This window comes from Paraburkholderia antibiotica (genome assembly GCF_012927125.1).
Lineage (GTDB): Bacteria > Pseudomonadota > Gammaproteobacteria > Burkholderiales > Burkholderiaceae > Paraburkholderia > Paraburkholderia antibiotica.
Genome location: NZ_JABBFZ010000012.1, coordinates 172,294 through 219,064 on the forward strand (window position 1 = coordinate 172,294; position 46,771 = coordinate 219,064).

General features: G+C 62.6%; 48 protein-coding genes and 1 tRNA gene (1 of these 49 cut by a window edge). 35 read left to right on the forward strand and 14 right to left on the reverse strand.

All coding sequences use genetic code 11. The annotated features are described in order from the left end of the window. On the forward strand, nt 1-70 hold the final stretch of the coding sequence (locus HHL14_RS19990; RefSeq protein WP_169499345.1) for a 2-isopropylmalate synthase. It extends 1,484 nt beyond the left edge of the window; 70 of the gene's 1,554 nt are visible here — the last part of the coding sequence; its start codon lies beyond the left edge, outside the window; it ends in the stop codon at nt 68-70. Nucleotides 71-210: 140 nt separating this feature from the next. On the opposite strand, the gene HHL14_RS19995 is transcribed toward HHL14_RS19990, so the two are convergent. After that, nucleotides 211-762 carry a hypothetical protein gene (locus HHL14_RS19995; RefSeq protein ID WP_169499346.1) on the reverse strand — a complete coding sequence of 184 codons (552 nt, stop codon included), beginning with the start codon at nt 760-762 and terminating at the stop codon, nt 211-213. Nucleotides 763-984: 222 nt separating this feature from the next. On the opposite strand from HHL14_RS19995, the gene HHL14_RS20000 reads away from it, so the two are divergent. Then, a complete protein-coding gene (locus tag HHL14_RS20000) occupies nt 985-2,319 on the forward strand; it encodes a branched-chain amino acid ABC transporter substrate-binding protein (RefSeq protein WP_169499347.1) in 1,335 nt (444 codons plus the stop codon). A 314-nt stretch (nt 2,320-2,633) separates the two neighbouring features. Further along, entirely contained in the window at nt 2,634-2,906 is a 273-nt protein-coding gene (gene rpsO, locus HHL14_RS20005) for a 30S ribosomal protein S15 (RefSeq protein WP_169499348.1), read from the forward strand. Between the two features lie 29 nt (nt 2,907-2,935). Here rpsO and HHL14_RS20010 read toward each other — a convergent pair whose 3' ends face one another. After that, nucleotides 2,936-3,118, reverse strand: a complete 183-nt coding sequence (locus HHL14_RS20010) for a hypothetical protein (RefSeq protein ID WP_169499349.1) — start codon at nt 3,116-3,118, stop codon at nt 2,936-2,938. Between the two features lie 138 nt (nt 3,119-3,256). Here HHL14_RS20010 and pnp point away from each other — a divergent pair, with 138 nt between their 5' ends. The 28 genes from pnp to HHL14_RS20150 all read left to right on the forward strand — a co-directional run bounded on the left by pnp (nt 3,257) and on the right by HHL14_RS20150 (nt 29,538). Then, nucleotides 3,257-5,386, forward strand: coding sequence for a polyribonucleotide nucleotidyltransferase (pnp, locus tag HHL14_RS20015; RefSeq protein WP_169499398.1), 2,130 nt, complete (start codon nt 3,257-3,259; stop codon nt 5,384-5,386). 147 nt (nt 5,387-5,533) lie between these two features. Continuing rightward, nucleotides 5,534-6,550: an NAD(P)H-quinone oxidoreductase gene (locus HHL14_RS20020; RefSeq protein ID WP_169499350.1), complete on the forward strand. Its 1,017-nt coding sequence runs from the start codon at nt 5,534-5,536 to the stop codon at nt 6,548-6,550. Between the two features lie 146 nt (nt 6,551-6,696). Beyond that, entirely contained in the window at nt 6,697-7,473 is a 777-nt protein-coding gene (gene tpiA / locus HHL14_RS20025) for a triose-phosphate isomerase (RefSeq protein WP_169499351.1), read from the forward strand. 82 nt (nt 7,474-7,555) lie between these two features. Next, a complete protein-coding gene (secG, locus tag HHL14_RS20030; RefSeq protein WP_169499352.1) occupies nt 7,556-7,954 on the forward strand; it encodes a preprotein translocase subunit SecG in 399 nt (132 codons plus the stop codon). A 112-nt stretch (nt 7,955-8,066) separates the two neighbouring features. Beyond that, a tRNA-Leu gene (locus HHL14_RS20035) sits at nt 8,067-8,151 on the forward strand. Nucleotides 8,152-8,309: 158 nt separating this feature from the next. Beyond that, nucleotides 8,310-8,669, forward strand: a complete 360-nt coding sequence (locus HHL14_RS20040; RefSeq protein WP_169499353.1) for an NADH-quinone oxidoreductase subunit A — start codon at nt 8,310-8,312, stop codon at nt 8,667-8,669. 61 nt (nt 8,670-8,730) lie between these two features. Continuing rightward, nucleotides 8,731-9,210, forward strand: a complete 480-nt coding sequence (locus tag HHL14_RS20045) for a NuoB/complex I 20 kDa subunit family protein (protein ID WP_006052903.1) — start codon at nt 8,731-8,733, stop codon at nt 9,208-9,210. 21 nt (nt 9,211-9,231) lie between these two features. After that, nucleotides 9,232-9,834: an NADH-quinone oxidoreductase subunit C gene (locus tag HHL14_RS20050; protein ID WP_169499354.1), complete on the forward strand. Its 603-nt coding sequence runs from the start codon at nt 9,232-9,234 to the stop codon at nt 9,832-9,834. A gap of 9 nt (nt 9,835-9,843) precedes the next feature. Then, a complete protein-coding gene (locus HHL14_RS20055; protein ID WP_169499355.1) occupies nt 9,844-11,097 on the forward strand; it encodes an NADH-quinone oxidoreductase subunit D in 1,254 nt (417 codons plus the stop codon). A gap of 133 nt (nt 11,098-11,230) precedes the next feature. Then, complete coding sequence (gene nuoE / locus HHL14_RS20060; RefSeq protein WP_169499356.1) at nt 11,231-11,716, forward strand: NADH-quinone oxidoreductase subunit NuoE; 486 nt, start codon at nt 11,231-11,233, stop codon at nt 11,714-11,716. Next, entirely contained in the window at nt 11,713-13,041 is a 1,329-nt protein-coding gene (nuoF, locus tag HHL14_RS20065; RefSeq protein ID WP_169499357.1) for an NADH-quinone oxidoreductase subunit NuoF, read from the forward strand. The genes nuoE and nuoF overlap by 4 nt, the downstream gene beginning before the upstream one ends. Before the next feature lie 154 nt (nt 13,042-13,195). Next, complete coding sequence (gene nuoG / locus HHL14_RS20070) at nt 13,196-15,529, forward strand: NADH-quinone oxidoreductase subunit NuoG (RefSeq protein ID WP_169499358.1); 2,334 nt, start codon at nt 13,196-13,198, stop codon at nt 15,527-15,529. Further along, the gene (nuoH, locus tag HHL14_RS20075) at nt 15,530-16,594 is read left to right on the forward strand and encodes an NADH-quinone oxidoreductase subunit NuoH (protein WP_169499359.1); all 1,065 of its coding nucleotides are present in this window, start codon (nt 15,530-15,532) and stop codon (nt 16,592-16,594) included. Between the two features lie 15 nt (nt 16,595-16,609). After that, nucleotides 16,610-17,098: an NADH-quinone oxidoreductase subunit NuoI gene (gene nuoI / locus HHL14_RS20080; RefSeq protein ID WP_075296493.1), complete on the forward strand. Its 489-nt coding sequence runs from the start codon at nt 16,610-16,612 to the stop codon at nt 17,096-17,098. 188 nt (nt 17,099-17,286) lie between these two features. Continuing rightward, on the forward strand, nt 17,287-17,982 hold the full coding sequence (locus HHL14_RS20085; protein ID WP_169499360.1) for an NADH-quinone oxidoreductase subunit J: 696 nt from the start codon (nt 17,287-17,289) through the stop codon (nt 17,980-17,982). 20 nt (nt 17,983-18,002) lie between these two features. Continuing rightward, nucleotides 18,003-18,308: an NADH-quinone oxidoreductase subunit NuoK gene (gene nuoK, locus HHL14_RS20090; protein WP_006052894.1), complete on the forward strand. Its 306-nt coding sequence runs from the start codon at nt 18,003-18,005 to the stop codon at nt 18,306-18,308. A gap of 17 nt (nt 18,309-18,325) precedes the next feature. Beyond that, complete coding sequence (gene nuoL, locus HHL14_RS20095) at nt 18,326-20,398, forward strand: NADH-quinone oxidoreductase subunit L (protein WP_169499361.1); 2,073 nt, start codon at nt 18,326-18,328, stop codon at nt 20,396-20,398. A 14-nt stretch (nt 20,399-20,412) separates the two neighbouring features. Further along, nucleotides 20,413-21,903, forward strand: coding sequence for an NADH-quinone oxidoreductase subunit M (locus HHL14_RS20100; RefSeq protein WP_169499362.1), 1,491 nt, complete (start codon nt 20,413-20,415; stop codon nt 21,901-21,903). 25 nt (nt 21,904-21,928) lie between these two features. Continuing rightward, nucleotides 21,929-23,401, forward strand: coding sequence for an NADH-quinone oxidoreductase subunit NuoN (gene nuoN / locus HHL14_RS20105; protein ID WP_169499363.1), 1,473 nt, complete (start codon nt 21,929-21,931; stop codon nt 23,399-23,401). Further along, on the forward strand, nt 23,401-23,697 hold the full coding sequence (locus HHL14_RS20110; protein WP_075296503.1) for a DUF2818 family protein: 297 nt from the start codon (nt 23,401-23,403) through the stop codon (nt 23,695-23,697). Before nuoN ends, HHL14_RS20110 begins: the two co-directional genes overlap by 1 nt. 43 nt (nt 23,698-23,740) lie before the next feature. Then, nucleotides 23,741-24,331, forward strand: a complete 591-nt coding sequence (locus HHL14_RS20115) for an NUDIX domain-containing protein (RefSeq protein ID WP_169499364.1) — start codon at nt 23,741-23,743, stop codon at nt 24,329-24,331. Nucleotides 24,332-24,646: 315 nt separating this feature from the next. Further along, nucleotides 24,647-24,949 (forward strand): hypothetical protein, encoded by a 303-nt coding sequence (locus HHL14_RS20120; RefSeq protein WP_169499399.1) that lies wholly within the window; start codon nt 24,647-24,649, stop codon nt 24,947-24,949. Nucleotides 24,950-24,952: 3 nt separating this feature from the next. Beyond that, complete coding sequence (locus HHL14_RS20125) at nt 24,953-25,477, forward strand: helix-turn-helix transcriptional regulator (RefSeq protein WP_169499365.1); 525 nt, start codon at nt 24,953-24,955, stop codon at nt 25,475-25,477. 282 nt (nt 25,478-25,759) lie between these two features. Then, nucleotides 25,760-26,185 (forward strand): DUF1178 family protein, encoded by a 426-nt coding sequence (locus HHL14_RS20130; protein ID WP_169499366.1) that lies wholly within the window; start codon nt 25,760-25,762, stop codon nt 26,183-26,185. A gap of 50 nt (nt 26,186-26,235) precedes the next feature. Further along, nucleotides 26,236-27,432 carry an acyl-CoA dehydrogenase family protein gene (locus HHL14_RS20135; protein WP_169499367.1) on the forward strand — a complete coding sequence of 399 codons (1,197 nt, stop codon included), beginning with the start codon at nt 26,236-26,238 and terminating at the stop codon, nt 27,430-27,432. Nucleotides 27,433-27,442: 10 nt separating this feature from the next. Continuing rightward, complete coding sequence (locus HHL14_RS20140; RefSeq protein WP_169499368.1) at nt 27,443-28,573, forward strand: acyl-CoA dehydrogenase family protein; 1,131 nt, start codon at nt 27,443-27,445, stop codon at nt 28,571-28,573. 33 nt (nt 28,574-28,606) lie between these two features. Then, complete coding sequence (locus HHL14_RS20145; protein WP_169499369.1) at nt 28,607-29,065, forward strand: MaoC family dehydratase; 459 nt, start codon at nt 28,607-28,609, stop codon at nt 29,063-29,065. Continuing rightward, nucleotides 29,062-29,538 (forward strand): MaoC family dehydratase, encoded by a 477-nt coding sequence (locus HHL14_RS20150; protein WP_169499370.1) that lies wholly within the window; start codon nt 29,062-29,064, stop codon nt 29,536-29,538. Before HHL14_RS20145 ends, HHL14_RS20150 begins: the two co-directional genes overlap by 4 nt. Before the next feature lie 170 nt (nt 29,539-29,708). On the opposite strand, the gene HHL14_RS20155 is transcribed toward HHL14_RS20150, so the two are convergent. The 6 genes from HHL14_RS20155 to HHL14_RS20180 all read right to left on the reverse strand — a co-directional run bounded on the left by HHL14_RS20155 (nt 29,709) and on the right by HHL14_RS20180 (nt 36,230). Next, nucleotides 29,709-30,410 (reverse strand): glutathione binding-like protein, encoded by a 702-nt coding sequence (locus HHL14_RS20155; RefSeq protein ID WP_169499371.1) that lies wholly within the window; start codon nt 30,408-30,410, stop codon nt 29,709-29,711. Nucleotides 30,411-30,623: 213 nt separating this feature from the next. Further along, nucleotides 30,624-31,883, reverse strand: coding sequence for an acyl-CoA dehydrogenase family protein (locus HHL14_RS20160; protein WP_169499372.1), 1,260 nt, complete (start codon nt 31,881-31,883; stop codon nt 30,624-30,626). Nucleotides 31,884-32,023: 140 nt separating this feature from the next. Beyond that, nucleotides 32,024-33,130, reverse strand: coding sequence for a phosphotransferase (locus HHL14_RS20165; protein WP_169499373.1), 1,107 nt, complete (start codon nt 33,128-33,130; stop codon nt 32,024-32,026). Between the two features lie 20 nt (nt 33,131-33,150). Then, the gene (locus HHL14_RS20170) at nt 33,151-33,867 is read right to left on the reverse strand and encodes a histidine phosphatase family protein (RefSeq protein WP_169499374.1); all 717 of its coding nucleotides are present in this window, start codon (nt 33,865-33,867) and stop codon (nt 33,151-33,153) included. A 21-nt stretch (nt 33,868-33,888) separates the two neighbouring features. Then, complete coding sequence (locus HHL14_RS20175) at nt 33,889-34,677, reverse strand: oxepin-CoA hydrolase, alternative type (protein ID WP_169499375.1); 789 nt, start codon at nt 34,675-34,677, stop codon at nt 33,889-33,891. Then, nucleotides 34,674-36,230 carry a 3-hydroxyacyl-CoA dehydrogenase gene (locus tag HHL14_RS20180; RefSeq protein WP_230413140.1) on the reverse strand — a complete coding sequence of 519 codons (1,557 nt, stop codon included), beginning with the start codon at nt 36,228-36,230 and terminating at the stop codon, nt 34,674-34,676. The genes HHL14_RS20175 and HHL14_RS20180 overlap by 4 nt, the downstream gene beginning before the upstream one ends. A 125-nt stretch (nt 36,231-36,355) precedes the next feature. On the opposite strand from HHL14_RS20180, the gene HHL14_RS20185 reads away from it, so the two are divergent. Continuing rightward, nucleotides 36,356-37,003, forward strand: coding sequence for a glutathione S-transferase family protein (locus HHL14_RS20185; protein WP_169499377.1), 648 nt, complete (start codon nt 36,356-36,358; stop codon nt 37,001-37,003). 109 nt (nt 37,004-37,112) lie between these two features. Here the strand turns inward: HHL14_RS20185 and HHL14_RS20190 are convergent, their stop codons facing one another. Both HHL14_RS20190 and HHL14_RS20195 read right to left on the reverse strand, forming a co-directional pair. Further along, nucleotides 37,113-38,285 (reverse strand): pyridoxal phosphate-dependent aminotransferase, encoded by a 1,173-nt coding sequence (locus HHL14_RS20190; protein ID WP_169499378.1) that lies wholly within the window; start codon nt 38,283-38,285, stop codon nt 37,113-37,115. A 210-nt stretch (nt 38,286-38,495) separates the two neighbouring features. After that, nucleotides 38,496-39,002 carry a putative toxin-antitoxin system toxin component, PIN family gene (locus tag HHL14_RS20195; RefSeq protein WP_169499379.1) on the reverse strand — a complete coding sequence of 169 codons (507 nt, stop codon included), beginning with the start codon at nt 39,000-39,002 and terminating at the stop codon, nt 38,496-38,498. Nucleotides 39,003-39,063: 61 nt separating this feature from the next. Between HHL14_RS20195 and yaaA the strand changes: the two genes are divergently transcribed. Further along, the gene (gene yaaA, locus HHL14_RS20200) at nt 39,064-39,846 is read left to right on the forward strand and encodes a peroxide stress protein YaaA (RefSeq protein ID WP_169499380.1); all 783 of its coding nucleotides are present in this window, start codon (nt 39,064-39,066) and stop codon (nt 39,844-39,846) included. 91 nt (nt 39,847-39,937) lie between these two features. Then, a complete protein-coding gene (locus HHL14_RS20205; RefSeq protein WP_169499381.1) occupies nt 39,938-41,101 on the forward strand; it encodes a M14 family metallopeptidase in 1,164 nt (387 codons plus the stop codon). Between the two features lie 115 nt (nt 41,102-41,216). Here the strand turns inward: HHL14_RS20205 and HHL14_RS20210 are convergent, their stop codons facing one another. From HHL14_RS20210 to HHL14_RS20225, 4 genes are all read right to left on the reverse strand, one after another. Continuing rightward, a complete protein-coding gene (locus HHL14_RS20210) occupies nt 41,217-41,813 on the reverse strand; it encodes a BspC domain-containing protein (RefSeq protein WP_169499382.1) in 597 nt (198 codons plus the stop codon). Nucleotides 41,814-41,987: 174 nt separating this feature from the next. After that, nucleotides 41,988-42,662, reverse strand: a complete 675-nt coding sequence (locus HHL14_RS20215; RefSeq protein ID WP_169499383.1) for an energy-coupling factor ABC transporter permease — start codon at nt 42,660-42,662, stop codon at nt 41,988-41,990. Nucleotides 42,663-42,772: 110 nt separating this feature from the next. Further along, complete coding sequence (locus HHL14_RS20220; protein WP_169499384.1) at nt 42,773-43,654, reverse strand: response regulator transcription factor; 882 nt, start codon at nt 43,652-43,654, stop codon at nt 42,773-42,775. Nucleotides 43,655-43,869: 215 nt separating this feature from the next. Then, nucleotides 43,870-45,084 carry a DUF2863 family protein gene (locus HHL14_RS20225; protein ID WP_169499385.1) on the reverse strand — a complete coding sequence of 405 codons (1,215 nt, stop codon included), beginning with the start codon at nt 45,082-45,084 and terminating at the stop codon, nt 43,870-43,872. A gap of 272 nt (nt 45,085-45,356) precedes the next feature. Here HHL14_RS20225 and HHL14_RS20230 point away from each other — a divergent pair, with 272 nt between their 5' ends. Continuing rightward, nucleotides 45,357-46,484 carry an AI-2E family transporter gene (locus tag HHL14_RS20230; RefSeq protein ID WP_329601705.1) on the forward strand — a complete coding sequence of 376 codons (1,128 nt, stop codon included), beginning with the start codon at nt 45,357-45,359 and terminating at the stop codon, nt 46,482-46,484. Nucleotides 46,485-46,771 lie beyond the last annotated feature (287 nt).

Genomic DNA, 46,771 nt, shown 5'->3' on the forward strand with positions numbered 1-46,771 from the left:
TATCTCGGCGCTCAACAAACTGCATTCGAACGCGGGCAAGCTGAATCCGCAGCGCTCGGAAGGCGTGTAACGCCGCGCGCGCTCCAGGCGTTTGTCTTTAAAGCAGAAGCCCCGTGCCTGGATTGGCACGGGGCTTCTTTTTTTGCGGGACGGTTTTCGCGCGCCGCGCGAGTGCCAACAACGCGACGGCGGCGCGAGACCTCGCTCAGCTCAGAACAGACTGCGGCGATCCGGATCGTGCAGCGGGTCGGGCGTTTTCTGCGTGGTTCGCAGGATGCCCTGGTCGTCGAAGTAGAAGCTGTACAGCATGTACCAGACGTTGTCTTCGAGATAGCGATAGGTCCAGACCTCGCGCTTCATCAGCGGGAAGTACGAGGTTTCGACCGGGCGGCCGAAGTTCACCAGCACGTCGCTGCGCGTCCATTTGCCGATTTCGGCGCGATAGAACTCATTGGGCTGCAGTACCTGGCGTACGTTGACGATCTTGCCGGCTGCGTCGATGTCGGCGGCGGTGGTGGTTTCGCCCATTGGCTGGGTCGGCCACATCAGGCGCTTGCCGCCGTCGGGCAGATCGTAGACTTCGCGCGGCGGACCGAGGCGCGCGACGACCGTCGAGGCGTCCGCTCCCTGTTGGTATTGCTGCCACGGCTGTGCGCAGCCGGCGAGCGCGAGCACGCTCAGGCAGACCATCGCGGCGCGGCGCAGACGGGTGCTGGCGGGCGTCACGCGAGAGGCCGCCGTGCGGTGAGGGCGGTTCGACATGGATTCCTCCGATGGCGTTCGAGTAGCGGTTTTTATCGTCGAGACACAACATTTTGACACGCGCTGCGGCAAAAGCGCCGCGCTGTGTGCATGCGTGCGCGGGAATGGAGCGAGGGACCCGCGTCACTCGTGAGCGTCTGTAGCGATAACGGCTGCGCCGGCTTGCCTATTCCCCGCGCGGCGTCCTATGATCCGCGCTTCGGAAGATTCAGGCGGGACGCGATGATGGCAATGTGGCAACGGACGGTGGCGCTGGCGTTGACGGCGATTTCGATGGCGATGAGCGCAAGTGTCGTGCAGGCGGCGGGCGCGGCAGCGGTCGCTGCGACGGGGGCCGCGGCCAACCCGGCGTCGGCAGGTCGACCCACCGGCACGCCGATCCGGCTCGCGCTGATCGAAGGGATGTCCGGTCCGTTCGCGAACGCGGGCGCGGCGGTCGAGCGCAATCTGCGCTTCGGCGTCGAGCAGGTCAATGCGCACGGCGGCGTGAAGCTCGCGGACGGCGCGCACCCGTTCGAGCTCGTCGTGCTCGACAGCAAGGGCAGCACCGAGGAGGCGCTCACCCAGCTACGCGCGGCCGCCGACCGCCATATCGGCTACATCATGCAGGGCAACAGCTCGGCGGTCGCCGCTGCGCTGATCGGCGCGATCGACAAGCAGAACAGCCGCGAGCCGGGCAATCGCGAGCTGTTCCTCAATTATTCGGCCGACGATCCGGCCCTCACCAACGCGAACTGCAGCTTCTGGCATTTCCGCTTCGACGCGCACGCCGGCATGCGGATGGCCGCGCTCGCGGACGTGATCCAGCGTGATCGCGCGGTGAAGAAGGTCTATCTGCTGAACCAGGACTACAGCTTCGGCCACGACGTCAGCAGCCTCGCGCGTTCGACGCTGGCGGCGAAGCGCCCGGACATCGCGGTGGTCGGCGACGAATTTCATCCGATCGGTCGCGTGAAGGACTTCGCGCCCTATATCGCGAAAATCCGCGCGAGCGGTGCCGACGCAGTGATCACCGGTAACTGGGGCAACGACCTGACGCTGCTGGTGAAGGCGGCGCGCGAGCAGGGGCTCGACACGAAGTTCTACACGTTCTACGGCAACAGCCTCGGCGCGCCGGCTGCGCTTGGCGACGCGGGCGTCGGTCACGTGATCGCGGTCGCCGAATGGCATCCGAACGTGGGTGGCGCGGCCTCCGACGCATGGTATGCGGCGTTTCGCGCGCGCTTTCCGGCCGCGCAGGACGACTACCCGGTGCTGCGCATGCCGCTGATGATCGAGACGCTCGCCGCCGCGATGAATCGTGCCGGCAGCGCCGATCCGACCGCGGTCGCGAAGGCGCTGGAAGGCATCCGTTTCGACAACGGTTTTCACGCATCGTGGATGCGCGCCGACGACCATCAACTGATCCAGCCCCTCTACGTGATGGAGATGGACAAGGTGGGCACGCCGGGTGTGCATTTCGATAACGAAGGCTCCGGTTACGGCTTCCGCACGGTGCTGGCATTGCCGGCCGAGCGTACGGTGCTGCCGACGGTGTGCCAGATGCGGCGGCCGTGACGCGTGCGCCGGTCGGGCCGGCACAGTAACGCGGCGCGGCGATCCTGAGATTCGACGACGTAGCCGCGGCAATCGCCGCGGCGGGCTTCGAACGGCGCCGGGCAGGCGCCGAACCGGCTTGCCGGCCAAGGGTTCGCGGCGCAAACCGCCTGTGCTACAATACGCGTCCCGTTATCGGGCAGGGTGTCAAGGCAGTTGCAAAACCAGCCGAAAACTCTGCCGGCGGCGGGACGTAGCAAATGTGAAAAACAACGGGTATTCCACGGCACGGCCCTTCTTCCGTGACCGCCTGTCCAGTTATTAAGGAAATTGACATGTCCGCAGTTGAAACCAGCAAGAAATCCGAAGTCGTCGCGCAATTCGCACGCGCAGCTAACGACACCGGCTCCCCCGAAGTTCAGGTCGCGCTGCTCACGACCCGCATCAACGAACTGACCTCCCACTTCAAGGAGCACACGAAGGATCACCACAGCCGCCGCGGTCTGCTGCGCATGGTGAGCCGCCGTCGTAAGCTGCTCGACTACCTGAAGGGCAAGGACGCGGATCGCTACCGCAGCCTGATCGAGAAGCTGGGTCTGCGTAAGTAATCGGCCAGTCGTTCAGCAAGATGCCTGTGTCAGTTATCGCTGATACAGGCATTTTGTTTTTGCGCGGCGCGCTTCATGTGACGCGTGCCCGCCTGTGATCCGCGGCGTATGCCGGTTCGCGCGGCGTAAGCAGGCAATGCAGTATCGGCAGCAAAAAAGCAGTACAGAGTGACAGAAACATGGCCGGGCTTCAGGGCGGAGGTTTGTGTCATTCCAGCGGTTCGCGCAGTCGATTCGGGCGCGTGGTTCTCTGGAATGGCATAACACGACTCTTCCCATGCGGCGCCGGCCCCGGCGTTGCCGCGCCGCTTCCGGTCCGCGCGGCATAACGATGAGGAAAAGCAATGACTATGTTCAACAAGATCGTCAAAGAGTTTAAGTGGGGTCAGCACAACGTTCGCCTCGAAACCGGTGAAATCGCTCGCCAGGCGAGCGGCGCGGTGATCGTCGACATCGAAGACACCGTGGTGCTCGCTACGGTCGTCGGCGCGAAAACCGCGAAGCCGGGCCAGGACTTCTTCCCGCTGACCGTCGATTACCTCGAAAAGACCTACGCCGCCGGCAAGATCCCGGGTGGCTTCTTCCGCCGCGAAGGCCGTCCGTCGGAAGGCGAAACGCTGATCTCGCGCCTGATCGACCGTCCGCTGCGTCCGCTCTTCCCGGAAGGCTTCTACAACGAAGTGCAGGTCGTGATTCACGTGCTGTCGCTGAATCCGGAAATCCCCGCCGACATCCCCGCGCTGATCGGCGCGTCGGCGGCGCTCGCGGTGTCGGGCCTGCCGTTCAACGGCCCGGTCGGCGCAGCGCGCGTGGCCTACATCAATAACGAATACGTGCTGAACCCGACGCGTCCGCAGATGAAGGAATCGGCGCTCGACCTCGTCGTCGCCGGTACGGAACGCGCGGTGCTGATGGTCGAATCGGAAGCGCAGCAGCTGAGCGAAGAAGTGATGCTCGGCGCGGTCGTGTTCGGTCATGAGCAGATGCAGATCGCGATCGACGCGATCCACGAACTGGTCCGCGAAGGCGGCAAGCCCGAATGGGACTGGCAGCCGGCCGCGAAGAACGAAGCGCTGATCTCGCGCGTGACGGAACTGGCGCAAGCCGATCTGCTCGCCGCTTACCAGATCCGTGACAAGCAGGCACGTTCGGCGAAGCTGAAGGAAGTCTACGCAGCGACCTCGGCGAAGCTCGAGGAAGACGCAGCGGCAGCGGGCACCGCGGCGGCCGACAAGGCGACCGTCGGCAACGTGCTGTTCGACATCGAAGCGAAGATCGTCCGTACGCAGATCCTGAACGGCGAGCCGCGTATCGACGGCCGCGACACGCGTACCGTGCGCCCGATCGAAATCCGTACCGGCGTGCTGCCGCGTACCCACGGCTCGGCGCTCTTCACGCGCGGCGAGACGCAGGCGCTGGTGGTGGCGACGCTCGGCACCAAGGGCGACGAGCAGAACATCGACGCGCTCGAAGGCGAGTACCGCGAACGTTTCATGCTCCACTACAACATGCCTCCGTTCGCGACCGGCGAAACGGGCCGCGTCGGTTCGCCGAAGCGCCGTGAAATCGGTCACGGTCGTCTCGCCAAGCGCGCGCTCGTCGCGTGTCTGCCGAGCGCCGACGAATTCGGCTACTCGATTCGCGTCGTCTCGGAAATCACCGAGTCGAACGGTTCGTCGTCGATGGCTTCGGTGTGCGGCGGCTGCCTCGCGCTGATGGACGCCGGCGTGCCGATGAAGGCGCACGTCGCCGGTATCGCAATGGGCCTGATCCTCGAAGGCAACCGCTTCGCGGTGCTGACCGACATCCTCGGCGACGAAGATCACCTCGGCGACATGGACTTCAAGGTTGCGGGTACGGAGCAAGGCGTGACCGCGCTGCAGATGGACATCAAGATCCAGGGCATCACGAAGGAAATCATGCAGGTCGCGCTCGCGCAGGCGAAGGAAGGCCGCATGCACATCCTCGGCAAGATGACCTCGGCGGTGTCGGGCGCGAACACGGTGCTGTCGGACTACGCACCGCGCATGATCACGATCAAGATCAACCCGGAAAAGATCCGCGACGTGATCGGTAAGGGCGGTTCGGTGATCCGCGCGCTGACCGAAGAAACCGGCACGACGATCGACATCTCGGACGACGGCGTCGTCACGATCGCGAGCACGAACAGCGAAGGCATGGCCGAAGCGAAGCGTCGCATCGAAGCGATCACGATGGAAGTCGAAGTGGGTCAGGTCTATGAAGGCACCGTGCTCAAGCTGCTCGATTTCGGCGCGATCGTGAACATCCTGCCGGGCAAGGACGGTCTGCTGCACATCTCCGAGATCGCCAACGAGCGCATCAAGGACATCAACGACTACCTGAAGGATGGCCAGCAAGTGAAGGTCAAGGTCATCCAGACGGACGAGAAGGGTCGTGTACGTCTGTCGGCGAAGGCATTGCTGAACGACGCGCCGCAAGGCGAACCGAACCCGCAGTAATGCGGTAACGGACAAACGGCCGGTTGCGTTATGCGCGCCGGCCGTTTTTCATGCAGGATGGATTGCATTGCGGATTCGAATGAGCGCGCGGCGCGGGTCTTGCGGGTATCGGGTCGGCAACGCAATCCACTCTTGGAGTTGACGCAGATGAAAGCGATCGAAATCACCGAATTCGGTGCACCGGAAGTCCTCAAGCTGGCCGAGCGGCCGACGCCGCAACTCAAGGCCGGCGAGGTGCTGATCAAGGTGGCGGCATCCGGCATCAATCGTCCGGATGTGTTCCAGCGCAAGGGCGGCTATGCGCCGCCGCCGGGCGCGTCGGATCTGCCGGGGCTGGAAGTGGCGGGCGAAATCGTCGGCGGTACGATCGACGAAAAGAGCAACCCGTTCGGTCTGAAGATCGGCGATCGCGTGTGTGCGCTGCTCGCGGGCGGCGGCTACGCGGAGTACGCGGCCGCGCCGCTGCTGCAATGCCTGCCGGTGCCGGCGGGGCTGTCGGATATCGAGGCGGCTTCGCTGCCGGAGACGTTCTTCACGGTGTGGAGCAACGTGTTCAATCGCGCGCAGCTCGGTCAGGGCGAGGGCGGCGCGAATGAAACGCTGCTCGTGCAGGGCGGCTCGAGCGGCATCGGCGTGACGGCGATCCAGATCGCGCATGCGCTCGGCTTTCGTGTGTTCGCGACGGCGGGGTCGGATGAAAAATGCCGCGCGTGCGAAGCGCTTGGCGCCGAACGCGCGATCAACTACAAGAGCGAAGATTTCGTCGAGGTCATCAAGTCGTTGACCAACGATCGCGGCGTCGACGTGATCCTCGACATGGTGGCGGGCAGCTATGTGCCGCGCGAACTGTCGGCGCTGGCCGACGGTGGTCGCATCGTGCTGATCGCGCTGCTCGGCGGCGCCAGGGCGGAATTGAATCTGAACGAGGTGTTGCGCCGTCGTCTGACGGTGACCGGCTCGACGCTGCGTCCACGGCCGATCGAATTCAAGGCGCAGATCGCCGCGCAGCTGAAGGAGCGTGTGTGGCCGCATCTCGAGGCGGGCCGCATCAAGCCGGTCGTGCATCGCGTGTTTCCGGCCGCGCAGGCCGCCGAAGCGCATGCACTGATGGAAAGCAGCACGCACGTCGGCAAGATCGTGCTCGCTTGGGGTCAGGATGCTTGACATCATCGGTTTGACCCGATCCACCCCAGGCAGTAAAATTGCGCGTTTTGCGCACGCCGGATGAGTCCTATGGACGTCCGTGGATGCAGGTAGGCAGGCGCTGCGAGCGCAGGCCGTCGGCAGGGCAGGCAAGACAGGACGAGACGATGTCGAAACAACAACGAGCCAAACTGGTAGTCGGTAACTGGAAGATGCATGGGCGGCTCGCCGCGAACGCCGCGCTGTTGCAAGCGGTGGCGCAGGGCGCCGACGAATTGCCGGCCGACGTGCGCGTCGGCGTGTGTGTGCCGAGCCTCTATCTCGCGCAGACACAGGCGTTGCTGGACGGCAGCCGGGTCGTGTGGGGCGTGCAGGACGTTTCCGCGTTCACGCATGGCGCCTATACCGGTGAAGTGGCCGCGCCGATGGTGAGCGATTTCGGTGCCACGTTTGCCATCGTTGGGCATTCGGAGCGTCGCGCGTATCACCGCGAAAGCGCCGAGCTGGTTGCGGTGAAAACCCAGCGTGCGCTGGACGCGGGTCTGACGCCAATCGTCTGTGTCGGCGAAACGCTCGAAGAGCGCGAGGCTGGCGCGACCGAACAGGTCGTCGGCACGCAACTCGACGAAGTGCTTGCGAAGCTGTCGGCCGACGAGGCCACTCGTCTGGTCGTGGCCTATGAGCCGGTGTGGGCGATCGGTACCGGCAAGAGCGCGACGTCGGAACAGGCGCAAGCCGTGCATGCGTTTTTGCGTGCGCGTCTCGCGGCAAAGGGCGCGGCGGACGTGCCGCTGCTGTACGGCGGTAGCGTGAAGCCGGACAACGCGGAAGAGCTGTTCCGTCAAGCCGATATCGACGGCGGCCTGATTGGCGGCGCGTCGTTGAAAGATCAGGATTTCCTGGCGATCTGCAAGGCTGCTGCCGCGACCAGCGTGGCCGGTTAAGCAGGGCGCCTCGGCGAGAAAGACTTCATTTTGCGCAACACACTGTGTGCGGCGCAGTTAAATAAAGACTCAGGTGAGTGTGATGCTGTATTTGAAAACATTGATTATCGTCGTTCAGTTGTTGTCGGCGCTTGGAGTCATCGGACTCGTCTTGCTGCAGCACGGCAAAGGTGCCGATATGGGCGCGGCTTTCGGCAGTGGCGCATCGGGCAGTCTGTTCGGTGCGACCGGTTCGGCGAACTTCCTGTCGCGTACGACGGCAGTGCTGGCCGCCCTGTTTTTCGTGACGACGCTGGCGCTCACTTACCTCGGCGCATTTCACGCGAAACCGTCGGCAGGCGTGCTGGGCGCGGCTGCGACGGCACCGGTCGCAGCGTCGCCGGCTTCCGTGCCGGCAGCAGCGGGTTCAGCTCCGGTGGCGGCATCGCCTGCAGCACCGGCGTCTCCCGCATCGGTTCCGGCAACGGGCGTACCGAAATAAATTTTCGTTCGGCGTGCTTTTGTGCGTTGAACAATCTGTTTAAACAAGTTACAATTCAAGTCTTGAAGCGATTCGCGGGTTTTACAAGTTGTTTTCCCGGATTGCATATAGTGCCGACGTGGTGAAATTGGTAGACACGCTATCTTGAGGGGGTAGTGGCGAAAGCTGTGCGAGTTCGAGTCTCGCCGTCGGCACCAAATGTTATCTAAATGCCAGCCGTTTGCTTCGCTTCGGCTGGCATTTTCACTTCTGGCGCATGGTTGTGGCGCTTGCGTTGTGTGCGTTTCGGAAGTGATTTCGCGTCAGGGGTGCTATGCTCCTGACGGCACTCAGAACCAACCGATTGAGGATTGTCTTGAACCTCGCAGCCTATTTCCCCGTATTGTTGTTCCTCATTGTGGGCACCGGTTTAGGCGTAGCACTGGTCAGTATTGGCAAGATCCTCGGTCCCAATAGGCCCGACACCGAGAAAAACGCACCGTACGAGTGCGGCTTCGAAGCATTCGAAGATGCGCGCATGAAGTTCGACGTGCGCTATTACCTCGTCGCCATTCTCTTCATCATTTTCGACCTTGAAACGGCGTTCCTGTTTCCGTGGGGTGTGGCCCTGCGCGACATCGGCTGGGCCGGTTTCATGGCAATGATGATTTTCCTGCTCGAATTCCTGCTTGGCTTTGCCTACATCTGGAAGAAGGGCGGCCTCGACTGGGAATGATGAATTAATCGCCGGTTTAGTGGGTGGCCAGGCTTGCCACCCCGTCTGGAGTGGAAAGCAAATGAGTATCGAAGGGGTCTTGAAGGAAGGGTTTGTCACCACTACGGCGGACAAACTGATCAACTGGACGCGCACCGGCTCCCTGTGGCCGATGACGTTCGGTCTTGCGTGCTGCGCTGTCGAGATGATGCATGCGGGGGCAGCCCGTTATGACCTCGACCGCTTCGGCGTCGTGTTTCGTCCGAGTCCGCGGCAGTCGGACGTGATGATTGTCGCCGGCACGCTGTGCAACAAGATGGCGCCCGCTCTGCGCAAGGTCTACGACCAGATGGCAGAGCCGCGCTGGGTGATCTCGATGGGTTCGTGCGCGAACGGCGGCGGCTACTACCACTACTCGTATTCGGTGGTGCGCGGTTGCGATCGGATCGTTCCGGTCGACGTCTACGTGCCAGGTTGTCCGCCCACGGCGGAAGCGCTGGTGTACGGCGTGATCCAGCTTCAGGCGAAGATTCGCCGCACCAATACCATCGCCCGTCAATAAGGCCAACGCCTTCCCCACAATATGGCAAGCAAACTCGAGACCCTGAAAGCGAACCTCGAGGCGGCCTTTGGCGGCCTCCTGTTGAGCACCACCGAAGCAATCGGTGAATTGACGATCGTCGTCAAGGCAGGCGATTACCTCAACGTGGCAAAGCGTCTGCGCGATGACCGCTCGCTCGGTTTCGAGCAGTGCGTCGATCTGTGCGGCGTCGACTATCAAACCTACGCCGACGGCGCATACGACGGCCCGCGTTTCGCGGCCGTGCTGCATCTGCTGTCGGTGCAGAACAACTGGCGTTTGCGTCTGCGCGTATTCGCGCCGGACGAAGATATGCCGATCCTGCCGTCCGTCGTCGAAATCTGGAATTCGGTGAACTGGTACGAGCGCGAAGCGTTCGACCTGTACGGCATCGTCTTCGAAGGTCACCCGGACCTGCGCCGCATCCTGACCGATTACGGTTTCATCGGTCACCCGTTCCGTAAGGATTTCCCGGTTTCCGGCTACGTCGAAATGCGTTACGACCCGGAAGAGAAGCGCGTCGTCTATCAGCCGGTGACGATCGAGCCGCGGGAAATCACGCCGCGCGTGATCCGCGAGGATCGCTATGGCGGTCTGAAACACTAAGAGAACGTCATGGCAGAGATCAAGAACTACACGCTCAACTTCGGCCCGCAGCACCCGGCAGCGCACGGTGTGTTGCGTCTCGTGCTCGAACTCGACGGCGAAGTGATCCAGCGCGCCGATCCGCATATCGGTCTGTTGCATCGCGCGACTGAAAAGCTTGCCGAAAGCAAGACGTTCATCCAGTCAGTGCCGTACATGGACCGTCTCGACTACGTGTCGATGATGGTCAACGAACATGGCTACGTGATGGCCATCGAAAAGCTGCTCGGCATCGACGTGCCGGTGCGCGCGCAATACATTCGCGTGCTGTTCGACGAAGTCACGCGCGTGCTGAACCACCTGATGTGGATCGGCGCGCACGCACTCGACGTCGGCGCGATGGCGGTGTTCCTGTACGCGTTCCGCGAGCGCGAAGACCTGATGGACGTGTACGAGGCGGTGTCCGGCGCACGGATGCACGCGGCTTACTATCGTCCGGGCGGTGTCTATCGCGATCTGCCTGACGCAATGCCGCAATACAAGGCATCGAAGATTCGCAATGCGAAGGCGTTGTCGAAGATGAACGAGAACCGTCAGGGTTCGCTGCTCGACTTCATCGACGACTTCTTCACGCGTTTCCCGAAGTGCGTCGACGAATACGAAACGCTGCTTACCGACAACCGGATCTGGAAACAGCGTCTGGTCGGCATCGGCGTGGTCAGCCCGGAGCGCGCGTTGCAGCTCGGCATGACCGGTGCGATGCTGCGCGGCTCGGGTATCGAATGGGATCTGCGCAAGAAGCAGCCGTACGAAGTCTACGACAAGCTCGATTTCGACATCCCGGTTGGCGTGAACGGCGACTGCTACGACCGCTATCTGGTGCGCGTCGAGGAAATGCGCCAGTCCACGCGTATCGCGAAACAGTGCATTGAGTGGCTGCGCAAGAATCCGGGCCCGGTGATGACGGACAATCATAAGGTTGCGCCGCCGTCGCGAGTCGGCATGAAGTCGAACATGGAAGATCTGATCCATCACTTCAAGCTGTTCACCGAAGGCTTCCATGTGCCCGAAGGCGAAGCGTACGCCGCGGTCGAGCATCCGAAGGGCGAGTTCGGCATCTATCTGATTTCGGACGGCGCGAACAAGCCGTATCGCCTGAAGATCCGTGCACCGGGCTATGCGCATCTGTCCTCGCTCGACGAAATGGCGCGCGGCCACATGATCGCCGACGCCGTGACGATCATCGGCACGCAGGACATCGTGTTCGGCGAAGTGGATCGCTAGGACGTATTCATCGACGCGTGTCTGCGGTCATCGCACCGCCACGCGCGTCAAGCAAAGGAACGCCGGGTCTGTCGCAGTATGACGTGAGCGACAGGTTTTCGTTCGGTAGGAATTGAAAGAGTCGTGTCTGAAAATGATCTCAGCTGAAGGCCTGAAGGAAATCGATCGTGCGGTTGCAAAGTATCCCGCCGATCAGAAACAGTCCGCCGTGATGTCGGCGTTGGCCACTGCTCAGGAAGAGCATGGCTGGCTGTCGCCCGAACTCATGCAGTTCGTCGCGGATTATCTCGGCATGCCGGCCATCGCCGTGCAGGAGGTTGCGACCTTCTACACGATGTACGAGACCTCGCCTGTCGGCAAATACAAGATCACGCTCTGCACGAACCTGCCGTGTCAGCTCGGCCCGGACGGCGGTTCCGAAAGCGCCGCCGAATACCTGAAGCAGAAGCTCGGCATCGACTTCGGCGAAACCACGCCCGACGGCAAATTCTCCCTGAAAGAGGGCGAGTGCATGGGTTCGTGCGGCGACGCGCCGGTGATGCTGGTGAACAACCATCGCATGTGCAGCTTCATGAGCCGCGAGAAGATCGACCAGCTGCTCGAGGAACTTTCGAAATGACGTCTTTACACGATCGTCACATCAAACCGCTGATTCTCGCCGGCCTGAACGGCGATAACTGGCATCTCGAAGATTACGTGGCGCGCGGCGGTTACGCCCAGCTGCGCCGTATCCTGGAAGAAAAGATTCCGCCCGAGCAGGTGATCGCCGACGTCAAGGCGTCGGGTCTGCGCGGCCGTGGCGGTGCGGGCTTCCCGACCGGTCTGAAGTGGAGCTTCATGCCGCGTCAGTTCCCGGGCCAGAAATACCTCGTCTGCAATTCGGACGAAGGCGAACCGGGCACGTTCAAGGACCGCGACATCCTGCGCTTCAATCCGCATGCGCTGATCGAAGGCATGGCGATCGGCGCGTACGCGATGGGCATCACGGTCGGCTACAACTATATTCACGGCGAAATCTGGGAAGTCTACAAACGCTTCGAAGAAGCGTTAGAGGAAGCTCGTCGCGCGGGGTTCCTCGGCGACAACATCATGGGCTCGGGCTTCTCGTTCCAGCTGCATGCGCATCACGGTTACGGCGCCTACATTTGCGGCGAAGAAACCGCGCTGCTCGAATCGATCGAGGGCAAGAAGGGCCAGCCGCGCTTCAAGCCGCCGTTCCCGGCGAGCTTCGGCGTGTACGGCAAGCCGACCACGATCAACAACACCGAAACGTTCGCGGCGGTGCCGTTCCTGCTCGCAGTCGGTCCGCAGAATTACCTCGAACTCGGCAAGCCGAACAACGGTGGCACGAAGATTTTTTCGGTGTCGGGCGACGTCGAGCGTCCGGGCAATTACGAAATTCCGCTCGGCACGCCGTTCGCGACGCTGATGGAACTCGCTGGCGGCATGCGCGGCGGCAAGAAGATCAAGGCCGTGATTCCGGGCGGTTCGTCGGCGCCGGTGATTCCGGGCGACATCATGATGCAGACCGACATGGACTACGACGCGATCGCCAAGGCTGGCTCGATGCTCGGCTCGGGCGCGGTGATCGTGATGGACGAGACGCGCTGCATGGTGCGCTCGCTGCTGCGTCTGTCGTACTTCTATTACGAAGAGTCGTGCGGTCAGTGCACGCCTTGCCGTGAAGGCACGGGCTGGCTGTATCGCGTCGTGCATCGTATCGAGCACGGACTCGGCCGTCAGGAAGATCTGGATCTGTTGAATTCGGTTGCGGAAAACATCATGGGCCGCACGATCTGCGCGCTCGGCGATGCGGCGGCCATGCCGGTTCGCGGCATGCTCAAGCACTTCTGGGACGAATTCGAATATCACGTCGCTCACAAGCATTGCCTCGTCGGCGGTCATGCCGGCACGGCGGCGACGTCGGAAACAGTGGCTGCCTGAAGGGCTACCGGAAGTGGTTGCCTGAGTCAGGCCGATCGGATTGACACACGCATACCTACCGGACGAACACCTCAACCGCAGGATTCGTCGCCCGAAAGCGGGCGATGAACAGGCGAACGATTGAGCGGTAACAGGTTAAGGAAGATTGACCATCATGGTTGAACTGGAAATAGACGGCAAGAAAGTCGAGGTGCCTGAAGGCAGCATGGTGATCCAGGCTGCGCATAAGGTCGACACCTACATTCCTCACTTCTGCTATCACAAGAAGCTGTCGATTGCGGCCAATTGCCGGATGTGTCTGGTCGATGTCGAAAAGATGCCGAAGGCCGTGCCCGCATGCGCGACGCCGGTGTCGGCCGGCATGATCGTGCGCACCAAGTCGGACAAGGCGGTGAAGGGCCAGCAAGCCGTGATGGAGTTCCTGCTGATCAACCATCCGCTCGATTGCCCGATCTGCGACCAGGGCGGCGAATGCCAGCTGCAGGATCTGGCCGTCGGCTACGGCAAGTCGTCGTCGCGCTATAGCGAAGAAAAGCGCGTGGTGTTCCACAAGAACGTCGGCCCGCTGATCTCGATGGAAGAAATGTCGCGTTGCATTCACTGCACGCGCTGTGTCCGTTTCGGTCAGGAAGTCGCCGGCGTGATGGAGCTCGGCATGCTGGGCCGCGGCGAGCATTCGGAAATCACCTCGTTCGTCGGCAAGACGGTCGACTCGGAACTGTCGGGCAACATGATCGACCTCTGCCCGGTCGGCGCGCTCACGAGCAAGCCGTTCCGCTACAGCGCCCGGACGTGGGAACTGTCGCGCCGCAAGTCGGTGAGCCCGCACGATTCCGTCGGCGCGAACCTCGTGGTGCAGGTGAAGAACGATCGCGTGATGCGCGTTCTGCCGTTCGAAAACGAAGCCATCAACGAGTGCTGGATTTCGGACAAGGACCGCTTCTCGTACGAAGGTCTGAACAGCCCCGAGCGTCTGACGAAGCCGATGCTCAAGCAGGGCGGCCAGTGGGTCGAAACCGACTGGCAGACCGCGCTCGATTACGTGGCCAAGGGCCTGAAGGGTATCAAGGGCGACCACGGCGCGAATGCGCTGGCGGCGCTTTCCAGCGCGCACAGCACGGTCGAAGAGCTGTTCCTGCTCAAGCAGCTTGCCCAGGCGGTCGGTACGCCGAACGTGGACTTCCGTCTGCGTCAGTCGGACTTCTCGGCGCCCGTTACCGGCGCACCGTGGCTCGGCACGACGATCACCGAACTGTCGAACATCGACGCGGCACTCGTGATCGGCACGGATCTGCGCCGTGATCATCCGCTGTTCGCCGCGCGTCTGCGTCAGGTCGCGCGTAGCGGTTCGAAGCTCACGCTGATCCAGGCCACCAACGACGACGCGATGATCCCGCAGGCGCAACGCGTCGTGGCGGCACCGTCGGCATGGCTCGACACGCTCGCGGGCATCGCTGGCGCAGTGGGCGAGGCGAAGGGCGTCGCACTGCCGGAAGCATTCGCCGGCACGCAGTCGACGGACGCGCACAAGCAGATCGCAAAGTCGCTCACCACCGGCGAGAGCCGCCTCGTGCTGCTCGGCAACGACGCGATCCGTCACCCGGATTTCGCGGCGATCCACGCCGCGGCGCAATGGATTGCCGAGGCAACCGGCGCAACGCTCGGTTTCCTGACCGAAGCGGCCAATACGGTCGGCGCGCATCTGGTGAACGCGCTGCCGGGCGAGGGCGGTCTGAACGCACGTGAAGTGTTCGAGCAGCCGCGCAAGGGTTATCTGCTGCTGAACCTCGAGCCGGAATTCGATACGGCCAATCCGGCGCAGGCGCTTGCCGCGCTGAAGCAGGCCGAGATGGTCGTCGTCATGTCGCCGTTCCAGACGGGCGCCGACTACGCCGACGTGCTGCTGCCGATCGCGCCGTTCACCGAAACGGGCGGCACTTTCGTCAACGCGGAAGGCACGGTGCAGACGTTCAACGGCGTCGTGCGTCCGCTCGGCGACACGCGTCCGGCATGGAAGGTGTTGCGCGTGCTGGGCAGCCTGCTCGGCGTGCCGGGCTTCGAATACGACACGGTCGAAGAAGTGCGCACGGCGGCGCTGGGCGACGGCGAGCTGAGCTCGCGTCTGTCGAACCGTACCGGCGTCGCGGTGACGCGCGGCAACGCGGTCAAGGCGGCGGAAGGCAAGTTCGAGCGTCTCGCGAACGTGCCGATCTATCACGCCGATGCGCTCGTGCGTCGCGCGGAGTCGCTGCATCTGACCGCGGCGGCTCGCACGGCGAACGCGGTCGGCCTGCCGGCTGCGCTGTTCGACAAACTGGGTTTGAAAGAGGGCGACGCAGTGCGCGTTCGTCAGGGCGAGCAATCGGTGCAGTTGCCGGCCGTGCGCGACGCGAATCTTGCGGAGACGGTCGTCCGCGTATCGGCGGCTACGCCTGCCGGTGCAGCGCTGGGCAGCCTGTTCGGTGAACTGGTGGTGGAGAAGGCGTAAATGAGCTTGTTCGATACGATCAACTCGGGCGGCGCCCAGCTTCTCGGTGTGGCATGGCCCACGGTGTGGGCGCTCGTGCGCATCCTGGTGGTGGCCGTCGTGATCCTGTTGTGCGTGGCTTACCTGATCCTGTGGGAACGGAAGCTGATCGGCTGGATGCACGTGCGTCTCGGTCCGAACCGCGTCGGTCCCGCAGGTCTGCTGCAGCCGATCGCCGACGTGCTGAAACTGCTGCTCAAGGAAGTGATTCAGCCTGCTCAGGCGAGCCGCTGGGTCTACCTCATCGCGCCGATCATGGTGGTGGTGCCGGCCTTCGCGGTGTGGGCGGTGATTCCGTTCCAGGCGGGCGCGGTGCTCGGCGACATCAACGCAGGTCTGCTGTACGCGATGGCGATTTCGTCGATCGGCGTGTACGGCGTGATTCTGGCCGGCTGGGCGTCGAACTCGAAGTACGCGTTCCTCGGCGCGATGCGCGCTGCCGCGCAGATGGTGTCGTACGAAATCTCGATGGGCTTCGCGCTCGTCGTGGTGCTGATGACGGCCGGTACGCTGAATCTGTCGGGTATCGTCGGTTCGCAGGAACAGGGCTTCTTCGCGTCGCACGGCCTGAACTTCCTGTCGTGGAACTGGCTGCCGCTGCTGCCGATGTTCGTTGTGTACTTCATCTCGGGCATAGCCGAAACGAACCGCCATCCGTTCGACGTGGTGGAAGGGGAGTCGGAAATCGTCGCGGGTCACATGATCGATTACTCGGGTATGGCGTTCGCGCTGTTCTTCCTCGCCGAGTACATCAACATGATCGTAATCTCGGCATTGGCTGCAACGTTGTTCCTTGGGGGCTGGAGCGCTCCGTTCGGGTTCCTGTCGTTTATCCCGGGCATCTTCTGGCTCGTCCTCAAGGTTTTCCTGCTGCTGTCGGTGTTCATCTGGGCGCGCGCCACGTTCCCGCGTTACCGCTATGACCAGATCATGCGTCTGGGCTGGAAGGTGTTCATTCCGGTCTGCGTGGTGTGGCTCGTGGTGGTCGGCTTCTGGATCATGTCGCCGTTGAACATCTGGAAATAAAGGGCGGACGAACCTATGACCGCAATCCAAAACTTCTTCAAGACTTTCTTCCTCACGGAACTGCTTAAAGGCCTCGCGCTGACCGGACGCTACACGTTCCAGCGCAAGGTCACCGTGCAGTTCCCGGAAGAGAAGACCCCGATCTCGCCGCGTTTCCGTGGTCTGCACGCGCTGCGTCGCTATGAAAACGGCGAAGAGCGCTGCATCGCATGCAAGCTGTGCGAAGCGGTGTGCCCGGCGCTCGCCATCACGATCGAATCGGAAACGCGCGCGGACAACACGCGCCGCACGACGCGCTACGACATCGACCTGACCAAGTGCATCTTCTGCGGTTTCTGCGAAGAAAGCTGCCCGGTCGACTCGATCGTCGAGACGCACATTCTCGAGTATCACGGCGAGAAGCGCGGCGACCTGTACTTCACGAAGGACATGCTGCTGGCCGTCGGCGATCGCTACGAAGCGCAGATCGCCGCTAACAAGGCAGCCGACGCACCGTATCGTTGAAGCGCTTTTCGATGCAGTAATCGCGGCAGTAAAAGCAGTAACACGGCCTGCTGTCGGGCCGACCGCCGCGGCTTAACCGCCGCGGCACGGCGCACCTGTGCGACGGTTCTGGCGGTTTCGTCCGCTGCTGCCGACCACGCGTGCCAAAGAACAATGCCTGACGATGGCCTAACGATGAACCGGTAATCATGGAATTCACGACCGTACTGTTCTACATCTTCGCGCTGCTCCTGGTTGTCTCGGGGCTGAAGGTGATCACCTCGCGCAACCCGGTATCGTCCGCACTGTTTCTGGTGCTGGCGTTCTTCAACGCAGCCGCGATCTGGATGCTGCTCGAAGCGGAGTTCCTCGCGATCCTGCTGGTGCTGGTCTACGTCGGCGCGGTGATGGTGCTGTTCCTGTTCGTCGTGATGATGCTGGACATCAATCTCGACGTGCTGCGCAAGGACTTCAAACGCTTCGTGCCGATGGCCACGGCGGTCGGCGCGATCATCGTGATCGAAACCGCGCTGATCCTGTGGCACGGCTACGGCGCGACCAGCACCGCGCTGCACGACACGGCCGCGGCCGCCGCCGGCATGGGCGACTGGTCGAACACGCGTCTGATCGGCAAGATCATCTACACCGACTACATCTTCGCGTTCGAAGTCGCCGGTCTCGTGCTGCTGGTGGCAATCATCGCGGCGATCGCGTTGACCACGAGCCACAAGAAGGACAGCAAGCGTCAGAACGTCAGCGCGCAGGTCAAGGTGCGTGCGCAGGATCGCGTGCGCGTCGTGAAGATGCCGTCGGAGAAAAGCGCGGCGACCATCGCCGCGGAAGAGGCCGCAGCTGCGGCGGCCGCGGCGGCAGCAGCCGACTCGGCCCCTGCCAAGAACAGCTGAGCGGACAGGAGATAGAAATCATGTTGACCCTTGCTCATTACCTCGTCCTCGGCGCGATCCTGTTTGCGATCAGCATCGTCGGCATTTTCCTGAACCGTCGTAACGTCATCATCATCCTGATGGCGATCGAATTGATGCTGCTCGCGGTGAACACCAACTTCGTCGCGTTCTCGCACTACCTGGGCGACGTACACGGCCAGATTTTCGTCTTCTTCGTGCTGACGGTTGCGGCAGCCGAAGCGGCGATCGGTCTCGCAATTCTGGTGACCCTGTTCCGTAGTCTCGACACGATCAATGTCGAGGATCTCGATCAGCTCAAAGGTTAATTTCAGGAAAAGCGGTTATGTCCACGATACTCAATGAAAACCTGCTGTTGGCAATTCCGCTGGCGCCGCTTGCCGGCTCCCTGGTTGCAGGCCTGTTCGGGAAGGCGGTAGGGCGAGCGGGTGCGCATTCGGTCACGATCCTCGGCGTCGCGGTTTCGTTCATCCTGTCGGCCATGGTCTTCTTCCAGGTGATGAACGGCGCGAGTTTCAACGCGACCGTTTATGAATGGATGTCGATCGGCAAGACGCAGCTCGAAGTCGGCTTCCTCGTCGACTCGCTGACCGCGATGATGATGTGCGTGGTGACCTTCGTGTCGCTGATGGTGCACATCTACACGATCGGCTACATGGCCGACGACGACGGCTACCAGCGCTTCTTCTCGTACATCTCGCTGTTCACGTTCTCGATGTTGATGCTCGTGATGAGCAACAACTTCCTGCAGCTGTTCTTCGGCTGGGAAGCAGTGGGCCTCGTGTCGTACCTGCTGATCGGCTTCTACTTCAAGCGTGAAAGCGCGATCTACGCGAACATGAAGGCGTTCCTCGTGAACCGCATCGGTGACTTCGGCTTCCTGCTGGGCATCGGTCTGCTGTTCGCGTTCGCCGGCTCGATGAACTACGGCGAAGTCTTCGCGAAGCGCACCGAACTTGCGGCGCTGAGCTTCCCGGGTACCGATTGGGGTCTGCTGACCGTCGCCTGTATCTGCCTGTTCATCGGCGCGATGGGTAAGTCGGCACAGTTCCCGCTGCACGTGTGGCTGCCCGACTCGATGGAAGGCCCGACGCCGATTTCCGCGCTGATTCACGCGGCAACCATGGTGACGGCCGGTATTTTCATGGTCACGCGTATGTCGCCGCTGTTCGAACTGTCGGATACGGCGCTCTCGTTTGTGATGATCATCGGCGCGATTACCGCGCTGTTCATGGGCTTCCTCGGCATCGTCCAGAACGACATCAAGCGCGTGGTCGCGTATTCCACGCTGTCGCAGCTCGGTTACATGACGGTCGCGCTCGGCGCATCGGCTTACTCGGTCGCCGTGTTCCACCTGATGACGCACGCGTTCTTCAAGGCGCTGCTGTTCCTCGGCGCGGGTTCGGTGATCATCGGTATGCACCACGATCAGGACATGCGCAACATGGGCGGCCTGCGCAAGTACATGCCGATCACGTGGATCACGTCGCTGGTCGGTTCGCTCGCGCTGATCGGCACGCCGTTCTTCTCCGGCTTCTACTCGAAAGACTCGATCATCGACGCGGTGAAGCTGTCGCATCTGCCGGGCTCGGGTTTCGCGTACTTCGCGGTGGTCGCAAGCGTGTTCGTGACCGCGCTGTATTCGTTCCGTATGTACTTCATGGTGTTCCACGGCAAGGAGCGCTTCCGCGGTCCGAAGCATCCGGAATCGCCGATGGGTATCGAAGCTGCTGCGCATGCGCATGACGCGCACGGCCACGACGATCACGGCCACGGCCATGGTCACGACGACCACGCTCACGAGCCGCACGAAACGCCGTGGGTCGTGTGGGTGCCGCTGGTTCTGCTGGCCATTCCGTCGATCGTGATCGGTGCGATCGGTGTCGGTCCGATGCTGTTCGGCGACTTCTTCCAGCACGGTGTCGCGTTCGACAAGGTGATCTACATCAGCGAGAACCACCCGGCGCTGCACGAGATGGCCGAGGAGTTCCAGGGCTGGGCGTCGATGGGTCTGCACTCGGTGTCGGGCCTGCCGGTGTGGCTGGCGCTCGCGGGTGTCCTGGTTGCGTGGTTCCTGTATCTGGTCCGTCCGGATCTGCCGGCTGTCATCAAGCGCGCATTCGGCCCGATCTATACGTTGCTCGATAACAAGTACTACATGGACAAGATCAACGAAGTCGTGTTTGCACGGGGCGCGGTGGCCATTGGCCGGGGTCTGTGGAAGGAAGGCGACGTCGTCGTGATCGACGGTATCGTCAACGGCAGCGCACGCTTTATCGGCTGGTTCGCTAGCGTGATCCGCTTCCTCCAATCCGGCTACATCTACCACTACGCGTTCGCCATGATCATTGGCATGCTGGGGCTCCTGACCCTGTTTGTAACGCTCGGCGGCAAATAAGGCGAGGGACACTAATGCACGCTTATCCGATTCTCAGCATCGCGATCTGGTTGCCGATCCTCTTCGGTCTGCTGGTCCTCGCGATCGGCAACGACCAGAACCCGGCGCCGGCGCGCTGGATTGCGCTGATCGGTTCGGTCCTGAGCTTCCTCGTGACGCTTCCGCTGATCACCGGTTTCGATTCGAGCACCGCCGATCTGCAGTTTGTCGAACAGGCGAACTGGATCGAACGTTTCCATATCGCGTACCACCTCGGCGTGGACGGCATCTCGATGTGGTTCGTCGTGTTGACCGCATTGATCACGGTGATCGTCGTGATTGCCGCGTGGGAAGTGATCACGAAGAACGTCGGCCAGTATCTCGCCGCGTTCCTGATCCTCTCGGGCATCATGGTCGGCGTGTTCAGCGCGGCCGACGGCATGCTGTTCTACGTGTTCTTCGAAGCGACGCTGATCCCGATGTACATCATCATCGGTGTGTGGGGTGGGGCGAACCGCGTGTATGCGGCGTTCAAGTTCTTCCTGTACACGCTGATGGGCTCGCTGCTGATGCTGGTCGCGCTGCTCTATCTGTACATCCAGACCGGTTCGTTCGACCTCGCTACCTGGCAGCACGCGCAGATCGCAATGACGCCGCAGGTGTTGCTGTTTATCGCGTTCTTCATGGCCTTTGCGGTCAAGGTGCCGATGTGGCCGGTGCACACATGGTTGCCTGACGCGCACGTGGAAGCGCCTACCGGCGGCTCGGTCGTGCTGGCCGCGATCATGCTGAAACTCGGTGCATACGGTTTCCTGCGCTTCTCGCTGCCGATCACGCCCGACGCAAGCCATTTCCTCGCGCCGGTCGTCATCACGCTGTCGCTGATCGCGGTGATCTACATCGGTCTGGTCGCGATGGTGCAGGCCGACATGAAGAAGCTGGTCGCGTATTCGTCGATCGCGCACATGGGTTTCGTCACGCTCGGCTTCTTCATCTTCAACCAGCTTGGCGTGGAAGGCGCGATCGTGCAGATGATCTCGCACGGTTTCGTGTCGGGCGCGATGTTCCTGAGCATCGGCGTGCTGTACGACCGTATGCACTCGCGTCAGATCGCCGATTACGGCGGCGTCGTCAACATGATGCCGAAGTTCGCGGCCTTCGCGATGCTGTTCTCGATGGCGAACTGCGGCTTGCCGGGTACCTCGGGTTTCGTCGGCGAATTCATGGTGATTCTCGCGGCTGTCCAGTACAACTTCTGGATCGCAGGCGGCGCTGCGGTGACGCTGATTCTCGGCGCGGCCTACACGCTGTGGATGTATAAGCGCGTGTACTTCGGCGCGGTCACGAATGACCACGTGAAGCACCTCGTCGACATCAACCGCCGCGAATTTTTCATGCTGGCAGTGCTCGCCGCACTGACGCTGTTCATGGGCCTGTATCCGAAGCCCTTTACCGATGTGATGCACGTATCCGTGGAAAACCTCCTCTCCCACGTTGCTCAATCGAAGCTGCCGTTGGCTCAGTAACGACGAGCGGAGGAATTTAAAGACCATGCAAAACGCCCCTATGACTGCTCTGTTGCCCGACGCACTGGTGATGTTCGCCGTTGTGATCGCGTGGCTCAACGACACGTTCGTCGGCCAGGCCGGTCGCCGTACCACGTATTTCATCGCGTTCTTCTCGACGCTCGTCGCCGGGATCTGGTTCGCGATGAATGCGTTCGACCCGCAAGTGCATTACTTCTTCAGCCACATGTACGTGGTCGATCCGTTCGCCAACGTGATGAAGGCGGTGGTGTCGCTCGGCTATGCGGTGTCGATCGTCTATTCGCGTCGCTACCTGGAAGACCGCGGCCTGTTCCGCGGCGATTTCTTCCTGCTCGGCATGTTCTCGCTGCTCGGCCAGATCGTGATGATCTCGGGCAACAACTTCCTGACGCTGTACCTCGGTCTGGAGTTGATGTCGCTGTCGCTGTACGCGGTGATCGCGCTGCGTCGCGAAGTGGCGTCGTCGAACGAAGCGGCGATGAAGTACTACGTGCTCGGCGCGCTGGCTTCCGGTTTCCTGCTGTACGGTATCTCGATGCTGTACGGCGCGACCGGCTCGCTCGACCTGAACGAAGTGTTCAAGGCGATCGGCACGAGCCACTACGATCCGACCGTGCTGCTGTTCGGCGTGATCTTCATCGTGGCCGGCGTGGCGTTCAAGATGGGTGCGGTGCCGTTCCATATGTGGGTGCCTGACGTGTATCAGGGCGCACCGACGGCGATGACGCTGGCAGTCGGCGGCGGCCCGAAGGTGGCGGCATTCGCGTGGGGCCTGCGCTTTCTCGTGATGGGTCTGCTGCCGCTCGCAGTCGAATGGCAACAGATGCTGGTGATTCTCGCGGCGTTGTCGCTGATCGTCGGCAACATCACCGGTATCGTGCAGCGCAACATCAAGCGGATGCTCGCGTACTCGGCGATCTCGAACATGGGCTTCGTGCTGCTCGGCCTGCTCGCTGGCGTGGTCGATCAGAAGACCACGGGTGCGGCAAGTGCGTACGGTTCGGCGATGTTCTACAGCATCGTCTACCTGATCACCACGCTCGGCACCTTCGGCGTCATCATGCTGCTGGCACGCCGCGATTTCGAAGCGGATACGCTCGAGGACTTCAAGGGTCTCAATCAGCGTAGCCCGGTGTTCGCGTTCGTGATGATGGTCATGATGTTCTCGCTCGCGGGTATTCCGCCGGCGGTCGGCTTCTACGCGAAACTTGCGGTGCTGCAGGCTACGATGAACGCCGGCCTGACGTGGCTCACCGTGCTGGCCGTGATCACGTCGCTGTTCGGCGCGTTCTACTACCTGCGCGTCGTCAAGCTGATGTACTTCGACGAGCCGCAGGACAAGTCGCCGATCGTGGCCGACACGAGCACGCGTGCGCTGCTCGCGCTCAACGGCGTCGCAGTGCTGGTGCTCGGTATCGTGCCGGATCCGCTGCTGCGCGCCTGTCTGACCGCCATCCAGCACACGCTGCTGCTCTGATGTCCGCTGCGGGCTGGTTTATCGTGCTGTTGGCGCTGGTCGGCGCCAACGTACCGTTCCTGAATCAGCGCCTCTTCGCCGCCGTGCCGTTGAAGGCGGCGAAGAAAAGCGCCTGGCTCCGGATTGCCGAATTGATCGTGCTGTATTTCGTGGTCGGCGCCTTGGGCTTTCTGCTCGAAGCGCGCGCGGGAAACCGCTTCGAGCAGGGCTGGCAGTTCTACGCGATCACGTTTGCCTTATTCGTCGTGTTCGCTTTCCCCGGCTTCACCTTCCAATATCTCGTCAAACGCCGCTGACGGCGTCTCGCCGTCGCGCGCCACGCTGTTCCGAGGTCCGCATATGGCTGAACTTCCCAATCACGACGCCGCGCTAACCGAGACTTGCATCGACAGTAAGACGGTCCACCAGGGGCCGTTCATGACGGTCAAGTTCGATACGGTCCGACTGCCGGACGGCAAGCAGGCAACCCGCGAGTACGTTCAACATCCGGGCGCCGTCATGGTGATTCCGCTTTTCGACGATGGCCGCGTGCTGCTCGAAAGCCAGTATCGCTATCCGATGGGCAAGGTGATGGTCGAATATCCGGCGGGCAAGCTCGATCCGAACGAAGGCGCGCTTGCCTGTGCGGTGCGCGAACTGCGCGAGGAAACCGGCTATACCGCGCGCGAGTATGTGTACCTGACGCGTATTCACCCGATCATTTCGTATTCCACCGAGTTCATCGATATTTATCTTGCGCGCGGCTTGACCGCGGGTGAGCGCAAGCTCGACGAAGGCGAGTTTCTCGAACTCTTCACGGCAAGCGTGGAAGACGTGTCGGAGTGGGTGCGCACCGGCAAGATCACCGACGTGAAAACGATCATCGGTACGTTCTGGCTCGAGAAGGTGCTGTCGGGTGCGTGGCCGACGCTCGCGCCTGAGTCGGTGTAAGTTTCCTGTGGCCGGCTAGCCGGCGCGATAGTACTGTACGAAGAAGCCCCTGTCTGGTCGAAGACCAGCGGGGGCTTTGTCATTGCGGCGCGGCTTTTTCTCTTCTTTCTCTTCCCAAAAATAGGCCTGTTCCTATGCCATCAGGCTGTCTCGTCGCATCGTCGACGGACCGCTAGTATGAGACTTCCGATCGTGGCGGATATCGTCGATTTTATTCTGGATAACGAACGATGGACGCCGGGGCGATCTAAAACTGCATCCCCATTTGGTTGTCAATTGACAACTAAATGGGGATCGGCTAAATTGGAGGTGTCGATGGTTCGAGGAAGGCACGCTAAGAAAGAGGTCGAGGCTGCGTTGACTTACGCAGAACAGCATGGCTGGCGTGTTCAGGACGGCGGAAGAGGGCATGCGTGGGGAAAAATCTATTGTCCGCACAATCATGCCGAGTGTCGCTGCGGCGAGTTCTGTATATCGAGTGTCTGGAGTACGCCGAAGAATCCGGGCAACCACGCCCGGCACTTGCGGCGCATCGTCGACAACTGTACGGCTCGCGGTAGCGGGCATGGTGTCGAACAGGAAGCGCACGAATCCGGGATGGAACGAAGACAGGGGTAACGTATGGAATATGTGTTCACGTTGAAATACCGGCTTGCCGTGGAAGACAGAGATACGGATGCGATCGTCGAGCGGTTGGGCGAGGCAGGCTGCGACGATGCGACGGTGGGCGTGGGACAGCCGGGCCGTCTGGGACTGCTTTTTTCCCGCGAAGGCGCAACCGCGCTCGCGGCGGTGACAAGCGCGCTCAAGGATGTGAAACGCGCGGTGCCGTCCGCGCGGCTTGTCGAGGCTGGGCCCGATTTCGTCGGCCTGACCGACGTTGCCGAGGTGGCTGGGGTGTCGCGACAAAACATGCGCAAGCTGATGCTGAGCCATGCTACCGACTTCCCCCCGCCGGTTCACGAGGGCAGTACCTCCGTATGGCACCTGGCGGACGTGCTCGAATGGCTAACCGCGCGAGGCGGCTACGACATCAAGGCAGACGTGGCGGACGTCGCCAGATTGGCAAAGCAGATCAATCTTGCTAGAGAGGCACGTCAGATTGAGCCGCGCGTGAACCGCCAGCTTGGCAACCTGGTGGCGTAGACGAGGCGGAAGCAGGCTGATGAGGCGTGGAAATTGTGCCTCGATGTAATAGCTGACCGGACCCGGACCGATTCTGGCACGAGCAGGACGAGTGAAGGCTGAACCGCTGCGATTTACGCGTTTGTCCGCCTTCGGCAGCGCCTGGCGCAAAGCGTTAAAATCGCGCACCCACGCCACATTTGTTTGTTGTAACTGGCGCTGGCGCGTCGATCATAAATTTTACGAACGATCGTTCACAAATTTTCATTTTGCGCTAAACTGGCACGCAAGCCCTGATTCCACATGAAGGTCCTCGATTTACAGTGTCCGCATGGCCATCGGTTCGAAGGTTGGTTCGCTTCGACTGATGACTTCGAATCGCAGCAGTCCCGCAAGCTCGTCGAATGTCCGATCTGCGGCGCGAACGAAGTGAGCCGTTTGCCGTCTGCGCCGCGCCTGAATCTGTCGGGTGTAGCCGAGACGAAGGCGCCGGCAGGCATGGCGGAAATGCAGGCGCACGTCATGCGTGCGCTGCGCGAGGTACTGGAAAAGACCGAGAACGTGGGCGACCGCTTCGCCGAGGAAGCGCGGCGCATTCACTACAACGAAGCGCCCGCACGCAATATTCGCGGTGTCACGACGCCCGAAGATGCGCGTGCCTTGGTCGAGGAAGGCATCGAAGTGATGCCGCTGCCGGTCCCGGCGGCCCTGAAGGAACCGCTGCAATAACGTAGTGGCTCCCTGGCGCCGGGTGAGGTGGTGGCCAGGAGACACTACGTATGAATCTGGATTATTCCCCCGCCGAAGACGCGTTCCGCACCGACATCCGCGCCTGGCTCGAAGCAAATCTGCCTCGCGAGCTCAGCGACAAGGTACTCAATCACAAACGTCTCTCCCGCGAAGATTTCGCGAGCTGGCACAAGCTGCTCGGCACGCGAGGCTGGTCGGTGATCGCGTGGCCGCGCGAGTATGGCGGCCCGGGCTGGGACGCTACGCAACGGCACATCTGGGAAGAGGAGTGCGCGCGTATCGGCGCGCCGTCCGTGCTGCCTTTCGGTGTATCGATGGTGGCGCCCGTGCTGATGAAGTACGGCAATGAGGCGCAGAAACGTCATTATCTGCCGCGCATTCTCGACGGCACCGACTGGTGGTGCCAAGGCTATTCGGAGCCGGGTTCGGGCTCCGACCTCGCATCGCTGCGCACACGCGCAGAGCGCGTCGGCGATCACTACGTGGTCAATGGCCAGAAGACCTGGACCACGCTCGGCCAGTACGCCGACATGATGTTCTGTCTCGTGCGCACCGACAGTGGCGCCAAAAAGCAGGAGGGCATCTCGTTCCTGCTGATCGACATGAAGACGCCGGGCATTACCGTGCGGCCCATCATCACGCTCGACGAAGACCACGAAGTCAACGAAGTGTTTTTCGAAGACGTGAAAGTCCCGGTCGAGAATCTGGTCGGCGAAGAAAATCGCGGCTGGACCTACGCGAAGTACCTGCTCGGGCATGAGCGCACCGGCATTGCGCGAGTCGGCGCGTCGAAGCGCGAACTCGCGTTCCTGAAGCGTCTCGCGCTGAATCAGAAAAAGAACGGCAAGTCGCTGCTGCAGGATCCGGTGTTTGCCGCGAAGGTCGCGAATCTGGAGATCGAGCTGATGGCGCTCGAAGTCACGGTGCAGCGCGTGGTCGCCAACGAGGCGGGCGGGCGCGGGCCGGGACCGGAAGCGTCGATGTTGAAGATCAAGGGCACCGAGGTGCAGCAGGGACTTACCGAGCTGATGTTCGAAGCGGTCGGCCCGCTGGCCGCGCCGTTCGACGTACCGTTCCTCGAAGGTGAGCATGAGCACAGCCTTGCTGGCGACGACGATGCCGCACCGCTTGCCGCGTACTACTTCAACTTCCGCAAGACGTCGATTTATGGCGGCTCGAACGAAATTCAAAAGAACATCATCGCGCAGATGATTCTCGGACTTTGAGGAGCGGCGCATGGACTTCACTTTCAACGACGAACAACAGCAATTCGCCGACGCGCTGCGCCGCTATCTCGACAAGAGCTACGGTTTCGAGGCGCGTCAGGAAATCGTGCGCTCCGCCGCGGGTGTTTCGGATACGCATTGGGCCGCCTTCGCCGAACTGGGCCTGACCGCGTTGCCGGTGCCGGAAGCGCAGGGCGGTTTTAACGGCGGTCCGATCGACATGCTGGTGGTGATGCAGGAGCTCGGCCGCGCGCTGGTCATCGAGCCGTACTGGTCGACCGCGGTGGGTATCGAGGCGCTGCGCATCGCCGGTACCGGTGACGGCGAAGATGCCGCGCTGCTCGAACGGGCAGCTCAGGGCGAGTGCAAACTGGCGGTCGCATTTCACGAACCGCATGCACGCTACGATCTGTTCGACGTCGCCACGACCGCGATCGGTTCGAATGACGGGCAACAAACGTTGAGCGGGGCGAAATCGGTCGTGCTGCACGGCGCGCAGGCTGATCACTGGATCGTGCCGGCACGCCTGAATGGCGAGCTCGCGCTCTTTGTCGTCGCGCGCGGCGCGGCGGGCGCGAAGGTAACCGAATACCGTACGATCGACGGCCAACGCGCCGCGACGCTCGAATTCAACGGCACGCCCGCCCGCCGGCTCGCCGGGCAGCACGCAGGCGCGGCGGCCCTCGAGCAGATCGCCGACTACGGCACGCTGTTGCTGTGCGCGGAGGCGATCGGCGTGCTCGACGCGCTGAACCACGCAACCGTCGACTACACGAAAACGCGCCAGCAGTTCGGACAGCCCATCGCGCGCTTCCAGGCGTTGCAGCATCGGATGGTCGAAATGCTGATTCACGCGGAGCAGGCGCGTTCCGTCACGTATCTGGCGGCGATGCGCTACGCGAGCGAATCGCCCGACGAGCGCCGTCGCGCAATTTCCGCGGCGAAGGTACGGGTCGGCCAGGCCGCGCGCTTCGTCGGTCAGCAGGCGGTGCAACTGCACGGCGGCATGGGCGTGACGAACGAAGTCGCGGCTGCGCACCTGTTCAAGCGCCTTGCGATCATCGAGACCACGCTCGGCGATGTCGATCATCATCTCGCGCGCTTTGCTTCGCTGCCCGGCTTCGCTGTCGTCGAAGGCTGAGCGGGCCGTTCAATTGCATCAAGGAGCTGGACGATGGGAATCAGTTTCGAGGACATGGAAGTCGGCACGACCCGCGAAGTCGGCAAGCACACGTTCACGCGTGAAGAGATCGTCGAGTTCGCGCAGAAGTTCGATCCGCAGCCGTTTCATCTCGACGAAGCGGCTGCGGCCGAGTCGCCGTTTCGCGGTCTGGTGGCGAGCGGCTGGCACACGTGTTCGGTGATGATGGGCATGCTGGTGCGTAACGTGCTCGTGGGCTCGACGTCGATGGGCTCGCCCGGCATCGACGAAATCCGCTGGCTGAAGCCGGTGCGTGTCGGCGATACGATCACGATGATGAACGTCATCGTCGACAGGCGCGTGTCGGAGAGCAAGCCCGATCGCGGCATCGTGTCGACGCGCTGGGAAGGCATCAATCAGCATGGCGAAACAGTGATCACGGTGAGCTCGAAGGGCATGTTCGGGCTGCGCAATCCGGGAGCGGCCGCATGACGGCGAGCGCGACGCAAGTCGCGAGGTTCGGCGATGCGGCGGCATTGCGGGCATTGGTCGGCGCGGAGTCCCTCACGAGCGAATGGCTGACGGTCGATCAGGACAAGGTCAACCGCTTCGCCGACGCAACCGGCGACCATCAATGGATTCACATCGACCCGGAGCGGGCCACGCGCGAATCGCCGTTCGGCGGCCCGGTCGCGCATGGCTTCCTGACGTTATCGCTGATTCCGGCTTTGCTCGGCAAGACGGTGAAAATCGAGCAGCGCATGGGCGTCAACTATGGTCTGAATCGCGTGCGCTTCATGTCGCCGGTGCTGGTCGGTTCATTGCTGCGCGCGAAATTCGCGGTGGAATCGGTGACCGACGTGGAGAACGGTGGTGTGCAGGCGGTGTGGAACGTGACGGTCGAGCGGCAGGGTGGTGAGCGGCCGGTGTGCGTCGCCGAGTTCATCACGCGGCATTACTTTTGAGGTTCGCTGCGCGGTAGAAGCACACGTAGACACAAGCGCGGACGCAGACAAAAGCGCAGGCAATAAAAAGCGCGAGCCGGCATGAATGCCGCTCGCGCTTTTTCTTTGCGCCGATGCGTGTCGGCGCATGTCGGCACGAGTTAGCGCATGCCGACGCGAAAGCGCACGACTTAGTGCTTCGCGTACTGCGTCGCGCCGAACAGCATCTCCTTCGCCTTGTCGTCCATCAGCGGCACACGCGCGGACGCGAGCACGTCGACGCCGCGCACCACCGCCGGCCGCGCGGCGATTTCTTCGTGCCAGCGCTTCACGTTCGGCAATGCATCGAGCTCAATGCCCTGGTTCTTCCACGACCGCGTCCATGGGAATGCGGCAATGTCCGCGATCGTATAGTCGTTGCCCGCGAGATAGCGGGTCTTGCCGAGCTGCGCGTCCATCACGCCGTACAAACGTCGCGCCTCGTTGGTGTAGCGGTTGACCGCGTATTCGATCTGCTCGGGCGCATAGACGCGGAAGTGATGCGTTTGTCCCAGCATCGGCCCGAGGCCGCCCATCTGGAACATCAGCCATTGCAGCACCGAGTAGCGCGCGGCCGGATCCGTGGGCAGGAACTTGCCGGTTTTCTCGGCGAGATAAATCAGGATCGCTCCCGATTCGAACAGCGCGAACGGCCGACCGTCGGCGCCTTTCGGACCGTCGGAGTCGACGATCGCGGGAATCTTGTTGTTGGGACTGATGGCGAGAAATTCTGGCTTGAACTGATCGCCGGCGCCGATGTTCACGCCATGCACGGTGTAGGGCAGGCCCGTTTCCTCGAGCATGATGTGGACCTTGTGGCCGTTCGGGGTCGCCCAGCTATAAACGTCGATCATCCTGGCTCCTTGTTCTTCGTCGTCGTTGCAGCGGCGCCGCGAAGAGGGCGCCGCCAGTGCCGAAAATTAGAGCATAGATCGCGTGATGCTGCTGGCCGCGGCGGCGAATCGAAACGCCCTCGATCACGTCGCTGCGAAGCTTATATTCGCGGCGCGCCGGTCGGGTCGGTCGAGCCGATCGACCCGAACCGGCTCAGATCCCATCACGCCTACTCAAAACCGCGTAACCGGCATCTCCACCCGAGCCGCCGCGCCGGCATCCATATGACGCGCGAGTTCGAGCTTGGCGATCGCGTTGCGGTGCACTTCGTCCGGGCCGTCGGCGAAACGCAGCGTGCGCGCCGATGCGTACGCATACGCGAGCGGGAAATCGTCGCTGACGCCGCCGCCGCCGTGCGCCTGAATCGCCCAGTCGATCACCTGGCAGGCCATGTTCGGCGCGACCACCTTGATCATCGCGATCTCGCCGCGCGCGCCCTTGTTGCCGACGGTGTCCATCATGTACGCGGTCTTCAGCGTGAGCAGACGCGCCTGCTCGATCATGCAGCGCGCCTCGGCGAGACGTTCCTGCGTCACGCCCTGCGACGAGACCGGCTTGCCGAACGCGACGCGCTGCAACGAGCGCTTCGCCATCAGTTCGATCGCGCGTTCGGCGAGACCGATCAGCCGCATGCAATGATGGATGCGGCCCGGTCCGAGGCGGCCTTGCGCGATCTCGAAGCCGCGGCCTTCGCCGAGCAGCATGTTGGCGGCGGGCACGCGGACGTTATTGAGCGTGATCTCCATGTGGCCGTGCGGTGCGTCGTCGTAACCGAACACGGTGAGCGGGCGGTGCACGGTGATGCCGGTGGCGTCGGCGGGCACGAGAATCATCGACTGCTGTTGATGGCGCGGCGCGTCGGGATCGGTCTTGCCCATCACGATGTAGACCTTGCAGCGCGGATCGCCCGCGCCCGACGACCACCACTTGTGGCCGTTGATCACGTAATGGTCGCCATCGCGCACGATGCTGGTCTGGATGTTGGTCGCATCCGACGACGCCACCTCCGGCTCCGTCATCAGAAACGCCGAACGGATCTGTCCTTGCAGCAGCGGGTCGAGCCATTCGCGCTTGTTGTCTTCGCTGCCGTAGCGCTCGATGGTCTCCATGTTGCCGGTGTCGGGCGCGCTGCAGTTGAACACTTCCGGCGCCCAGGGTACGCGGCCCATGATTTCGCACAGCGGCGCGTATTCGAGATTCGTCAGTCCGGCGCCGCGCTCCGATTGCGGCAGGAACAGATTCCACAGGCCGGCTTCGCGCGCTTTGTGCTTGAGTTGCTCGATCAGTTCGGTCGGCAGCCATGCATTGCCGTTCTGCCGGTTGCGCGCAACCTCGGCATAGAACGCCTGCTCGTTCGGATAGATATGCTCGTCGAAGAACGCGAGCAGTTTTTCACGCAACGCCTGAACCTTCGGGGTGTAATCGAAATTCATCTGGGACCTCGCGGATAACGGACTGCGGATGATGGGGGCGGGGCGCGCAAGTTCACGCGCACGCGTGCTCGGGAGCGCGCCGTGCCGGGGCAGGTGCAGCCCCGACACGTCATTGCATGGAGCGGACCTTTAGCGAACCTCTAACGGACCTTCTGCGCGTAGCGCCAGGCCAGTTCGGCCATCGGCTTCGCGCGTCGGCCGGCATCGAGTGCCTGCGCGTTCGACGCGGTGCCATCGACGACGCGTTTCATGATCCCCTGCAGGATCGCGGCGATGCGGAACATGTTGTACGCCAGATAGAAGTTCCAGTCGCCGTGGATTTCGAAGCCGGTGCGTTGGCAATAGCGCTTCACGTACTGCGCTTCGTCGGGAATGCCGAGCGCGGCCCAATCGAGCCCCGCGATGCCGCGGAACTGCGCCGGATCGACGTGCCACGCCATGCAGTGATACGCGAAGTCGGCGAGCGGATCGCCGAGCGTCGACAGTTCCCAGTCGAGCACCGCGAGCACGCGCGGCTCATCGCGCGCGAAGATCAGATTGTCGAGCCGGTAGTCGCCGTGCACGACCGATGCATGCTCGCCGGTTTCCGCCGGCATATGCTGCGGCAGCCACTCGATCAGCCGATGCATCGCGTCGATCGGCTCGGTCTCGGACGCCAGATACTGCTTGCTCCAGCGACCGATCTGCCGCGCGAAGTAATTGCCTGGCTTGCCGTAATCGGCGAGGCCGGCGGCGGTGACGTCGACGCTATGCAAGGCCGCGATCACGCGATTCATTTCGTCGTAGATCGCCGCGCGCTCAGCCGGCGTCATGCCGGGCAGCGACTGATCCCACAGCACGCGGCCCTCGACGAACTCCATCACGTAGAACGCGCGTCCGATCACGCTTTCGTCCTCGCACAGCGCGAGCATCTGCGCGACCGGCACGTCGGTGCCGGCGAGCGCGCTCATCACGCGGTATTCGCGTTCGATCGCATGCGCGGACGGCAGCAGCTTCGCCGCGGGTCCGGGCTTCGCGCGCATTACGTACGAGCGCGACGGCGTGACGAGCTTGAAGGTGGGATTGGATTGCCCGCCCGCGAATTGTTCGAGCGTGAGCGGCCCGGCGAATCCGTCGACGTGGCCGGCCAGCCATGCGGCGAGCGCGTCGTTGTCGAAGCGTTGCCGCTCGTTGACCGGGCGGGTGCCCTCGAAGGCCGAATAATCCTGTTTGTGTGCGGGTTCGCCGGTCTGCGTGGCTTGCGCCATGTGTCTCCTCCAGTTCGGTGTCAGCTACGCTGGTATCGAATAAATTGTGCGTAGAGCATTTCCATCGTGGTGTTGCGGACGTCGCGATGCAACGGCGACGGCGGTGAATAGTTGAGCATGCGCAGCACCCAGTCGCGCGACTCCGCACCGACGTCGAGCGCGTTGATGCAGCCGGTCGCCTGCGATAGATGGCCGAAGAACGTTCGCCCGCCCGCGGTCAGCGCGTGCGACAGGATCGCGCGATTGACGCCGCCATGCAGCACTAGCAGCAGGGTGTCCCACGAGGTGTCCTCGCGCAACGCCGCGACGGCCGGCAGCACGCGATCGAACAGCTCGCCGATTGTCTCGCCGTCGAGAAAGCGCGTGCTTTCCGGCACGATGCCGTCGAATACGCCGAGAAACGCCGCCTCGATATCGCTCGGCGGAATGCTGCCGAGCCGGCCACCGTGAATCTCCTGCAGCGCGGGCTCGATGTCGAGTTCGATCTGCTGGCCGGTTTCGGCGAGCACGCGTTGCGCGGTTTCGACCGTGCGCGGCAAGCCGCTGACGATCACGCGATCGAAGCGAACCTGCTGCTCGGCGAACACGCGGCCCGCGGCGCTGGCCTGCTCGCGGCCGTTCGCGTTCAGCGGCACGGTTTGCGGGTCGATCGCGCGGCCGGAGTCGTCGAAGTAGGTGACGTCGCCGTGGCGCATCAGGAAGATGCGGCGACGTTTCGGCAGTTGGTAGTCGGGCATGTCGGGCGGCTCACTCCTCGTTTATTTGTAGATCGGCGCGCGTTTTTCGAGGAACGCGGTGATGCCTTCGAGGCCGTCGCGATGATGCAGCGACGCAACGAAGTTGTCGCGCTCCGCGACCAGATGGTCCGCGAGCGGCTGCGTGCCGGCCGCGGCAATCAGCCCCTTGATGCGCGCGACCGAGTTGGGCGAAATCGTGCCGAGTTCGTCGGCCCATGCGAGCGCGTTATCGAGCGCGGTGCCGGCTTTCGCGAGCCGGTTGACGACGCCGAGTTCGTGTAGACGCGCGGCGCCGATCGGTTTCGCTTCGATCAGCACTTCGGTGGCGAGCTGGCGCGGCAGCGCCTGGGCAAGAAACCACGAGCCGCCGCCGTCGGGCGTGAGGCCGACGCGCGCATACGACATCGCGAACTTCGCGTTGTCGGCGGCGACGATCAGATCGCAGGCGAGCGCGAGCGAAAATCCCGCGCCGGCCGCCGCGCCTTCGACCGCCGCGATCACCGGCTTCGACGACAGCCGTAGCGCCGAAATCCACTCGCCGAGCAGGTCGATGCTCTCGGCCTGCACGGACGGATCTTTCGCGCGATTTTCGAGCAGGCGGTTCAGATTGCCGCCCGCACAGAAGAAGTTGTCGGCGCCGGTGACCACGACCGCGCGGATCGACGGATCGCGCTCGATGGTGTCGAATGCCTCGATGCCGGCCGCGTACATGTCCGGGTGCAGCGCGTTGCGCGCGCCCGGATTCGACAGGGTGAGGACCAGCGTCGATTCGCTGCTGGCCGGACGTGAAGCGAGCAGGGCGGCGCTCATGAGCGGGTCTCCTCAGCGGTATCCGCCGCATCGCGCTGCGTCAGCGACAGACCGAGTTGCGCGCGTCTTGCGAGCCACGGCGACGGACGGTAGCGCGGGTCGCCGAGCACGCTGAACATGTTGCGCAGGATCGTCAGAATGGTGGCGGCGCCCAGCGCATCGCCCAACGCGAGCGGTCCGCGCGGATAGCCGAGGCCGAGCGTGACGGCGAGGTCGATGTCTTCCGGCGTCGCGATCTGCTTTTGCGCAATGTCGCAGCCGATGTTGACGATCGTCGCGACTACGCGTTGCGCGACGAAGCCGGTCGAATCGCGGATCACCGTGACGGGAATGTCGTCGGCGGCGAACAGCGCATGCGCTTCGTCGCGTGCGGCGCGGGTGGTGGCCGGGGTGGTCATCAGCGTGCGGCGTTGCGCGCCGACGAGCGGAAAGAGCGCATCGACGGCAACGACGCGGCTCGCGTCGAGCGCTTCGTCGATCGCGGCCGTGGTCGCGTCGTGGCCGAACGGCGTAACCACGATCAGCGAACCGGCGGCGGGTGTCGCGCCTTCGTCGAGTTTCACGCCTGCTTTACCGACGAGTTGCGCGACTGCGTCATATGCCTGCGGATAGCGCTTGCTGACCCACACGCTCGACGGCAGCGCGCTCGGCGCGGGCGCTTCGGCGGGCACCTGCTGCTTGCCGTCCACATAATGATAAAAACCTTCGCCGCTCTTGCGGCCGAGCAGGCCGCCCGAGAGCCGTGTGCCGGTGATCGGCGACGGCGTATAGCGCGGTTCTTCGTAGAACTGGTGATAGATCGACTCCATCACCGGATGCGACACGTCGAGCGCGGTCAGGTCCAGCAGCTCGAACGGTCCGAGGCGAAAGCCCGCCTGCTCGCGCATGATGCGGTCGATGTCCGCGAAACTCGCGACGCCTTCGCCCGCCACCCGCAGACCCTCGGTATTCATCCCACGGCCGGCATGATTGACGATGAAGCCGGGCATGTCCTTCGCGCGTACCGGCGTGTGGCCCATGCGGCGCGATAGCTCCATCAGCGCGTCGCCGGCCGCGGGGTCGCTGCGCAGCCCGTCGATCACTTCGACGACCTTCATCAGCGGCACGGGATTGAAGAAGTGGTAGCCGACCACGCGCGACGGATCGGTACAACTTGCGGCGATCGCGGTGATCGACAGCGACGACGTGTTCGACGCCAGGATGCAGCGGCCGCTCACCACGGTTTCGAGCTCGCGAAAGAGCGCCTGCTTAACGTCGAGCTTTTCGACGATCGCTTCCACGACCAGATCGCAGCCGGCGAGCTCGCCGACGGTCTGCACGCCGCTCACGTTCGCGAGCGCGGCGAGCGAGCGCGATTGTTCGAGCTTGCCTTTGGCCGTCAATTTGGCGAAAGTCTCCGCGAGGTAGTCGCGCGCGGCGCCGACGGCGGCCGGGTTGGTGTCGTAGAGCCGCACGCGCAGGCCCGCGAGCGCCGCGATCTGTGCGATGCCGCGGCCCATGGCGCCAGTGCCGACGATGCCGATGGTTTCGATGCTGAAATTGCGAGAGTTCATTGCGTTGCCCGACTCCATGGTTTTTTTAGAATAGCACGACCGTGCAATTTACTGGATGATTTGATTGAACGCCGCCGTTCGACCTCGACGCGCGGTCTCGTACAACGTGAAAAAGGAGACACCCGATGATCAAGCTGTGCGGCTTTGCGCTTTCCAACTACTACAACAAGGTCAAATTCGTGCTGCTCGAGCACGGCATTGCATTCGAGGAAGTGTTCGTCACGCCGAGTCAGGACAACACGCTGCTCGAGCATTCGCCGCTTGGCAAGGTGCCGTATCTGCAGACCGAAGACGGCGATCTGTGCGAGTCGCAGTGCATCGTCGAGTATCTGGCGGCGCGTTTTCCCGACAAGCAGATTTTCTCGGCCGATCCGTGGCTGGCCGCGAAGGAGCGCGAGATGATCTTCTTCGTCGACGTGCATCTCGAACTGACGGCGCGCAATCTGTACAAGGAGGCGTTTTTTGGCGGCACGGTCAGCGACGGGACCAAGGGGCATATCGAGAAGCTGCTGATGCACCACATTGCCGGCTTCAAGCGGATCGCGAAGCTTGCGCCGTATCTGTGCGGCGAACGGTTCAGCGTCGCGGATACCGCCGGCTACGTCAGCCTGCCGCTCGTGGGCGCGGCGACGCAAGCCGTCTACGGCCGCGATTTTCTGCTCGAGGCGGGGATCGACTGGAAGAGCTACGTGAAGACGATCAATGCGCGGCCGGCGGCGCAGCGCGTGACGGAAGATCGCAAGGCGTATATCGCGGCGTCGCGTCCGTCCTGAGGCAACGACCCCGGTTGGATGAAGCGCGCATGGGCGGTCGACGCCCGCCCATGTCGCATCGCGCGATGGCAAGGAACGTGGATTCGTTCGTGACATCGCGCGGTACCTCCTAGAGCCGCGCGAGACGTTCGAGCGCGGTGGCGAGCGTGCTTTCCTGCTTGGCGAAGCAGAAGCGCACCACACCCGATTCGTGCGCCTCGTGATAGAACGCCGAGACTGGAATGGCCGCGACGCCGATTTCGCCGGTCAGCCATTGCGCGAACTCGGCTTCGGGCAGATCGCTGATCGCCGAATAATCGACGCACTGGAAATACGTGCCCGTACACGGCAGCAGCCTGAAGCGCGAATTCGCGAGGCCGGCGCGGAAGAAGTCGCGCTTCTTCTGATAGAACGCCGGCAGATCCAGATACGGCGCGGGGTTCTGCATGTAATCGGCGAGACCGATCTGCATCGGCGTGTTGACGGTGAACACGTTGAACTGGTGCACCTTGCGGAACTCGGCGGTGAGCGCGGCGGGGGCCGCGACATAGCCGACCTTCCAGCCCGTCACGTGATAGGTCTTGCCGAAGCTCGACACCACGAAGCTGCGCTGCGCGAGCTCCGGATAACGCGCGACGCTTTCATGCGGCGCGCCGTCGTAGACCATGTGCTCGTACACCTCGTCGGACAGGATCAGCACATTGGTGCCGCGCACGATCTCCTCGAGCTTGCGCATGTCGTCGGCGCGCCAGACCGTGCCGGTCGGATTGTGCGGCGTGTTGATCATGATGAGCCGCGTTTTCGGCGTGATCGCGGCGGCGAGCTTGTCGAACGGGATTGCGTAATCGGGCGCGTCGAGCGTGACGAACACGGGCTTGCCACCCGCCAGTTCGATCGACGGCAGATAGCTGTCGTAGGTCGGCTCGATCACGACGACTTCGTCGCCCGGATGCACGGTGCAGAGGATCGCGGTCAAGAGCGCCTGGGTAGCGCCCGCGGTCACGGTGATTTCGCTATTGGCGTCGTAGCGGCGGCCGTACAGGTTCGCGATCTTGTTCGCGATCGCCTCGCGCAACGGCAGCACGCCGGCCATCGGCGGGTACTGGTTGTGGCCGTCGCGCATCGCGTTCGCGACCGCGTCGACGATGCGCGGATCGCAGGCGAAGTCGGGAAAGCCCTGGCCCAGGTTCACCGCGCCTTTTTCCGCGGCGAGCGCGCTCATCACGGTGAAGATCGTCGTGCCGACGTTCGGCAGGCGAGACGGAAACGTGGGGCTGGTGGGCGTGTCGTGCGGTGCGTTCATGGCGTGGTTCGTGGCAGGGCGATGGGTTGGCCGGGTTCTCGAACGTCGAGGTCGTGCGTTACGAAGCGTGAAGCCTGATTGTAGGGAATCGCGATGCGCTGTGCGCGCCGCGCAGTTCACGTTAGCCTTCCGGCCAGGTCGGGATGAGCCAGGTTCAGCAGCGGGGCGCAAAGCAGAATGCAACTGAGGACGCGGCTGGCCGGGCTCGGCTTACACGGTGACGGGCTCGCCGCCGGCGTTCTGCGCGATGCCGGCCGCCTCGACGAACGGCGCCGGCTGAGCGATCCGGAAGCCGAAATCGCGTGCGACCCGTTTTGCGAGCTTTAGCACCGCGCGATCTTTCGAAACCAGCCAGTCGGCTTGCGCCGTGTGCGCGAGTTCGAGAAATTTCTGGTCGTCGCGATCCTTGCATTTGGGCAGCGGGCGCGGGCTGTCGGCGGGCTCGGGCGGCTCGGGTGTCTCGACCCTCTGCGCGAGCCGCGCGACCACTGCGAGCGCGGCGGCCTTGTCGACGTTGCGGTGCGCGAACTGCGGATAGTCGAGCACGTACGCGAGTTCGCCGAGGCAGCGCGCGTTGATCAGCGCGGCGAGCGCGCCGCTTTCGAGCGCAGCCGCGATCGGCCGCGTGTGCGGGTCGTCGAATACGAGAATATCGATCCACACATTGGAATCGAGCACGACGCGCAGCGCGCCGGTTGAGGCGTGGGAATCGGGCATTCGTTACAATCGGGCTTTCGTCTTTGACCACCAGGCACGGCGTGCCTGTATGCAAGCCTCTATGATAATCGTTCTGTCGCCGGCGAAATCGCTCGACTACGACACCCCCCCGCACGTCAGGAAGCACACGATCCCCGATTTCGTCGACGACGCAGCCGAGCTGATCGACGATTTGCGCCGTTTGTCGCCGCAGCAGATCGCTTCGCTGATGGGTATTTCCGATCAACTCGCGCACCTCAATTTCCAGCGTTACGCGGACTGGTCGCCGCAATTCGGCACGCACAACGCCAAGCAGGCGGTGCTTGCCTTCAACGGCGACGTGTACGAAGGCTTCGACGCGAAGACGCTGTCGTCGGCTGATCTCGACTATGCGCAGAACCACGTGCGCGTGCTGTCGGGCCTGTACGGCCTGCTGCGCCCGCTCGATCTGCTGCAGCCGTACCGGCTCGAAATGGGTACGCGCTTCGCCAATCCGCGCGGCAAGGATCTGTACGCGTTCTGGGGCGAGCGTATTACGCAGGCGTTGAACGCGCAGTTGAAGAAGAACGCGGCGGGCTCGCGCGTGCTGGTCAATTGCGCGTCGGGCGAGTACTTCAAGTCGGTCAAGCCGAAGCTGCTCGATGCACCGGTCGTCACGCCGGTATTCGAGGACTGGAAGGGCGGTCGCTACAAGATCATCAGCTTCCACGCAAAACGTGCGCGCGGCCTGATGGCGCGTTTCGCGGTGGAAAACCGGTTCGATCGTCCCGAGCAGTTGAAGGCGTTCGATACGGAAGGCTACGAGTTCAGCGCGGAAGCGTCGAACGATTCCACTTATGTGTTCCGCCGCCGCATCGCCGAATAAGCGTGTTGCGCTATCGGGTGGTGAGCCGGTAACGAGCTGGTCGCGGCCAGGCAGCCGGCAGCCGGCGAAGATCCAGGCAGGGAAGAATCTGATGACCTTATCGATTACGAGCAATTTCGACGCGGGCGCGATCGACGTGCTGTCCTGCGAGGACGCCGGCAATATCCGCCTGCGCGTGCGGCCCGACAGTCACGCCGAGTTCGCGCAGTGGTTCTATTTCCGTCTGTCCGGCGCGGCCGGCGAGCGTTGCGTGATGACGTTCGAGAACGCCGCCGCGTGTGCGTTTCCCGAAGGCTGGCGCGATTATCGGGCGGTCGCGAGCTATGACCGCGTGAACTGGTTCCGCGTGCCGACCTCATACGACGGCAACGTGCTGACGATCGATCACACGCCGGATTTCGACAGCATTTACTACGCGTATTTCGAGCCGTATGGCGAGGAGCGTCACGCGGAGTTTCTCGGCGCCGTGCAGCAGATGCCGCATGCGGCGCTGACTGAACTCGGCAGGACGGTCGAAGGGCGGCCGGTTTCGCTGCTGACGCTCGCCACGCCCACGGAGGCCGCTGCCAACGCTGCGCCGAAAAAGAAGATCTGGCTGATCGCGCGCCAGCATCCGGGCGAGACGATGGCCGAATGGTTTATCGAAGGGCTGGTGAAGCGGCTTGTCGGCTGGGGCGATTGGGCCGGCGATCCGGTTGCGCGCAAGCTCTATGAGCACGCGGTGTTCTACATCGTGCCGAACATGAATCCGGACGGTAGCGTGCACGGCAACCTGCGCACCAATGCGGCCGGCGCGAATCTGAATCGCGAATGGATGGAGCCGGACGCCGCGCGCAGTCCCGAGGTGCTGGTGGTGCGCGACGCGATTCACGCGACGGGCTGCGACCTGTTCTTCGATATCCATGGCGACGAGGCGTTGCCGTATGTGTTCGTCGCGGGATCCGAGATGCTGCCGGGCTTCACCGAGAAGCAGGGGCGCGAGCAGAAGGCGTTCATCGAAGCGTTCAAGCATGCGAGCCCTGACTTCCAGGACAAGTACGGCTATGCGGCGAGCAAGTATCGCGAGGATGCGTTGAAGCTCGCGTCGAAATACATCGGCAACGAATTCGGTTGTCTGTCGCTGACGCTGGAAATGCCGTTCAAGGACAACGCAAATCTGCCCGACGAGCGCGTGGGCTGGAACGGCGAGCGTAGCGCGTCGCTTGGCGCCGCGATGCTGCAGGCGATTCTGCGACACGTGGAGACGTTCGCTTAAATCTCACGGGACGGACGCGCGAAGAAACGAGGCACGCACAAGGTTTTGTGCGTGCCTCGTTTTTTATGGGCTCGACGGATTGGAGCGACGACGCGAGTTCATCGGCCCTTAGACCTCAGTGGGTCTTTTTCTTCGTGGATTTGCTCGACTTCGACGATTTCGTCGTCGATTTCTTCGAGGTCTTGCCGCTTACCGCGTGCTTGCCCTTGCCGCCCTTGTGCTTGCCCGACGCACCGCGCGATTCGCTGTGCGCGCGGTTCGGCGGCACCGGGTCATTCCAGCTGAACGCGAGCATCTGCGAGCCGACATAGCCGCAGCGGAATTTGAGATCGGCTGGCTCGCCGGAGTCGTTCGGGCGCACGCCAACGCCTTCGACGGTGACGATGCTGTCCACCTTGACGCGCTGCTTGCCTTCGTCGAATGAATCGTTCCACGGCGTGACCGACGAGTGGGCGCTATCGAACGAACTGGGCGGAAATTCGACATGGTCGAACGCAGTCGACGTGCTGGCGACGAAATTGCCATGCGCGGCGCAATCCGCGACGAGCGGATCGGCATGCATCTCGTTCATGAATCTGCTGACAAGGTCATTGTGCTGTTCGAGTTGATCGGCGAAGGCGGGAGCCGTGCAGATGAGCGAGAGACTCGCTGCGCAGGCTGCCAACTGGCCGACCACCCGCAGCAATCGGCGCGGTAAGTTGGTGCGATCCATCTAGTTCTTCAGATGCAAATGGGAGGGGAGGCAAATAAGATGCCCCGCAAAAGGGTTGAGTTCAATCTTGCTGCAAATAATTTGTCTTGTCCTGGTGGGAGCGCTCGATAAGCGTCACACGGCACGCGGGTGATTATCACAGATACGCGCGGGGCCACACCAAAGCGCGAATTTTCAGGTGCGCGGGCCGCCGAGGCGATAGCGTCGCACGTCGTACGTGGTGACCCACGCAGGGCGGTAGACCGCGATCAACGCGGTTGCCATGCCGGTAAACCACGCTTCACCGGTGGCGAGCAGCAACACGCTGAGCGCGTAGCCGGCCGGCACTACGGTCAGCGAACCGTCGGAGAGCCCGATATGAATGCCGAGCGCCGCTGCGGCGGTCAGCGAGACGGCAAGGGCGGGTGAAACGAAGCCCTGGCCAAAGATGAACATGAAGAAATTGCGTGGCAGCCACGCGATACAGATACGCTGCAGCAGCGTCGAAATGCCGACAGGCAACGCGCCGTACACGAGGAACGTGACCGCAATGCCTTGCCATGGAGCATCGAAGACGACGGCGGCGAGACCCGTGACGACCGCCATCGCGATCAGTGCCAGCCCCCAGTCGAACAGCGTGACGACGAGTGTGGCGCCGAGCAGGTGCATCACGGTGCCGTCGTCGAGCCAGGCGTTGCTCGCCCACAGCACCGACACCGCGACGATGATCGCGAGCCAGACATGCTGGAGCGTGCTGTCCTGAAGTCTTTTGAAAGGATTTTTCCACAGCGCGAGCACAACCACCATCGCAGTGGCAATCCAGCCACCGACAGCGACCCAGAACGGAAGCGGTGTGTAGAGGAAACCCATGAGTCCATATTACTCGTTGGACGACAAAAGGTGTGAGCGGATTCCATGCCAGTCGTCGCTCACGCTGCGTGGGTGCGGGCATGCGAACGCCCGTGTGCATCCGACCGACGTCACGCCGAACCGGGTGTGACCGACTTCGGTGCGGCCGTGGGCTGAGTCGCGTCGCCATAGGGCGTGGCGGGCTCGGCGGCTATCGGCAGCGCGGCGCTGGTGTCGCTGGCGGGCAACGGATACTGGAATCGCGTGCGTTTGTGATGTCGCAGCGGGACCGGGCCCGGTTGTCCGCGCGTGACAGGGCGTGCGGTGTTCTCGCCGTTGTTGCGTAGAACCTGCAAATGATTCGTCAGCCAGCCGTTGTAGAGCGCGACCGCGGCGGCGCGATTGGGCGCGCCGAGTTGCTGGAAGATGCTGGTCAGGTGGATCTTGACCGTGCCTTCGCTAATGCCGAGCGTGCGCGCAATCATCTTGTTGGTGCTGCCCATGTGCACGCAGCGCATGATCTGCTCCTGACGTGGCGACAGCATGCTCGAAAGTTTGTTGCGGCGTGGCGGCGGATTCTTTTCGTCGAATAGGCGGATCGTCGTGTCGGGCGGCAACGGGGGATCGATTGCCAAGGCGCCCGGCGGGACGTAGTGACCGCCGAGCAGCACCATTTCGAGCGCACGTACGATCAGGCACGGATCGGTATCGCGCGGCACGACACCGAGCACGCCTTCGTCCATCAACGCGCGCACGAGAGCGGGGACGGTGCCATCGGTAAGTACGCTCACCCGCAAATCGGGATAGTGGCTGAGCAGCGTGCGGACATCCGCTACGGTCATCCAGTTTTCCCAGTCGATCACGACGAGATCGGGCCGATAGCGCTTGAAGGGGCGCGCGAGCAGACGCCAGTTATCGGCTTCGGTAAAGCGCGCCAGTCGATCGATTTGCCGCAGCAAAGCCTTGAGTCCATCACGTCGTTCCGCGTTTGAATTGAGAATCGAGAAGCGCATGCATGTCTCCAGATGAGTCGGGCGAAATTGCGCGACGCATCTGGTTGGCCTGCGAAACTGATTCACTCACGGCGATGCGTCACCGTGCCTATGATGACAAATTCCCTTCAATTTGACGGCTGTCCAAAAGGCATAGGAAACGTAGTCATATCAACAAAAAAGCCCCGTATTAACGGGGCTTTTTTGCGATAGCGCGCAGACGTGCGCGTTGGGACTCAGTGGAAATGCGGCTGAGCGGGCTCGGCGTCTTCCGGCATTTCCGCATGGACGATTTCGCCGAGCGGGTCCGCATACAGCGGCACGCCGCAGTCGTCGCAATATTCCGGCTCGAAGCGGCCCGCGTGGCGGCGCACGTCGGTAATGCCGGTCTCCTTGAGCAGGGCGACGATTTCCTCGAGCGGATCGTCCGAGGCGGCGACTTCCTGCGGTTCTTCGTCGATACCCGGCTCGCCGTTTTCACGGCCATAGAGCGGCCACACGACGCCGTAGATCACGTCGTTGCTGCCGCGGCGCGTGAAGCCGACGCGGTACTCGTCGATACGTCGCTCGCCGAAGCCTGCGACTACGGCGCGCAAGTCTTGCGGCGCGGCGCCAATTGTGTCGAATAGATAACGCACGGCAGTGCGCACGGTGTGGGGACGCACGCTTTCGTCGGCGTCGCGGCAAGCCGAGTAGTACGCATCCGGCAGCAGGCATTCGAATTCGCAGCCCGGCAGCACCAGCGACAGATTCGCGCCGCCTTGCGTGGCCCACTGTTCGAGACACTGGCCACGTTCGATGCGGCTGCCGTGCTCTTCTTCCTGCCAGCGGAAGGTCGCCTCGCCCACGGGCGCGGCCACGACGGCGAGCAGAAAGCGCGGGTCGGCCAGAATCGGCGAGGTTTCCGGCAGTTCGCCGAAATTAAGCTTTGCATTGCCGCCGGCTACGGCCGTCTGCGCGAGTTGCTGGGCGATCCGCCACGTTTCGACATGATGTCGCGGCAGCTGGTCGATGCTGTAGAGGAACGGCGCCATCGCGACCCGGGTGTTCGCGGCGAGCACGTGCGCTTGCAGATGCGCGCGCAATGCGTCGGCGGCATCGGACTTGAGCGGACCGGACGGAATGACGTAGCGGGTCCAGGCGAGCACGGGCGCGGCGATCAGCAGCGCTTCGTAGGACACGCCTTCGTGTTCGAGCACGAACGATTCGCTATGCGTTTCCGCCATGTCGGCGAGTGCGCCATAGGCGTCGGGATGATTTTGCTGCAGATGGTCGAGCGCGGCGTCCAGTGTGGTCTGATTGGCGTTGCGCACGATTTTGGCCAGTAACGCGTCGAGCTTCGCTTCCCAGAAGCGATCTTCGGTGCGGCTGCCCGACGCGAAAAGCGCGAGCGAGAGACCGACGAGCTTGTCGGCATCAGGGGGGAGTCGTTTGGCGATTCGCGAGCGCATAAATCTGGAAAAATTGGGGGCACGGAACCTTATATTCTAGTCTTTTCCGAGCCGCTATATCGTTTGGTCGACAATCTCCGGCCGATCAATGCGTTCTTATCCCAAAAAAATGGCTAATCCTCACGCACTCTCACGTGGCGCACATCGCCTTGGCCTGATGGTATAAGAGACCCCCGAGCGCGCGGCGCGCTTCTATACTGACGGCGTTCAGCGGGCGCCGGACAGGCGTATATCAATTGATTGCCACGGTCTGGCGCAATAGGAGATTCATCGTGAAATCGGACCAACTGATCGAACGTCTTGCCGCTGTATTTGCGCTGATTGTGCTGGTGGGCGGTTCGCTGCTGGTGCTGGCGCCTTTCACGACAGCCTTGCTGTGGGGCGCCATTCTCAGCTACAGCTCCTGGGGGCTCTACCGACGGCTCACGACGGCGGTCGGCGGCCGGCGTAAGCTGGCTGCGACTTTGATCGTGTTGATCATTCTGGTTGTCGTGCTGGGGCCATTCGTCTATGCGGGTTTTGCGTTTGGCGCGCATGTGCATGACATCACCGCACTGGTGCAAAGACTCTTCGAATCCGGATTGCCCGACTTGCCGTCATGGGTGCAGCGGATTCCGCTGGTGGGCTCGAGTATCGAGGCGTTCTGGGAGCGCGTGACCAGCAGCAATTCGGAATTGATTGCGCAACTGCGCACGCTGGCGGCGCCGGCCGGCAAGTGGATTCTGGCTGCGGCGCTTGCGGTGACGCACGGGCTGGGGCTGCTGGCGTTGAGCATCGTGCTCGCGTTTTTCTTTTATACGGGCGGCGAGGGGGCGGCTGCGTGGCTGAATGCCGGAATGCGTCGGATTGCCGGCGAGCGGGCCGATTATCTGCTCGCGCTGGCGGGTAGCACGGTGAAGGGTGTCGTCTACGGGATTCTCGGCACGGCGCTCGTTCAGGCAGTTCTGGCGGGATTTGGCTGCTGGATTGCGGGCGTACCGGCGCCGGCGTTGCTTGGGCTTGTGACGTTTTTTCTGTCGGTGGTACCGGGCGGTCCGGTTATCGTGTGGTTGCCGGCGGCCATCTGGCTCTACCAGGGGGGCGCGACGGGATGGGCGATCTTTCTGGTCGTGTGGGGCGTGTTGGTCGTCAGCATGGCCGACAACGTCATCAAGCCGATTCTGATCGGCAAAAATAGCGATATGCCGTTGATTCTGGTGATGCTGGGTATTCTTGGCGGCGCGTTGGCTTTTGGTTTTCTCGGTGTTTTCATCGGACCGACCTTGTTGGCGGTCGCTTATACCGTCGTGCATGACTGGACGATCGGCGCATCCGCGGGCAGGACTGTGCCGTTGGAGGTGAGTACTCCGACTGTGGGCGAACCAGCGCGCATCGAAAAGGCTCCCTCAGGAAAACCCTAGGCTTTCGCTTGCAAGTTCGGGGAGCAGCGACTAGAATCTCGCTCTTTCGTGCTTCGGACACCGGGGCACGGGGAAGCGGGAGAGCCTTAGGTGGCGAGCGTTCCAGCGACGTGAACAGGTTAAGGAAGTGATAAAAACCTGTTGACGGTTCGATGAAAAGTCTCCATAATCTCGTTTCTCTGCTGCAGACGCAGCGACGCAAACGAAGCGGTGCCGGTGGTTGTAGGTGCTGTGATTTGCGAACGATCTTTAAAAACTAACAGCCGATAAGTGTGGGCGCTTGATGC

What these genes read in the sequence shown, in the direction of transcription:
- HHL14_RS19995 (WP_169499346.1), bottom strand. Translation starts at nt 762, where the DNA reads ATGTCGAACCGCCCTCACCGCACGGCGGCCTCTCGCGTGACGCCCGCC.
- HHL14_RS20000 (WP_169499347.1), top strand. Translation starts at nt 985, where the DNA reads ATGATGGCAATGTGGCAACGGACGGTGGCGCTGGCGTTGACGGCGATT.
- rpsO (WP_169499348.1), top strand. Translation starts at nt 2,634, where the DNA reads ATGTCCGCAGTTGAAACCAGCAAGAAATCCGAAGTCGTCGCGCAATTC.
- HHL14_RS20010 (WP_169499349.1), bottom strand. Translation starts at nt 3,118, where the DNA reads ATGACACAAACCTCCGCCCTGAAGCCCGGCCATGTTTCTGTCACTCTG.
- pnp (WP_169499398.1), top strand. Translation starts at nt 3,257, where the DNA reads ATGTTCAACAAGATCGTCAAAGAGTTTAAGTGGGGTCAGCACAACGTT.
- HHL14_RS20020 (WP_169499350.1), top strand. Translation starts at nt 5,534, where the DNA reads ATGAAAGCGATCGAAATCACCGAATTCGGTGCACCGGAAGTCCTCAAG.
- tpiA (WP_169499351.1), top strand. Translation starts at nt 6,697, where the DNA reads ATGTCGAAACAACAACGAGCCAAACTGGTAGTCGGTAACTGGAAGATG.
- secG (WP_169499352.1), top strand. Translation starts at nt 7,556, where the DNA reads ATGCTGTATTTGAAAACATTGATTATCGTCGTTCAGTTGTTGTCGGCG.
- HHL14_RS20045 (WP_006052903.1), top strand. Translation starts at nt 8,731, where the DNA reads ATGAGTATCGAAGGGGTCTTGAAGGAAGGGTTTGTCACCACTACGGCG.
- HHL14_RS20050 (WP_169499354.1), top strand. Translation starts at nt 9,232, where the DNA reads ATGGCAAGCAAACTCGAGACCCTGAAAGCGAACCTCGAGGCGGCCTTT.
- HHL14_RS20055 (WP_169499355.1), top strand. Translation starts at nt 9,844, where the DNA reads ATGGCAGAGATCAAGAACTACACGCTCAACTTCGGCCCGCAGCACCCG.
- nuoE (WP_169499356.1), top strand. Translation starts at nt 11,231, where the DNA reads ATGATCTCAGCTGAAGGCCTGAAGGAAATCGATCGTGCGGTTGCAAAG.
- nuoF (WP_169499357.1), top strand. Translation starts at nt 11,713, where the DNA reads ATGACGTCTTTACACGATCGTCACATCAAACCGCTGATTCTCGCCGGC.
- nuoG (WP_169499358.1), top strand. Translation starts at nt 13,196, where the DNA reads ATGGTTGAACTGGAAATAGACGGCAAGAAAGTCGAGGTGCCTGAAGGC.
- nuoH (WP_169499359.1), top strand. Translation starts at nt 15,530, where the DNA reads ATGAGCTTGTTCGATACGATCAACTCGGGCGGCGCCCAGCTTCTCGGT.
- nuoI (WP_075296493.1), top strand. Translation starts at nt 16,610, where the DNA reads ATGACCGCAATCCAAAACTTCTTCAAGACTTTCTTCCTCACGGAACTG.
- HHL14_RS20085 (WP_169499360.1), top strand. Translation starts at nt 17,287, where the DNA reads ATGGAATTCACGACCGTACTGTTCTACATCTTCGCGCTGCTCCTGGTT.
- nuoK (WP_006052894.1), top strand. Translation starts at nt 18,003, where the DNA reads ATGTTGACCCTTGCTCATTACCTCGTCCTCGGCGCGATCCTGTTTGCG.
- nuoL (WP_169499361.1), top strand. Translation starts at nt 18,326, where the DNA reads ATGTCCACGATACTCAATGAAAACCTGCTGTTGGCAATTCCGCTGGCG.
- HHL14_RS20100 (WP_169499362.1), top strand. Translation starts at nt 20,413, where the DNA reads ATGCACGCTTATCCGATTCTCAGCATCGCGATCTGGTTGCCGATCCTC.
- nuoN (WP_169499363.1), top strand. Translation starts at nt 21,929, where the DNA reads ATGCAAAACGCCCCTATGACTGCTCTGTTGCCCGACGCACTGGTGATG.
- HHL14_RS20110 (WP_075296503.1), top strand. Translation starts at nt 23,401, where the DNA reads ATGTCCGCTGCGGGCTGGTTTATCGTGCTGTTGGCGCTGGTCGGCGCC.
- HHL14_RS20115 (WP_169499364.1), top strand. Translation starts at nt 23,741, where the DNA reads ATGGCTGAACTTCCCAATCACGACGCCGCGCTAACCGAGACTTGCATC.
- HHL14_RS20120 (WP_169499399.1), top strand. Translation starts at nt 24,647, where the DNA reads ATGGTTCGAGGAAGGCACGCTAAGAAAGAGGTCGAGGCTGCGTTGACT.
- HHL14_RS20125 (WP_169499365.1), top strand. Translation starts at nt 24,953, where the DNA reads ATGGAATATGTGTTCACGTTGAAATACCGGCTTGCCGTGGAAGACAGA.
- HHL14_RS20130 (WP_169499366.1), top strand. Translation starts at nt 25,760, where the DNA reads ATGAAGGTCCTCGATTTACAGTGTCCGCATGGCCATCGGTTCGAAGGT.
- HHL14_RS20135 (WP_169499367.1), top strand. Translation starts at nt 26,236, where the DNA reads ATGAATCTGGATTATTCCCCCGCCGAAGACGCGTTCCGCACCGACATC.
- HHL14_RS20140 (WP_169499368.1), top strand. Translation starts at nt 27,443, where the DNA reads ATGGACTTCACTTTCAACGACGAACAACAGCAATTCGCCGACGCGCTG.
- HHL14_RS20145 (WP_169499369.1), top strand. Translation starts at nt 28,607, where the DNA reads ATGGGAATCAGTTTCGAGGACATGGAAGTCGGCACGACCCGCGAAGTC.
- HHL14_RS20150 (WP_169499370.1), top strand. Translation starts at nt 29,062, where the DNA reads ATGACGGCGAGCGCGACGCAAGTCGCGAGGTTCGGCGATGCGGCGGCA.
- HHL14_RS20155 (WP_169499371.1), bottom strand. Translation starts at nt 30,410, where the DNA reads ATGATCGACGTTTATAGCTGGGCGACCCCGAACGGCCACAAGGTCCAC.
- HHL14_RS20160 (WP_169499372.1), bottom strand. Translation starts at nt 31,883, where the DNA reads ATGAATTTCGATTACACCCCGAAGGTTCAGGCGTTGCGTGAAAAACTG.
- HHL14_RS20165 (WP_169499373.1), bottom strand. Translation starts at nt 33,130, where the DNA reads ATGGCGCAAGCCACGCAGACCGGCGAACCCGCACACAAACAGGATTAT.
- HHL14_RS20170 (WP_169499374.1), bottom strand. Translation starts at nt 33,867, where the DNA reads ATGCCCGACTACCAACTGCCGAAACGTCGCCGCATCTTCCTGATGCGC.
- HHL14_RS20175 (WP_169499375.1), bottom strand. Translation starts at nt 34,677, where the DNA reads ATGAGCGCCGCCCTGCTCGCTTCACGTCCGGCCAGCAGCGAATCGACG.
- HHL14_RS20180 (WP_230413140.1), bottom strand. Translation starts at nt 36,230, where the DNA reads ATGAACTCTCGCAATTTCAGCATCGAAACCATCGGCATCGTCGGCACT.
- HHL14_RS20185 (WP_169499377.1), top strand. Translation starts at nt 36,356, where the DNA reads ATGATCAAGCTGTGCGGCTTTGCGCTTTCCAACTACTACAACAAGGTC.
- HHL14_RS20190 (WP_169499378.1), bottom strand. Translation starts at nt 38,285, where the DNA reads ATGAACGCACCGCACGACACGCCCACCAGCCCCACGTTTCCGTCTCGC.
- HHL14_RS20195 (WP_169499379.1), bottom strand. Translation starts at nt 39,002, where the DNA reads ATGCCCGATTCCCACGCCTCAACCGGCGCGCTGCGCGTCGTGCTCGAT.
- yaaA (WP_169499380.1), top strand. Translation starts at nt 39,064, where the DNA reads ATGATAATCGTTCTGTCGCCGGCGAAATCGCTCGACTACGACACCCCC.
- HHL14_RS20205 (WP_169499381.1), top strand. Translation starts at nt 39,938, where the DNA reads ATGACCTTATCGATTACGAGCAATTTCGACGCGGGCGCGATCGACGTG.
- HHL14_RS20210 (WP_169499382.1), bottom strand. Translation starts at nt 41,813, where the DNA reads ATGGATCGCACCAACTTACCGCGCCGATTGCTGCGGGTGGTCGGCCAG.
- HHL14_RS20215 (WP_169499383.1), bottom strand. Translation starts at nt 42,662, where the DNA reads ATGGGTTTCCTCTACACACCGCTTCCGTTCTGGGTCGCTGTCGGTGGC.
- HHL14_RS20220 (WP_169499384.1), bottom strand. Translation starts at nt 43,654, where the DNA reads ATGCGCTTCTCGATTCTCAATTCAAACGCGGAACGACGTGATGGACTC.
- HHL14_RS20225 (WP_169499385.1), bottom strand. Translation starts at nt 45,084, where the DNA reads ATGCGCTCGCGAATCGCCAAACGACTCCCCCCTGATGCCGACAAGCTC.